Below are 57,211 nucleotides of genomic sequence, written 5' to 3' on the forward strand. Positions count from 1 at the left end.
CATCGATAGATTACAGTAGCGCAGCAGACGTCACAAAACGACTTGAAGAGCGACTGGTGGAATCACTCACTGGTGAAACGAGTGTCAGTCGCCGCACGGTCCTCGGCGGGCTCGGTGTTGCCGGGAGTGCAGCAGTCGGACTCGGGAGCTCCCGAGCAGCTGCCTCGTCCGATCACGACGATGAGGGTGAACACGGTAACTTCGGTGCAGTGGGCGAATACCGGGATTTGGATTTCGACCCCCACGAATTCCTCACTGCGTTCAATACCGGAGAGAGCGGACAGGATAACGTTCCCCAACAGGTCTACGAAGAGGACGGCCAAACCGTACGGGAATTCGAGTTCACTGCCGTCGACACGACGATCACGATTGCGCCGGGCATCGAGTTCTCGGCGTGGGCGTACAACGGCCAGGTGCCGGGCCCGACGATCCGTGCCGTCGAGGGCGACCTCATCCGCGTGAAGTTCACGAACCTGGGACGACACGCGCACACGATCCATCCACACCTGAAGAACCTCAACCCGCGAATGGATGGGATTCCACAAAACGGGCCTGGCGTTCTCGATACGGGTGAGTCATTCACGTACGAATGGCTCGCCCAACCCGCCGGCACGCACTTCTATCACTGCCACTCACTCCCGCTGAAAGAGCACATCCACCGCGGACTCTACGGCACGATCATCGTCGATCCGGACCCCGAACGCGTTAGGGAGAATCCACGCGAGTACGTCAACTACCCGGGCCCGATTACCGACGACTTCCGAGAGCAGCTCGTCGAAGAGGCGAAGAGCCGGAATCACGAGTACGCCGAAAACGACGCCGTCAACGAGATGGTGATGGTGATGAACTCGTTCGACACCAACTTCGACGGCGGTAACGAGGTCTACGCGGCGAATACACGGGCATTCGGATACGGAGTCGGTGACACCGACGGTAACGGCAACTGGACGGCGGGTGAGACGAAACGCCCCATCCAGATCGACAAGAACGAACGCCAGCGCGTGTACCTCTCCAATGCAACGGAGTTCGACCTCATTAACTCGTTCCACACGCATTCGCAGTTCTTCGACTACTACGACCACGGAACGACGCTGACGCCGACGAATAAGACCGTGGACACGATCATGCAATGCCAGGCGCAGCGTGGTATCATCGAGATCGACTACTCTGACCACGAGCCCGGGCTGTACATGTTCCACGCCCATCAGTCGGAGTTCGCCGAACTGGGCTGGATGAGCTTCTTCGAGGTGGTATAATATGGCGGATAAGACAGAAGATTCGACGACGGACGGTGGTGTATCAGCCGAAACCGAGACCACACAGCCGCTCGGCCTTCCGAAATGGGTCAGTGCGGTCCTCCCGATCGTGTTGCTCGTACTCGTCCTGGGTGTGTTCGCATTCACGTCACCGCTCGCCGGAGTTCAGAGCGGCACACCGCTTCCCGACGTGACGATCACACATACGACCCTTCCGAGCGACGAAACGGTCGTCTTGCACGTGACGAACAACGGGCCCGAATCTGTGACGATATCACAGGTCCTCGTCGATGAGGCCTACTGGAATTTTCAGGTCGAAGGAGCTGGTGGCGACCAAACACTCGCCCCGATGGAAAGCGCACAGATCGTGATTCCGTATCACTGGAATCCGGGGTGGGACCTCGGAGTCACCCTCGTCCTCTCTGACGGAGCCACGTTCCACAACACGATCGTCGCGCCGAGTCAATCACCCGGGTTTAGCCTCGGGCTGCTCGGGACGCTTGCAGTCATCGGGCTGTTCGTGGGCGTGATCCCAGTCGCATTAGGGATGCTGTGGTTCCCCTACATCAAGACGATGAGCGATCGGTGGCTGCACGCCGTGCTCCTGTTTGCGGCCGGCGTACTGGGCTTCTTGGCGTTCGACGCCGGGTTCGAAGCGTTCGAGCTCGCCGAGAGGATTCCAGGCGCATACGAGGGCAACCTCTTGGTCGTCTTCGGGATATTCGGCGCACTATTACTCGTACAGGCGATCAGTGCGTGGCGTGAGGGCCGTGTCGCCGCTGGTGATAGTCGGGCGAGTAGCGGTCTCTGGATCGCCTATCTGGTCGCGATAGGAATCGGCCTGCACAACCTTGCGGAAGGACTTGCTATCGGGAGTTCGTTCGCACTCGGGCGCGTCTCGCTCGGTGCGTTCCTCGTGATCGGGTTCATGCTCCACAACGTGACGGAAGGTCCGGCTGTCGTCGCGCCGGTCGCCCGCGGAGAACGCCCGTCGCTCAAGCACTTCGCCGCACTCGGGGTGATCGCCGGCGCACCCGTCATCCTCGGTGGCTGGATCGGTAGTCTTGCATACTCGCCGACGATCGGTGCCTTCTTCCTCGCAATCGGGGTTGGTGCAATCCTACAGGTTGACTGGGAGATCGCGCGAATGGTTCGCGATGCCGGCGGTCGCGTAGCCAGCGCCACGAACCTGCTCGCGTTCCTGTTCGGCCTCGCCATCATGTACGTGACCGATCTCTTCGTTGTCCTCTAATAGGATAACACTCGTTTTCGTTACAATGGTCTCGAAGTTCTACAATCGACGATCGATATTGCGACTCAGCACCGCGACCCTAGCGACTCTAACCACCGCCGGGTGTCTAGGTGGACAGTCATCGTCGGCCCAGACCGTCACGATGCCCGGCGACCTCACGTTCGAGCCGAAGACTGCAACGGTAGAAACAGGAGAGACGGTAACGTGAACGAACGAGAGTGACATCGATCACACGGTCACAGCGTATGAAGAGGAGGTTCCAGACGAGGCCGCGTACTTCGCAAGTGGTGGCTTCGAATCAGAGCGTGCTGCGAGGAATCGGGTCACCGAGGGGCTCATCGCTCCGGGCGAGAACTACGAGCACACGTTCGAGGAACCTGGAACGTACGGGTACTTTTGTATCCCACACGAGAGTTCGGGGATGGTCGGGACAGTTCGAGTAAGATAACGAAGTTACTGTAGACAGATCTCCAAGATTGAGCGTGTCATATCGCCAGCTGTTCGACGCTAATCTGTTCATTGATCGATTGACTGACGCTGGATATTCGGTCGGATGAGATAAATTTTCTTCTTCGAAGACAAGTTGGTTTAATCAAAATATCTTTACATCAAAGTGGTCACACGACTGTGAGGAGCGCATCCGAAGCGGCGCTGACGATTGCCTCCCAGAGGCTGTTGTGACCGAACACCGCTTCCGGGCCGGTTGCTATCCCTAAAACCGTGTCCACCCCGAAGAACGCAAACAGTGCCGCCCCGGCGTAGTGGGCCTTCCGGACGTCGAAGCGGTGTGAGAACGTGTGGAAGAAGTACGCATTCGCAAGGCTTACCGGTATAATGACCAACATTTCGCCTGCCCAGATGGCAGCACTAGCCCCGTACTGTGCCGCCAGCCCGATGGTGACGAGTTGTGTCTTGTCGCCGAACTCCCCGGCTGCCATAATCGCGAAGATGGTGAGGAACTCGCCCAGCTGCCCGCCGATCGTGTAGCCGAACGCTTCGAACTCCGGGTTGATGTCCGTGATCCGTGTCCCGACGACGCCACCGTCCGTCTGTGTGCCGCTCTCGACTGGGACGTTGTGCCCACCAGGGGCTGACCGGACGAGTAACACCGCGAACAGCAGGAAGAGCGCCGCCGTAATCCCGTCGAGGACGACGCCCGGGAGCGCCTGCTGGAGCGCCTGACCGAACAGGATCTCGAGGACGGTCCAGCCCGCGAACGCCGTCCCGGCCGCCGCGACGACCAGCAGTGGCTTGAACCGGGTCGAGAGCCCGGCGATGATGAACTGGACCTTCTCGCCCGGCAGGACGGTGAGCTGCGCGATGGCCGCGATTACGACGATCTCCAGAAACGGCGTCATGCGTCACCCCGGTGCTCGACGCCCGCCGGGTCGTCGGCGTCGTTCAGATGGGTCACGCGGATTGACGTCGCAACCCCTTCGGGAATGGCTTGCTCAGTGTCGTCGACATCCAGAGTAATCATGCCGAACGGGGCGACATCGACAATACGGACCGCCGTTCCTGGCGTGATCCCGACGTCGGCCAAGTACGCAAGATCATCCTCGTCGCGATCACTGACGCGAGTGATGGTCACTCGATCGCCGACCTCACAGGCTGACAGGGGTGTCATCGGGTCCTGATTCGGTGGCTCTAGATCTTCACCTGGAATTGGATCGCCGTGGGGGTCTCGCCGAGGATTCTCAAGCGTCTCGGCGAGCCGGCGTTCGAATTCCTCGCTGATGTGGTGTTCGAGTCTGTCGGCTTCTTCGTGGACCTGCTCCCAAGGGTAATCGAGGTGGTCGGCCAGATAGGTTTCGAGGAGCCGGTGATGCCGGAGTACTTCGACTGCAACGGTTTCGCCGTCGTCAGTGAGTTCGCTTCCTTGGTACGGTTCGCGTGCGATCAGTCCCTGCGCTTCAAGTCGGTCGAGCGTACTCGTGACCGTCGCCTGTGCCTTGTCGAGACGGTCGGCGATAGCGGATGTCGCAACCGGTGGATCCTCCTCCTGCTGGAGATGGTAGATCGTTTTGAGGGTATCCTCGACAACTGGACTCGGAGACATATAACTACCATTTAGATTCGTCTAATTTAATATTTGGGAACCATCGTGAAGGATCCCGATTCAGTCGAGTTTCACGAAAAGCCATCGGGAGAATTCATTCCATTAGCAGCAGGTGAAGTGCGTACACTGAGGGAAAGTTGATGAAAAGATGTTGACCGTCTTTTGAGACATTAATTAGGAAGCCTACGAACACAGTTGGGATAGAAATTTGGTCAAGAGCAGTATCGATCGCTGTTGTAAGTTCGTTGAGTGAGTCGAAGAACCGGTTGCTGAGAGCTGCTTGGGGCTGTCTCCAACATTCCTCGACAGGGTTCAACTCCGGCGAATATGACGGGAGCGTCACAAAGGCGAGGTCGTCACGGGCCGCGAGGTCCGTGACAGCCGATGTCTGAAAATACGGTGCGCTATCGAGCACGACGATCAGATCCTCTTCAAATTCGTCACATAGTGCTAAAATGAAATGTTTTGCGTGATCAGCGGTGACGTACTCGGGAAGCCGTGAGAAAAAGCGATCGCCGTCCTCGGTGATCGCGCCGAGCAAGCACGTCCACTTCCGTTGACCGGATAATTCGACAGAAGGCCGCGTGCCGCGCGGAAACCACGCGGCTCGACTTGGACGGATTTCTTGGTTTGATCGATACAGACTACTGTGGCGTCTATCTCTCGCCGCTTTTTTTGATCTCGTCGTGAAACGCTTCTTGATCGTCTTCGTCGGATTCAGTGGCTGAACGGCGTGGCTTTTGATAGCTCAATCCTGCCTCTTTCAACAACCGCCGACAACTCGGAAGTGAATACTCGACGCCGTACGTTTCTTCGAGAAATTCTTTGACAAGCACCGGCGTCCACGCCGGCGCGTCAAAACCGATCTCTTTGGGTGATGCGTGGACAGTGTGTCCAAATTCTTGCTTCTGTTTTTCTGATAATTTTCGCTTTCGACCAGATCGATGAGCATCAGTTACAGCCTGTTCAAGTGGCTCGTCAGTATCGAGTCGGTTGAGCCAGCTGTAGATCGTTCGTCGGCCGGTGTCGTGCCACTCGGCAAGTTCAGTCTGTGTGACGCCGTTTTTGTACGCGATCGCAGCTAACAACGTTGCGTCGGCTTGTTTCCGTCGACGTTGTCAAGCGCGTCTTAGAGTTCTTCGACGGAGATCTCGTCGAGATGATCCATTAGATACTGTACAGCACTCCGTGCGGATAGTTCTAATTTCTACTATAATTAAGCCATGGTCACCCCAGCGGTTGATATCGTGGAAGCATCGGCGTTGGAACAGTGATGCCGATTGCCATCAATCCATGTCCCAACAAAACGTATCCCAGCAGAATGAAGGCGATACCGAGGAGACGATGGAGTCGTCGGCGATGAATGGCATCGACGGACTCAATAAGCGTTCCATAAGCGAAAACGGCTGGTATCGTCCCAATACCAAGCGTCGCTAACGCGAGAAAACCGGATACAGCAGATCCCGTCGCGAATGCGAACAGGTACGCGGGATACAGTATCGGACAGGGGAGCAACCCATGAAGCGCACCGAGGCCAACGATTCCAGGAGTATTTACGTATCGGTCAACGCGAACAGCGATCCAATTGGTTACTCTCTGTACTCCAGGAATTCCGAGACCAGCAGCACCTCCGAGAAGATATTTCACACCGGATACGATGATGAATATCCCGATCAAAATACCGACGCCGCCCCGGACGGAATCGGCGATTGCGGTTATTTGGTCCGCTGAAATAAACACGAAACCACCAAGCGCGCCGAACACCCCACCGATGAGCGCGTAGCTGACCGTCCGCCCCAAATTAAATAGAGCGTGTTGACGAACCTCATATGTGGTAAGATGTCCACGTTGACCCGGGGTACCTGACCTCACCGTCCCGGCGTCTCCACGGGGAGCCATCCGCTCGGCATACATGGTCACCAGCGGCCCACACATACCGATACAGTGTGCCCCACCAAGCACACCAATAGTCAAAAAGAGAAGAAGATCAACACGGAGGACTGCGTCAAACATCGTAGGTCGATCAACCCTTTACTACGCTCTCTATTACTAATTCTGGTTCAATTGCCGAACATAGATTCCGTTGTAAAACCGTTGAAGACGGGTTCGAGAATCATACCAGAACGGGCTTGAGCGTGACTTCCCAACTGTCGAGTGATGACTGACGAGAGGGGAATCCCCCGAAGAGAATTTCTCAAGTCGGCCGTCGCTATCGGCGGAGTAGCAGGATTTAGTGCCTGTTTAGGCCGTGAAGAAGTCGATATCCCGACGGCCCCGGATGATCTCTCATCGTATCCACAGCATCAACACGCTTGGAATGAGGTCCTCTCACGAGACGACCACGGAAACGTCATCGCCCCGAGCCATCGGGTGCTTCTCTATCTGAATTACCGACGAGACGGACAACCGAACGAAGACCACCGCGATCGGGTTGAAACAGCTCTCCGTGGCATCGAACACGCCTACGAGCGAAGCGGAGACGGATTATTGTTCACGGTGAGTTATTCTCCGGCATACTTCGACCGGTTCGACGAATCACTTCCTGATGGCGTTGACCTCCCCGATCCGGAAGCACTTGCTCCGTTCGAGGAGCCCGAATTAGATACACCGGATGCGGTCGTCCATCTCGCGAGTAACACGGCGCAGGCGGTGATCGGTGCCGAAGAAGCTCTCAAAGGGAACAAACCGACCCTCAACGATGTCGATCAGCCTAAGGCTACATTGACCGATGTCTTCTCACTCGCCGACCGGCGGACGGGCTTTATCGGGAACGGGTTACCGGCGGAGAATGTAGGTGACGCTGAGGGTGTTCCAGCCGACAAAGTTCCGGAGGACGCACCTCTGTTTATGGGGTTCAAATCAGGGTTCACAAAGAACCAGGCCAGTGAAGATCGTGTGACGATCCAGTCGGGGCCGTTCGCCGGTGGCACGACTCAGCATATCTCCAAGCTCCGGCTCAACCTCAACCAGTGGTACAATCAGGACGACCGCTGGCAGCGCGAGGCGAAGATGTTCTGCCCATATCACGCCGAGAACGATGTCGTCAAGGGTGCCGGAGACAACCTCGGCGACAGCAACGGAGTCGGTGAGTGTGAGCCGACCGATAAAACCGCCCGCGAGATGGGTGTCGTCGGTCACGCGCAGAAGAACGCCCGTGTTCGCGACGATGACGGCTCGCCGCTGCTGCTTCGTCGTGACTTTGATTCGACTGACGGAGGACGAGCGGGCGTACATTTCCTCTCGCTCCAACGGCGGATCAGCGACTTCGTCGACACGAAAGAGGCGATGAACGGAACCGATATTTCCGAGAAGTCGGCCGTCGGGCAGCGAAACAACAACGGTATCCTCCAGTATATCCGGACGGAGCGTCGCGGCAATTACCTCGTGCCCCCGCGGGGTTTGCGCGCGCTTCCGCCTGTATACCCAACCGGCAGCAACGGGGAGGAGGTGACGTATGCGTCGTCGTGATGTGCTCCGGGTCGCCGGGAGCACTTCGATCGTCGGCCTCGCTGGGTGTGCCAGCGTGTTCGAGACACCTTCTGCTTCTGCCCCACCAATGGCCGGGAATCGGCCGGATACAGTCTACCATCCCACCCACTACGAGGGAATGAAAATGGCTGGAATGAAACAGCAGGATGGGTACAAGTGTGCGCTCACGTACTCGTATCCGCATCGCTTCTGGCTGATGAAGCCAAACGGGACCACGAAGGTTGACATCCAGTCGGCGGATTCCGTTCATATAATGCCGGTCGTCTGGGACGCACAGACAGGGATCATTCCGCCCGATATCAATCCGCAGCTCACGATCACACAGAATGGGGAATCGATTGATCAATTCGCGCCGTGGCCGATGCTCTCTCAGCCGATGGGCTTTCACTTCGGCGATAACGCCCAACTTCAGGGCGACGGCACACACACTGTCGAGGTCAGTATCGGCGGGCCGTCGACGCGGCGGACCGGATCGCTGGCCGAGAACCAGGGGAACGCCTCGTTCGAGTTCGAATTCGAGTTCAGCGAATCGACGCTCGATGAGATCTCGTACACAGACATCTCCGACGACAAGGAAGGCACGAGGGGTGCTGTCGACCTAATGGACATGGTGATGATACCAGACTCGCAGGTGCCGACGCCGGACGCGCTCCCTGGTGACGTGCGTGGCTCGGAGATGACCGGAGACGCGAGGTTCGTGGTTACGGTCCTCGAAGACGCGTCGCGTTTCGGTGGTGACGGGGAACAGAAGTACCTCGCTGTGTCTCCGCGCACGCCGTACAATCGGACGATGCTGCCGATGATGTCATTATCTGTAACATTACGGCGCGATGGTGCGTCAGTATTCGACGGAATTCTACAGTCAACCATCAATCCAGAGCTCCGCTATCACTACGGGACAACAGTTTCGGACGTACAGACGGGAGATGAGCTGACGATCACAGTCGATTCGCCCCCACAAACGGCTCGCCATGAGGGATACGAGACAGCCTTCGTTGATATGCCGGAGATACAGATGACATTGTGACTTTTTTGCTCTGTTGAATCCACAGAAGGCGTCGTTGTCGGTTCACGCTGTACTCGACTCAGGAGCGCTGTCGAGAGATCGGATTCCCGTATCGTCATCGGATTCGACCGAGCAGACCGAACTAAAACCCGAAAAGGAACGGATTAACGGATGAATTAATAATTCAATTTTATTTTTTGTTAGAGATTATTATATTAGGGGGGCTGAATGGCAGCTAATTTAATAAGTTTGTAGTCGTTAGCGGCGTGTAATGACCCAACCTGACGAAAGATCCCACGACGAAACTGGTGAACCACGGGGTCAGACCCACGAGGATGGTCATACGCACGACCACGATTATGGAGATCACGAACACGGTCATCACACCGGACAAGATGACGAAGATGTTGTTTCATCGGTAGATAGTGAGGACGTTGCGCAGTTATCGGTCCCGGAGATGGACTGTCCATCCTGTGCCGGAAAGGTCGAAAGCAGCGTCGGAAAGCTGGACGGCATCGACAGCGTCGATCCGCAGGTGACGACGGGGACGCTGACAGTCTCCTACGATCGCGAGCAAACGAGCGCCACCGCGATAACTGAACGCGTTGAGAAAGCGGGATACGCGGTGGAGAACGCTGGCGAACTGACCTCGAAATTCACCGTCCCGGAGATGGATTGCGCATCGTGCGCGGGCAAGATCGAAAACGCCCTCGACAGGGTCGACGGAGTGACAACGTACGAGACACAGCCGACGACCGGAACCGTCGTTGTCACGTACGATTCGTCGAGGGGCGGGGAAGCGGATGTCATCGACGCGATCGAAAGCGCTGGGTATAAGATCACAGACACAGCAGGCGACGGATCGGAACGTCAAAACGCGGCCGGAGATCGTGAGAGCATTTGGACAAGCTCTCGCGCGCTCAAAACGTGGGTCAGCGGTGGGTTCGTCGCGCTTGGACTCTTCTTCGAGTTCTTCCTCACCGGCCAGAACGCTCTCGTAGCCGAGGTCGTCGGTCGCGAGCTGCTCATCGCGGATCTCTTCTTCCTCGTGGCCGTCGGAACCGCCGGGCAGGTCATCTTCCGTAACGGCTACTACTCCGCGCTCAATCGGAACCTCGACATCGACCTGCTGATGAGCATTGCCATCAGCGGTGCCATCGTCGCGAGCCTCGTCTTCGGCGAATCGCTCTACTTCGAGGCCGCCACGCTCGCGTTCCTGTTCAGTATCGCCGAACTCCTCGAACAGTATTCGATGGATCGCGCGCGCAACTCCCTCAGAGAATTAATGGATCTGTCTCCGGACGAAGCGACGGTGAAACGGGACGGCGAGGAGGTGACGCTTCCCGTTGATGACGTGGCGGTCGGCGACACCGTCGTCGTGCGTCCGGGAGAAAAAATTCCGATGGATGGGAACGTGATCGACGGAGAGAGTGCCGTCAATCAGGCCCCCATTACCGGCGAGAGCGTGCCCGTCGACAAGACGCCGGGGGACGAGGTGTACGCGGGGACGATCAACGAGCAGGGGTATCTCGAGGTCGAGGTCACCTCCGAAGCGGGCGATAACACGCTCTCCCGCATCGTCCAGATGGTCGAGGACGCGCAATCGAACAAGACGGAACGCGAGCAGTTCGTCGAGCGGTTCTCCTCGTACTACACGCCGGTCGTCGTCGGCTTCGCGATCGTGGTAGCGGTTATTCCGCCGCTCCTGTTCAGCGCGTCGTGGCCGACGTTCATCGTCTACGGACTCACGCTGCTCGTGCTGGCGTGTCCGTGCGCGTTCGTCATTTCGACGCCCGTCTCGGTCGTCTCGGGGATCACGAGCGCCGCGAAGAACGGCGTTCTCATCAAGGGCGGCAACCACCTCGAAGCGATGGGCGCGGTCGAAGCGATCGCGATGGACAAGACAGGGACGATCACGAAGGGCGAACTCACGGTCACGGACATCGTCCCGCTCAACGGCAACAGCGAGGGAGACGTCCTCCGGTGTGCCAGCGGGCTGGAGTCGCGGTCGGAACATCCTATCGGCGACGCAATCGTCGAATTTGCCGAGGAGAGCGACGTCGATGCCCCTTCGGTCGACGATTTCGAGAGTATCACCGGCAAGGGGGTCGAGGCTGATCTCGACGGCGAGAAACATTACGCAGGCAAGCCTGGTCTCTTCGAGGAACTCGGATTCGACCTCGAGCACGTCCATGCGACGACCGACGGCGGTGTCGTGACAACGAGGAGCCGTCGGATATGCGAGCGCAACGACTGTCTCGACCTGCTTGAGGAGACGGTTCCCGAGCTACAGTCACAGGGAAAGACCGTCGTGCTCGTTGGTACCGAAGACGAACTCGAGGGCGTCATCGCCGTGGCTGACGAGATCCGGCCCGGAGCGAAGCAGGCGATCCAGCGACTCAACGACCTCGGTGTCGAACACATCGTCATGCTCACGGGGGACAACGAACGGACCGCCCGTGCGATTGCGACCGAGGTCGGCGTCGACGAGTTCCGGGCGGAACTCCTGCCTGATGAGAAGGTCGAGGCGATCACGGAACTCGACGAGAAGTACGACGGAGTCGCGATGATCGGCGACGGCGTCAACGACGCGCCGGCACTCGCAACGGCGACTGTGGGCGTCGCGATGGGCGCGGCCGGAACGGATACCGCGCTCGAAACAGCGGATATCGCGCTCATGAGCGACGACCTATCGAAGCTGCCGTACCTCTACGACCTCTCTCACGACGCGAACAGCGTGATTCGGCAGAACATCTGGACGAGTCTCGGTGCCAAGGGCCTGCTCGCACTGGGCGTCCCGTTCGGCTTGGTTCCGATTTGGGCGGCCGTCCTCATCGGTGACGCCGGGATGACGCTCGGGGTCACTGGCAATGCGATGCGTCTCTCTCGAATCACGCCGACAGCAGACGACGAAACCACCGCTTCGGATGGGTAGTTTGAAACCCCAGATCCTTCGCGTGTCCGGCACAGGGCTCGGTGTCGACAGGTGGAGATCGGTCGAGGAGATCCGTCCGCGAAAGTACAGTGGCTTCCGAGTCGAAACAGCAGCGCAAACGTAGAGTGATGACCGTACACGAGCATACACACGGAGAGTCGTCAGAGCGCGACCCTCCGTCTGACACGAGTAATAGTACCCGCCGACTGGCACTCGTCGCCGTCGTCAACTTTGTGGGGTTTGTCGTAGAGCTTGCTGGCGGACTGTTGTTCGGTTCGGTGGCGCTCATCAGCGACGCGATTCACATGTTGTTCGATATGCTCGCGTACGCGGTGGCGTACGGCGCAAGCTACACCGCCGAGCGGTTCGAGGGCGGCGAGGCGTGGTCGTACGGTCTCCACCGACTGGAGCCGGTTGCGGCCTTCCTGAACGGCGTCTTGCTCCTTCCGATGGTCGGATACATCGTCTGGGAGTCCTACCAGCGGTTCCTCGAGCCGGTGGCGATCGACCCGGAGTTAACGCTGATCATCGCCACAGGCGGCTTGCTGGTGAACATCGGCTCGGTGTACGTGTTACAGGGCGGAGAGATGAGCCTCAACGAGCGCGGGGCGTTCTATCACCTGCTCGGTGACGCCGGTGGTTCCATCGCTGTGATCGTGTCCACGGTCGCTGTCGCCGTCTTCGATCTCCCTATCGCGGATCCTGTGGCTGCCGTACTCATCGGACTGCTAGTGCTCGCGTCGGCCGAGAACGTCCTTCGAGAAAGCACAGCCATCCTGCTGGAGCGGAGCCCCGTGTCGCCAGCGGACCTCCGAGATGAATTGACGACACTCGACGGCGTCGACGGGGTCGAGGACCTCCACGTCTGGCAGGTCTGTAGTCAACTCACCGTCGCGACCGTCCGCCTCACCGATACGGCGACCACGATCGAGGAGCAACAGACGGTCCGGTCGCGGGTCCACGACCATCTCACGGACCAGGGCATCGACCACGCAACCGTCGAGTTCGGCGAGCGGAACGACCAGATCGATACCACGAATCACACCCACTAATGATGGCTACGACCGCATTCAGTCGAATGTTCGAGATACCAGACGAAACTGGCGAGAACCATGTAGTGATTCGCGTCGGTCGAGAGACGCGAAAGAAGACCGGGAGCTATACTCGTTCCTCGTTGAGAGGACCGACCAGCACGGGCGTACCCACCAGGTCAGTCGTAACAAATCACAACTATGAGACGTATGGGGACGGACCGCATCGAAATCGACCAACCAAAGCCGACTTGTGGGATAGAACCCTACGATAACATCTGAATAATGTCATCGATATCTCGTTTCCGATCCGTCGCCTCGGCGATCAGTCTCACGTATGGATCGTACGTCGCGGGGACAGTCATAGTTCTGGCCGTCGTGACAGTCGTCAGGCTGTTCGGAGTCGACCTCGCGTCACGTCCAGCACTCAGGCTGGTTGTGAGTACACTCTTCCTTCAAGGGGTGACGTTCGGGGGCATCACCGTCCTCTATCTCAAAGGCCGTGACCTCGGGTTCGGATTCGTGCCAGTCCGTCTGCCTGACAAACGTGACGGGGCGGTTATCGTCGGGGGGAGTATCGTAATCCTGGGGTTGCTCTTTGCTGCGTCCTCCGTGATCGCGGCCCTCGGTCTGAGCACAGCCCAAAACCAAATCGTCGAGGTCGGGCAACAGAACCCCAGCGTATTCCTCCTACTTATTCCGCTCCAATTCCTGTTGGTCGGCCCAGGGGAAGAACTACTCTTCCGAGGACTCGTACAAGGGACTCTCCGTGAAACTCTCCATCCGGCCCGTGCAATCGTCCTCGCAAGCGCCCTCTTCGCGTCGATCCATCTCTTTTCGTTGTCAGGAGAAGGCAAACTGGTGTACATCGGTATCGCGTTCCTTCTGGCCCTCGTACTCGGAGCAGCGTACGAGTACACGGACAACCTCGCGGTTCCAGCCGTGATACACGGTGCGTACAATGCGATACAGTTCGCAAGCGCATATCTGACCGCCACGGGCGGAATGTAACTGTTCCCCAGACCGTTTACTCCGAATGCCGATTTTCGTGGCGGAAAATACCGGTCTGCTTGTAAGACCTGTTCGGCTAATACCGAACATGTTTGCTCGCTTTTTCAGGTACAGGGATTTCGCGGTCCTCTTTTAGCCGTACAACAGAGTGTTCCAACTGTACTATGACTCGATCCTTCGGTGCTCCTGGAACCGGACTGTCTCGACGAGAATTCCTCACCGCGACCGGCGCGACAGGCCTTTCGGCGTTGGCAGGTTGTTCATCGAAAACGATTAACGCGCCGACGGCGGCCACGAACTCCCCGAACGAGGCACAGACATCGTCGTCAGATCTCCCCTACACCAGCCCTCCGACAGTCGTCAACGTCGACGAGCAGGGCGGGTCGGTGACGATGGGGACGCAGCCGGCGCGACACGCCGTTCACCCGCTCGATTCGATGGGCGGCCCGGTCGAGTTCCCGCGCGTCTGGGCCTGGCAGGCCGACGACCACGACCCGAGCGTCCCGGGTCCGATCCTCCGGACGACCGAGGGGAACGACATGGAAGTGACGCTCGACAACACGAACGGACGCCGGCCGCACACGATCCACTTCCACGGCGTCACCAAGACGTGGAAGAACGACGGCGTCCCGACATCGACCGGAGTACAGGTCCCGGCGGGCGAGAAGCACACCTACGAGATTCCGGCGAACGTTCCGGGGACGCACCTGTACCACTGTCACTTCCAGACACACCGGCATATCGACATGGGGATGTACGGAATCTTCCGAGTCGATCCCGAGGGCTACGAGCCGGCGGACCGGGAGTACTTCATGACGATCAAAGACTGGGACTCGCGGATCCCGAAGACATGGGCCGGCGAGGGGAACTTCACGTACGATACGACCTCGCGGACGCCGGACGTCTTCACCGTCAACGGGAAGAGCGCGCCCCGGACGCTCCATCCCGAACAGGGGTCGCCGATCATCGTCGATCAGGGCGACCAGGTGCGCATTCACCTCGTCAACGGCGGATACATGTCCCACCCGATGCACATCCACAACCACCGATTCCAGCGCGTCGAAAAGGACGGTGGAGTCGTCCCGGAGGCGGCCCGACACGACATGGACGTCACGAACATCGCCCCCGCGGAACGGCACACGATCGAGTTCACGGCCGACGCGGACCCCGGGATCTACCTCATGCACTGCCACAAGGTCAACCACGTGATGAACGGGTCGTTCTACCCCGGCGGCATGCTTACGGGGGTAGTGTACCGCTCCGTCATGGACTCGGACATCTTCAGTCAGCTCATGGAGTACGCCGGCTACGAACCGAACTGACGTGATCTGATACGCATTTTTGAACCGTCCCGAAGGACTCTACAGGACGGTTCCACGCGTATGTAGACCCTCGGGCCGGTCACGAGGTGCATCTCGAGGGGAAACGAGAGAGACAGATAATTGTGTGTGAGTCACTAACCCCTCGCAATGACTCAGAAAGGCCGAAGCGAGAACGCTGATGCCGACAGACCGAAACCTCAACAGAGGTCGATCCGCCTACTCGTCTTGGTTGCTGTCGGGATCAGTCTCCTTTCTCTGGTCCCGACAGTTTCGGCCCACGGTAGTGCTGAGTCGTCGGGACTCTCACAGTCGCACGGGTTGGCGATCGCTGGTATCGGTGCCCTCGTAGTCAGTGCGCTCGTCCTCCTCAAGCGAAGGGAGCGGATCTCGCCGAGAACCGCTCTGTACGGGATTGCGGTCGGTATCGGTATTGCTATCACCGGCGCGATCCTCTTCGAGGGTCTGGCTCCGGATCCGACGTATCAGGCGGGCTCGATGCCGTTCCCGCGGTCGTGGTATCAGCCGCTCGCGATCGGAACCGGCCTGTTGGTCGTGGTCGCGAGTTTCATTACCGGACTCGTTCGATGGACGACACGTCCCCGGTACATGGCTCTCGGCATGCTGCTTGGTGGCTGGATACTGTACCCGTATCTGCTGCCCGGATTCAGCGGCTACACCAACCCGATCGGGTACGGAATTGTCCTCGCGACACCGCTGCTCGTCGGCTACATCCTCTGGAAAGACGTTGGCACGGCACTGTCGACGATCCTTCGGGATCCGGTGGCGCGTCGGTTCGGATTCAGCGTCGGAGCTATGGTAAGCCTCTTTTTTATGGCGACATCGGGATACCTATCTTTCTTTAGTGAGGAGGGCGCTCCGCAAGAGACGACCGTGGCGGTCCTGAACGTACTGTATCAGATCGTGCGGTGGCCCACCCTCGAGGTCCTGCTCCCCGACGTTCCGTTTTTCATCGCGATCTCTCCCGGTGTGGTAATCGTGCTCGGACTCCTCGGCGCCCTCGTGGGGTTGAACGCGGCCGCCGTCGCTCACTCGTGGCGTCTCGATCAGCAGGCGGGAGCGACACAGAGTACGGCCGGGACGGCGACGGTCGTCGGTGCGTGTACGTGCGGGTGTTGTGGCCCCCTCGTCTCCCAAGTCGCTGTCATCGCGGCCGGCCCGACGATCGCGGCGCCGATATACTGGATCTTCGTCGATTCGGCGTCGCCACTCAGTTCGATATTCCTGTTAGGGAGCATCGCACTGTTCACCGGCACGCTCGTGTATTCGATCGACTCCCCGACACCCGTCCGGCAAGATGCGTCTGAGATCAGTGCGGGGGTCACAGAATAGAGGTACCGGCCATGTCGATTCTCGGTTGCTGATCGCTCATGGAGCCTTATTGAACACGAAATACGGACCACTGGACGTAGTAACCCGAATGAGGACGCTTCAGACGGAGTGACACTGTGATTTTGGGGGCGGTGCCGGACAGGGGCGCTACGGACTAGCGCGGAATTCGCCGTGTTTCATCCCGAGGAAGTACGCGACCACCGAGAACGCGATCATCGAGGGGAGAACCATCATGAAGACGGTCGAAGGTGCCATCACGGCGGTTAGCCCGACCGTTGCGACGGCGACGATCACGGCGAGCGGAACCACCGAGCGCACGAAGTCGAACTCCATGGTTGTAGTAGTGTCTAGACAAGGATAGTCCTTTAGAAACAGAAGCGATTCGGATCTTTGGTGACGGCCGTACCGATCGGATCAACGATGCTCGAATGATAGATAGCCACTCTTCTATGTCAGTAGTACAACTCGGCTCCGAGTTCTGTCGGCGGCCGAGCCTCGCTACCCGAGGAGTTTTCGTCGAGTGTTTACCGCGATCAACCCACCGCCAGCGATGACCGCGGCCGCTGCCGTCAGCGGATTGAAGAACCCGACGGCCAACGCCGCGAGGGCGATACCGTTGTAGGAGAACGCGAGGAGGTTGTTCTGTTTCACACGACGGCGAGCCGCTCCCGCGAGGTCGAACGCGGTTTCGACGGAGCGGATGTCGTTATCGACAATCGCAATGTCGGCGGCGTCGGCGGCCAACGCCGTCCCCCCGCCCAGCGAGATGCCAAGATCGGCGGCGGCGAGCGCCGGGGCGTCGTTCGTGCCGTCACCGACCATCGCGACCTGCCCGTCGGATTTGAGTCGCCGGATCGTCGCCGTCTTCCCCTCCGGCGGAACCGTCGCAAAGACGTGCGTCACGGCGTCGTGTCGCTTGAAGAAGTCCGTCGCTTCCTCGTCGTCGCCGGTCAGGACGACGACCTCCGTGCCTCGTTCTCCGAGCCGAGAGACGGTGTCATCCCAGCCGTCCCGCGGCTCGTCGCCGACAACTATCAGCCCCTCTGCTGCCCCGTCACGACCGATCACGACCGGCAGCTGACCGAATCCCTGAGCGTCGGTGACCCGCGACCGGATATCGTCGTCGACGGTCCACCCCTGTTCCGCGAACAGCTCAAGGTTCCCGACGAGATACGACGTGTCGCCGATCACGCCTTCGATACCGGACCGGTGGTTCGTGAACTCCCGTATCCGATTGTCGCCTTCCGTTCCGACCGCATCGTCTGCCGAGTCCGACTGATCCTCCGTGTCGTCGCCTCCATCTCTGCCGGCGAACGCCGTCACAATCGCGTTCGCGGCGGGGTGTGACGCTCGTTGTTCGAGCGCGGCAACAGCGTCGAGCAACTCGGGGGGCGCGTCCGCTTCGATCACCTCCATCTCTCCGGTCGTGAGCGTCCCCGTCTTATCGAAAACGACGATGTCGACGTCGCGGAGCCGTTCGAAGACCGTTTCGTCGAAGATGATGATCCCGCGGCGGAGCGCACTGGAGAGGCTCTTCGCGACCGACAACGGCGTCGCGAGTCCGAGCGCCCACGGCGAGCCGGCGAGGAGGACCAACAGCGCGAGGAGGGCAGCGTCCGGTGGGGCCATCCCGAATGCGAGCGCCCCGACGCTGCCGACCGTGACGGCGGCTCCGACGACGAGGAACACGGCGTACGACGCGAGTTGATCGGCGTGCCGCTGGACCCCGTGCGTCGCGCTCTGTAAGTCCCAGACGGCGGTCGTTATCCGGTCGATGCTACTCGTCACGTCCGGGCCGACACGGACCAACGCGGCGCCGTCCGTGACGATCGACCCCCCGATCACGTCGTCGCCGGCGCGTTTCACCACCGGAAGCGACTCACCGGTCACGATCGCTTCGTCGACGGTACAGCTGTCTTCAACGAGTTCGCCGTCGACCGGCACACGTTCCCCCTGTCGAACAAGGACGACATCACCCGCCTCGAGGTCCTCGACGCGAACGTCCTGAGTGGTTCCGTCTGCGTCGTACGTCCGCGCCTGCTCGACCTGCGATATCGTGAGCTCGGTGAGCCGGTTGAGTGCGCGCTGTTTGATCGACGACTCGTAGAACACCATCGCGGTGACCGCAGCCGTCACGACGATCGCGAGGTCGTAGAAGATATCGTTCTGCCCGAGGATGACGGCGGCCGTACTGTACAGATACGCGCTTACCGCGGTGATCGCGACCAATAGGTCGGTGTTCGGCCGACGCATTTTCAGACTGATGTACGCACCCCGCAACACCGGAAGCCCGGTGAAGACGAGGATGATCCCGGTCATCACGAAGTAGAGTCGGAGGAACACGAACGCGCCCTGACTGTCCAGCCGGAACGCGCCCTCGAATATCGCGAGCGCTTGCCAGTCGAATATTGACGCGAGCTGCGCGGGATACAGAATCGCGACGTACGGGACCAACAGAAACGCACCAAAGAGGAAGCCAACGGAGTACCGCATCCCCAAGAGTTGGTCGTCTCGCCGCTTTCGAATGCCACCCATCTCCCGCGACCGGCGCGTCGTTCCGCCGGCTGTATCCGCCTCTGTCGAGGCGTCGTCACGGAGGTATGCTGTGTACCCGAGCGTACTCAACGCGTCACGCAGTGTATCCTTCGATACGGTTTCTAGGTCGTGGTCGATGCGGATCGTCTCTGTAACGTAGCTCGCTTCAGCGGCGGTCACTCCCGCCTGGCTCTCAGCGACCGATTCGAGATATGCCTCACATGTCGCAGAGTACATCCCATCGATCCGTAGAAACGTCCGAGAACCGTCTCGTTCGGGCGGATCTGCGTCTCCTGTCTGTGTACTTTCGCCCCCAGGTGGGGATTGGGTGTCGTCGAGGGAACCGACAGCTCCGAGTGTCGTGTACACATCGTAGCAGCCACTCGAACAGAACCCGCGGTCACCGGGAGCCTCGAATGTGGAAGGTTGAATCGGTCGGCCGCACAGGGAACACTTTTCAGTCATACTGTGATGGGAATGATACGTTCTATTATTTTGACAGCACTCCATCTCAATTGGGTATTACTATACATATTTCTATGAAACGAGTATCATAATAAGGAGCCAATCAATTGTGTAGCATTACGAAGGTTATGTTTATGTGGCTGTCGCTATCTATTGTATAGAATTTCTCTTTGAGATCAATGTAGAGTCAATCAGGTTCTCAGTACAGTCGCAGTTAAAAATGAAGGCCCAACGCAACATCGTTTCAATTAGACAGGCCAGCATCTCTTCGAGGAAAAACGAGCCGCTGAATAGCTCCTTAGCGGTCATTGAGAACGCAGCGAAGTGTGTTCCGAATTCGAACTCAAAGACTAATTTGGTCGCTGTTCCAACGCCAAAGCTGACCGCAAAGATGTGGGTCCAGAATTAACGTAACTGTTCGTTCACTGGCTGTTCAATACGAATGTCTTTCCACGTGAAACAAATGAGAAACGGTAGGTATCATACTTATCCTGAGAAATAATTTTATGACTTCGACAGGTCAAACGAGGGCGGCGTCCTATGTATTGGGAATCCACCTTTGCCACTTATATTGGGGTGTTTAATCGCTAAGTATGGAGCGGAGACAGATTCTCAAGACCGCTGGGATTCTCGCTACAGGTAGTGTAACTAGTCTTGCCGGATGCAGTGGTTCAGGGAACGGAAACGGTGAGAGTGAGGCGACGACGACAGAGGATACAAATGGAGATTCAGGAGGAGAAACGAATGCTGGATCGGGTGGCTCAAACACGGTAATGATGGTCACCGAAGGGAGCGAGTATTATTTCGATCCCATCGGGTTGTTCATCGAACCCGGGGAAACCGTGACATTCAAAAACCAGAGTGGGAGTCACTCGGCAACTGTCTACAAACAAGGAACGAGTTCAGCAGAGGTGACACGGATTCCCGAGGGAGCAGAAGCGTTCAATAGCGAAATCCTGAGTGAACAGGGGGCAACGTTTGAGCATACGTTCGAGACCACGGGCACGTACGATTATTTTTGTATCCCGCACAAATCCTTGGGAATGGTTGGGCGGATTGTCGTTGGCGAACCCGGCGGTCCCGCGGAGGGGGGTATGCCGCCGGACGGAAATGTTCCCGAAAGCCAGACCATCGTCGATCAAGACAGCGTTTCGTACAATTCATTTCTGAGTAAATAATTGGTCTTAAGTATAGTTGGTGTATTTATACGAGCCGTCACACCAGACAACGAACCATCTTCAAACGACTTTCCAGAGTTCCCACGGTGAGGGTTAATTAACGGGCAACTGTACCGAAGAGTAGGACTCGGTCAGAACATAGCGAATTCCCAGCCAGTTTTCAGAGGAGGTCTGTCCGCCCACAAAACAAAGCAATATCCGAAAACGAAATCGGTGAGCGCAACATCTTCGAAGAGTATGCCCGAATACCGACTACTCAAAGCATACAATAAAATACTTCCGATTCTGCTGGCGCCTGCCGTACACCGCCGTGACAAAAGCAACGCAGGGATACTGTACACAGTCCAGAATAGGGACGGCGGCTTGGCACCACCAGCAATCCACTAGTCCGATGCTGTGGGACTACCTATGGCTGGACTACAAACTTGGGACTCTCACCACTCGGGATTTCTTCGCGTTTACGCGGAAGAGGAGATCAATAATTACGCACAGGTTCGGCGAGATTCGATCCGGCGAAGACTGTAATCGTCACGAGCACGAACGCGATCAGTGAGAGATTCGGAATCGTGAGTCCGAGCATCGGAGCCTGCCACTGGACGACTGCACAGGGGCCAGCAAGGGTACATGAAGCCGTCGTTGCTTGGAGCACGGAGTGATATCCCGCGATTAAAGCACCCACCAAGGATAGTGGCACAACTGTTCGCCAGACCGTGTTGTGACTCTCGAGGGCGGCAACACCGAGAACGACGACGAGCGGATACATGAGGATACGTTGGTACCAGCAGAGGGTACACGGAATGAGATCGAGGCCGAGACTGAACCAGAGGCTTCCCAAGGTCGCAACCGCCGCGACGACTGTCCCACCTGCAAGCCAGAATCGTCCCTCGGACATCCATGATTCAGTTTGATTCAGTTGCATCTTCGATCAACTGTCTTGTTCGCTCTTCGTTCCCGAGTGGATTGACCGTCGTGCCATCGATGAGGAGCGTGGGTGTGGCGTCGACACCGGCATCGCTTGCAGCACTGTCAGTCGCCCGAAGCGCGTCGTCGTACTGATTTTCTTGGATCGCCGTGCGGATCGACGCTGTCTCGGAGACGCCTGCGGCCTGAGCAAACTCGACCAATCTCTCGGTGGTCGCCCACTGGTCGCTCTCGGGTGGCTGATTCCGGAACACGTATTCGTGAAACGCCCAGTACGAAGCTGGGTCGGTGTTCCAGACGGCTAATCCGGCCTGCCCGGCTGCCGGTGCATCGGGGCCCAAAAATGGGTCGCCACCGAAATATGCGAGATTGCGGAACTCGAGCGCGATCGTTCCTGGTTCCACGTAGTCCGTCACGAGTTGTGAGAGCATCCCCGTACTGAACTGGGCGCAGTACGGACACTTCCAGCTCCCGAAGTATGTCACCGTGACATCGGCATCAGCGGATCCCATCGTCGCATACCGGAATTCGCTAGGCGAGTCAGGAATTGGGGCAGTGGCGACGGCACCCGCATCACCTCCAGCATTCGCGCCGCTATTTGGTTCAGTACTCGTATTGTTAGAGAGAGCGGTGGCGCCGATCACGACACCGGCAGTGGCGGCACCACCACCGGCGAGGAGAAGTTGTCGGCGGGTCAATCCTCCGACAGCAGCTCCGACACCTCCCTCGGAGAGCCGCTCTGAGAACGTGAGTGAATCAACGGCTGTATCCGCCCGTTTGTAGTCCACACGTGAGAGGTCATCGGGATGCGCGGCGAGCCAGTGTCTGTAGAGCTGCTCGTCAGTTTCGTCACCGAGTTGTTCACCACAATAATGGCAGGCGCTGTGAGCGTTCCATGTGTGGTCACGCGCTGCTCCAGCTGTTTCGAATTGATCAGTACAGATCGGGCAGGTATGAGCAGTCATTCGTGATCACAGCTCCAGGTGGCAGATTTCATAGGCACCGTGCTGTTCTCTCATAGTGAGCTGAACCGTCGGTATCTGTGGCATTTTTATACGCAAGGTGTCATTAGTGGCGGAGATATGCGACGAGGCAGGTCGTCAGGAGACAGAGGAGAATGAGGATTGCCACGCCCAGGTGGGTCGTCACAATAATCGGTTGGAGATTTTCCGTGACAGTCAATCCTCCGAGGATAACCTGTAACGGAAGGAGGGCGAGAGCGGCCGTGGCCGACCATTTGATAGTCGGGGTATTCCGGTGTTTCACCCACGCTCCAAGGGTCGTGCCGACGATCAGAACTCCGGCCGTCATCGCCAGTCCACGGTGAGCCCACTCTGCGAAGATTTGTAGTGCAGAGTATGGCGAGTTAGCAATGATCTCGGGTTGAAGGAAGGGAACCCACGTCCCGTAGCAGGTTGGCCAATCGGGACAGGAAAGTCCAGCACCGATTGCACTAGTGTAGGCTCCGAGAAGCATCACGATATACGTCACTAGTAGCGTGAAACCGGCGACATGCCTGTACTCGACCGGAATCCTTGAAATCGTGGTTCGGACGTCGTGCCAGCGGAGTCGGACTTGAGACATAATAGTGGGTGGATAGTCTAAATGGCGATATCCCAAGTTGATATCTTGGAAACAAAGTGGTAGGCCGAATTCCTACTGAATGGGACACCGCCCGATGTTCATCCCTGAGTATGTCCATGGAATTATCAAGGAAACTCGCCGTTGTGGGGAAACCCAAATGCGTCAACATTATCATGTCCAAAGAACACACTCGAGAACAGCCGGCAGAAGAAAGTGCCTGTGACGAGACGTCTGTCAACGACAATATCTGTCCCGAATGTCAGGGTCAGATTACCCGGAACGCCGATAGTAGTGAAGCGGCCTGCGAAAGCTGTGGCCTGGTTTTTCAAAGCGATCCAATCGATCACGGCCCAGAATGGCGCACATTCATGTCAGACGATCGGGATGAAAAGGGTCGAGTCGGTGCCCCAATGACGCAACTAATACATGACAAAGGATTAAGTACAAAGATTGGCTGGCAGGATCAAGATTCGTACGGACACGCAGTTCCCGAGCGCAACCGGTTTCAACTACACCGCCTTCGGATGTGGGATGAGCGGTTTCGAGCAAAAAATGCGGATGAGCGGAATCTTAAGCAAGCACTCGGTGAAATTAGCCGAATGGCATCTGCTCTGGGAATTTCAAAACCGATACAGGAAACTGCCAGTATGCTCTATAGGCGTGCTGTAGAAGAGGATCTGCTACCTGGCCGATCAATTGAGGGGATGTCAACTGCATCATTATATGCAGCTACTCGGAAGCATGGAACTCCACGACCACTTGATGAATTTGCTGTGGTGAGCCGTGTTGAAAAGATTCGGATACAGCGAGCGTATCGATACCTGTCACGTGAACTCAATTTGGAGATTGAGCCCGAAAATCCGGCCCAATATATACCTCAATTTGCGTCAGCACTTGACATAAGCGACGAGGCAGAACGCCGCTCTCGTGAACTCCTTGAAGTGGCAACAGAGAAGGGAATTCATAGTGGAAAGAATCCGGCAGGAATGGCTGCTGCTGCTCTGTATGCAGCAACCCACCTAACCAACGAGAAACAGACTCAGGAAACCGTGAGTGAGATCGCCCATGTTAGTCAAGTAACTATTCAAAATCGGTATAAGGAACTTCTAGAGGTGTACTCGGAGCATGACTAATTTGAAGCCTGTAAGAACAACGTGCTCCTACAAGTAGAATTAAAATGGATAGAGTATTAGCTTTAGTAATAAACGATTCTGTACACAAATCAATAACTAGTTCCAAGAGTTCCACGGAATTGCTGGAGAATGACCAATTCTACGAAAGATAAGATTTTTCAGGAGACGGTAATCGAACAATGGAAGACAACTCAGTACCGGCCGAAGATAAGCCGGCACTACAGGATGTGCTCGATGCACTTGATGATCCTGATTGTCGATCCATCCTTCGAGAAATTCATGAACCCATGACAGCAAAAGAATTGAGCGAAATTTGTGACATCCCGAAATCAACGCTGTATCGTAAGTTAGATCTTCTCAGTTCTGCTTGTCTTGTCAAAGAACAAGATACGATCGGAACCGAGGGAGGACGAGTAACCTACTATGAGCGATCATTTAATGATGTGATGATTTCTATTGATGATATGGGTGATTTTTCAGTGAATATCCAACACAGATCACGATCTACCGATAAACATCTTGTAGACATCTGGTCGATGATGGGAGATGAAATATGACTGCCATTGTAACGGCGATCGCAGTCGTCAAGTTCGTCATCCTGATTCTTGGTGGTAGTATTACGTATATTGCATTTAAAGCGTATCGACACACAGGTGAGGAGTCACTACAGATGATGGGCGTTGGTTTCGGGATTCTTACACTAGGAGCCGCTCTGACCGGTATAGCAAATCAGTTATTTTCTGTTGGGTTGGCGCACGTTGTACTCATTAATAGCTTGTTTGTCGCTTCAGGCCTCGCAGTGATCGTATACTCTCTGTATATCCAGAAATAATCGCGATAGCAAACGATTGACCCAGATTAGTCGTTATACTCTGTACTGGCGGTTGAGATAGAACTGCTCAGTGGAATCCGCAGAAGACGTCGAAATTGGGCTACTCTGTGCTCGGCTCAAGAACACTGCGGAGAGAATTCAGAGTTAGTACTTAGCAGAGAGGGAATAGATCGAGACCACTGAGAGGATCTATCCAACTCCTCGACGTCGAATCGCGAAGTAATCGTCTTTTTAGAGATCGTGATCCTTGTGCCGTCATCGGATTCAACAGAGCAGAACAAAGCCGAAAAACAGTGAGTGCGTTTATGACTCTCAGAAGAGGTAGAACAGCGGAAAAATGAACACCCAGACGATGTCCACGAAGTGCCAGTAGAGGCCGAAGTATTCGATCGGCCGCTCGTCGTCGAGGTAGTGACCCTGATACGCCCTGACGAACAGGAAGATAGCGATCAGGAGGCCAATGACGACGTGGACTCCATGGAGCCCCGTTGTGACGTAGTAGATCGACGCCTGAATCGGGTCACCGTGGGCGTTGGCCGAAATCGTCACACCACGTTCAAAGATCTCTTTGTTCCACTCCCATAGTTTGATGCCCAAAAACGCAAATCCAAGTACAATGGTTGTACCGAGGGATGCGAGCAATCCTTTCCGGCTTTCCCGGCGAGCGGCCACCAGCGCCAAAATCACGGTGAACGATGAGGTGAGCAGGACGAACGTGTTGATCAGTCCTGGAAGTGCATCCGTCAGCGGCTCCCAAGTCATCCATCCAGCGTTGTACCGGACGAAGATAGCTGCTGAGAGGAACGCGCCAAAGACGATCACGTCCGACGCGATGAAAAACCACACTCCCAGTTTTACTTTTTCAACGCTTTCAAACGGCCATCGCTCTGCAAACTCGGTCGGTGGAGCGTAAAAGTCTTCGAGCCCCCACTTCACGCCGGTCCATATAACTCCGACTAATCCGATAACTATGAGTATCGGGTATATCGGGTTTGAGATTGTTACGCCCGTCGATGCGAGCGATTCACCCAGCTCGAAGACAACATTATCGCGGAACCCGGTGAGGCCTAGGAATAACACACCAACAGCTAGCGAAAGAGCAAGCGGCCAGATACTTGCGTGGCTCGGATGCTTATCCCAGTATGGGTACTTTTTGATATGCTTTGGATGTGTGTCACCACCGTCAGTAGCCCTGTTCCCATCCGTGTCGGTCTTTACCGCAGGACCACCGTCCGGAACATAGTCTTTTACGAACTCCAGCTTTCCAGAAGCATACGACGGCCGGTTCGGCCAATTCTCTAGCGGCGGCGGCGAGGAGACCGCCCACTCTGCCGTCCGTGAGTAATCCCATGGGTTCGCCCCAGCATCAGGACCGGAAACGTACGACTTCGCAAAATTATAAAACATGATGAAAAAGGAGAACCCGAGGACGAATGCACCGATTGTGCCGAACTGATGGTAAATCTGGAGCTCAGGGTTGTACTCGAAGACGCGGCGAGGGGTTTCCCATCCGAGGAACATTGAGAAGTAGACGGCATTAAATCCGATGAAAAACAACACGAAATGGATCTTCCCAAGAAGTTCATTATACATCTTCCCAGTTATTTTTGGGAACCAGTAGTACGCGGCACCAATTAGTGCCGTGGCACCGCCAAACATAACGTAGTGGAAGTGTGCGACCACCCAGTAGGTGCCACGGAACTCGTAGTCGAGGACGATAGCACCGAGGAACACCCCGGTAATGCCACCGAGAATGAACAACAGTAGCGCCCCGAACGCAAAGAGGAACGGCGTCGTAACCTGAATACGCCCCTTAATCAGTGTATAGATCAGCGAGAACACGATCAGGTCAAAGGGTAACGAGATTCCGATCGTTGTTGCCATCATCAGGGTCTTGATTTCCAAATTGATCGTGGTGAGGAACATGTGGTGCATCCACACGAGGAACGACTGGACCGAAACAAGACAGATAGCAATGATAACCCATTTTCGGCCGACAAGCCGGCGTCCGGAAAACGTCTGGAACAACTCCAACATCGCACCAAGTGCAGGGAAAAAGACGATGTACACTTCTGGATGTCCGAAGAACCAGAACAGATGCCCCCACAAGAGGGACCCACCCTCAGTGGCCGAGAAGTAGACGCTCCCTAGTACACGGTCGGACGCCAAAATAAGTCCCGCGGCAAGCAGCGCAGCGAACGCGAACAGCATCATCCACACCGTCGCAAGGATGGTCCAAGTGAACATCGGCATATCCATGATACCCATCCCTTCGGCTCTGGAGTGATGAATTGACACAAGGAAATTCACTGAAGAGGCGGTGACCCCAATAGTGAACATTGCAAGCGCGAGTATCGCTCCCGTCGAACCGATGCTCGGCGTGTACGCGGGTATGTTGAGCGGTGCGTATATAGTCCATCCAGCGCTCAGTGTGCCGCCCTGAAAGAAGCTGATTGATAACAGCACGCCAGAGAACAGATACATCCAATACGAGAGTGCGTTCAGTCGCGGGAACGCAAGGTCATCGGCGCCTATCTGGAGCGGGACGAAGTAGTTCGCGAACCCGAAGGCAAACGGGGAAAGGAACCAGAACACCATTATCAGCCCGTGGGCTGTGACCGCTTCGTTATACGCGAGCCCAGACAAGATTTGACTCGTCGGCTCCCACAGCTGGATGCGGATCAACAGCGCGAGCACGCCGCCGAACAGCAGGAAGAACAGCGCGGTGATCGTGTATAAGATTCCGATATCCTTGTGATTCGTCGTGATGAGCCAGCGTTTCACCGAGCTCGTGGGTGGAAGATCACTCATACAGGGACACCTCCGGTGGGCGCGGCGTCGATGCTGGATGCGTTCGTGCCGCTAGATGCGTTTTTACTTTGAGTTCCAGCGTACCACTCTTCCCACTCCTCTTGCGGGAGCACCGTGATTTGACCAGTCATCGCGGAGTGACCGGCACCACATAGCTCAAAGCACTCAACCCTGTACGTTGCTTCGCCTCCCTGTTTTTCCACTTGTTCAGAACTTACAGAAAACCAGACATTGCTGTACTCTCCGGGGATGGCATCAGATTTTATCCGCAACTCCGACGATCCGAAGTTGTGCCACACATCGCGTGAGGTCACATTGAGATCAACACGCTGATCGGCCGGCACGATCATCTCGCCGGTCGTGGTGTGACCATTCGGGTACTCGTACTCCCAGCCGAACTGGTACCCCTCAACGAGAATCTCAATGTCACCCTCGTCGCTCGTGTCGGGCCCCTCTTCGACGTAGAGGAGAAGCCCATACGCGTACACCACGAGGCTGATGACGACGATCGCGCTCAACCCGAACGACAGGAAGAGCTTCTTGGCTTTGGGACCGCCCTGTCCTGTCGGAAGCTCTCCGACTGTGGGCGCGTCGAAGTCCGCTTTTGGTTCACTCCCATCGTCACGGTACTTATACACATTCCACAGTGTGTACGTGACGACAATCGTACCGACGAGCGTCCCGAGTGTGAGGAAGACGAGAAAGATCTCGTCAAAGACCTCAGCCTGTGCCCGCCAGTCACTTCCCTGTTGTAGGACGGTTGGGTTTATCATACGTGTCTCACGACTCTTGCGGGGCGCTTCACGAGGATTCACTTATTACTTTGTTTCGAATGCGTTATTCAATCCGATCACGGCGCCAAGACACTGTTGCCGTCTATCACGAATAGGATATCAAGTACGTCGACGACGAAAAATCCTCGCGGGACCGCATCGTCCTCGGTCACGAAAAACACCTCAACGCATCTACCTACGATACGCAGCTGGTCCGAGCTGTCGAGAGTATATTATTTCGCTTTGACTGGAACAGGAGCGACATCCGACACGAGCTCAGTGGAATACGTGTAGTTGATTTCACGGACTGGGTCTGACCTCCTCCCGATTTTGAGTTGTAAACTCGTGACGAGGGGAAGGAGTGAACAGGAAGAGGAACCACACGGGCTCGCAGTAAAGGCCGAACTCGACGACTACTACGAACAAGAGATCAACCACGGGCGGCTCTATCCAAACCTCGACGACCTCGTCAACAAAGGACTGCTCGAGAAAGGTGAACTCGACAAGCGGACGAACGTGTACACGGTCACGCAACGCGGATTGCGGGAGATCGAGGCGCGACGTGAGTGGGAAAGTCAGTATTTAGAAGACGTGAACGCACCCGCTACGTCGTAGAATCATTATAAAAGCGGGACTGCTTTACCCACTTCCCACGAATACACAGTAAGATGGCTCGGCTCGTCTTCTATCACCACCCACAGGCCGAGAATTTCTCACTCAAATATAGCTCGGCATCGGTAGCAGAAATCCTGTCTCAGCGAGAGCAATCCGACGAGTCGACAAAACTCATCGGGTACCCCTTCGAAACACCGGTCTATGTGCTCTACGAAGGCGATTCAGAGATCGAATCTGCCCAAGATATCGACTTCGATCAGGAATGGCTAAGCGACCGTATTCGTGACCTCCCCCGTCCTGGGCAAGTTGTCGCCTTCCGGTTAGTGGAGTTGCTCGAGGCAGCTGTCGATGTTCGAGATGAGGATGAGTTTCGGCTCTACAAGGAGTTCGAACCGCAAAAAATCCAACAGGCACTCGATCACGTGTCCTGGGGAGCCCCACTTCCGACCGTCGCTGGAGAGGTGATGTCAAATTTGATCCTCCGCCATTCCCTCCCGAATGCGAATCATCGAACTGGCATCGCGATGCTGCAGTTCTGTATTGAGAGTGTGGACCCGGATTTTGAGATGCCACGAACACACGTCGACGACGATACCTGGCGAGAGTGGGTCGATCCCTACATCGTTGATTCCAAGCGGCTCATCACGGTCCGCCGGAATAACCTCCGTTTCAAGCAACTCGAAGACTTGGACGTCGACGTCGTTGAACGGAAAGACGGGATCCAAATCCGATTAGCCGAGTTCGAGCTGGATATGCACTGGCGAGAAGCCCTCTCAGAATACGCTGAGCAGCACGAATCGCACTGTACGGACTTCGCTCAGGCGGTCCTCCAACGCGCAGAACGGGACGATCTGCTCGCTCGTCAGGGACCCACGAAACAAGAGTTCATCACGTATCTGGAGGACGGACTCGTCGAACGAGACTTCAGAGAAATGTTCTGATCAGTCGCGAAGCTCAGCGACCGACTGACCGACCTCACGGACGTGTTCACTTCGCTCGAGGTCAAGTTCCTCAGCGAGGTAGTCAACTGTCTCTTCCAGGCTCATATGCGAAGAAAGTCCGCGAAGAGGTATAAACCTAGTGCTGAACGCTTCAGCACAGGCTGGTTGTAATCAATCCATCATCTACCGAATACGAGAATATCGATAGCTGTCTTTGATTCGGCGATGGTGATACTTTCCGTGAGAGGATGCCGCCATCAGTCCTTGATAGATTCTCTTAGGGACGTTGTAGTATTGATAGACTCGGCCACTGTGGAATTCGATCTCGAGGGTGTTCGAACTCTGATCGTAGCCGACACTTTTCAGGTTACTCGACGAAACGGGTGTTCGGTTCATAGCTGTGGGATATAGCGGGCTACCGTACTCTTGATACGAGCGAGTAGGCTATCCTCTTTGGACGAGTCAGCACCTTCAGGTTCAGCCTTGTCCTCGGCTGGCTCTTTCTCGACGACAGCATCGAGACCCAGTTCTGCGACACTCCCCGTCTCGACAGTCGACGGCGTTGTCCGATAGAGTCCTGTCTTCGCTATTGGAACGCCACGATCGCCGGCAGCTGTGAACGCCCCATTACAGAACTGGCAGTCGGGAGCAGCCTCTGCGTCGCTCACAAGGCGGTCTGAAGTTGCGCTGTACGTGCCGGTTCGGAATCCGTGCCGGTCGGCGAGGAGTCCCGTGAGGAACCGGTGCAGCGCGAACGTCAACCGTTGTACTGGTTCCTGATTGATCGTGATGACCGACGGTTGCTCTCCGGCAACGAGTTCAAGCCCGTACTCGAGATTGTCTTCGTCTTCGCCTTCGGCATCAATTCGATCTTCGTTAATCGCATCCAAGCAGTCCAGACACGCCCGGTTCGCGCCGGACACCTGAAAGCTGGTCGCGATGCTTCGGAGTCCAGCGTCGTCGTCAACATCGATATCCGTGCCTGCGTTGAACAGTGGCCGAAGGTACTGCTGGGCGGCCTCCGACACGAATCGACGTGACGTGGCGGTATCGGTGCCAGTGACAATCACGTCTGCAGCGACGACCTGTTCCAGAGCTCTCGGAGCCTGTACTTCCTCGTGGATGCCGTGATAGTAGATCGACGGATCAATATCGGAGACAACGCGGCCCAAGACCTCCGCCTTGGGCGTCCCACATCCGTCGATGGCCTCGGCCCACGCAGCTGGGACGACACCATCCTCGTCGGGCGTCCGCTTGGGATCACCAGCATCAGCCGGGCGTGCGCCGACGATTCGCGAGCGGTTGGATTCTTCCACGACGTCGGGATCAACGACCGTGATTGCGCCAACGCCGAGGTGAGCGAGCGTCTGGACTATTGGTGCACCAAGTCCACCAGCACCGACTACGGCGACGTGAGCGTCCCGTAGCCGATTGTTACCGCCGTCTCCGTGGAGCAACGCCTGCCGGTCGCGCATCTCGTCGTCACGGTTTGAAACCGGAGAGAGTCGTGAATCCGTCGTCCGAATCCGCTCTAGTTCACGGTCGTGAATAACAACGAGTTCATCAATCGGCGACGCGGCGGCCGTAATTGGCTCATGCCTGATCGTCGGGACGTCAGAGAGCCACGCCCGGCCGGTCAGACCTCCTTGGCCAAAGATGAGGCTTCCGTGCGGACCAGCAGTTCGACCGGTCAGTGATGCCATATGGGCCGGTTCGTTCTCGTCGTCGGTGCCGGAGTAGCACGGCTGGCTCGAGCGGGGATGGCTATGGCACATCAGGAGGGCCATATCGTCGAGATACCGGTGGTCAGTCTCGCTCCCCCGCATCATCGACCGTATCGTTGTGTGATCGAATCGGACGATTCCGGTCGACTGGTCGAGATATTCATCCCGATCCAGCAGGTGAACCTCTCGAATGAGATACTCGAAGACCCGCTGCCCACGATGAGTGTACTCCTGTGTACCGGCAACGAGATAGGCGGCATGTTCTTTCGGACAGTTCTGCTCTGGACGTACGAGGTGCTCGCGTAGCCGCTGGTAGTCGGAGCCTCGGATCCGAACCCGTATCCGGTCAGCGACCGGCCACTCGTGATCAGGGTCTTCTAGCACAGAGCGAAGCCAGTGAGATACTCGTGACCTGCTCCCCGTCGCCCGCTCTCGGCTGCCGTCAGTCTCATGTCCCTGCATAGATGTATTATCGGAGGGGTGATCGCCAGCGGGAGGGGTCGCGTCAGTCACCCTGTCGGAGTCGTCCGTTCGCGACGGTCTCCAGATACCACTCGAGATCGGTCTCGTAGGGTTCCCACTCGATACCGTCCAGTTTGTTGATGTGCCAGGAAAGAGCCAACCAGCCCCGGACTTGGTCGTCGCGAGATTTCCGAAGCTCGCCGCCTCCTTCAAGCCGGAGATCCTCGTCGACGTAGACCCAGTCCGGAGCCTTCTGGGGGTAGTTCTCGTGGACGCGGATCATCACGTCTGTCGTGTCCGCACTGTAGGCATCCGACGGGATCTGGTAGTCCCGAACGGTGACGTGGACGAACTGCGCCTCGGCCTCGGTATCGACATCGACCTCGTGGTTTTCTCGAAGGGCTTCGATGTCCGCTGCGAGCACGTCGTCGAGCTGGGTGCTCCCGTAGGCAGTATCAACGGGGATCGCGTCGAAGACGTTCTCTTCGGCGAGGTTGATGTCGCTGTCTTTGGGGACTCGATCGTCCTCGTCTGGAGGGTAGAGGACGTATTGGTTGGGATCGTACTCGAACGTGCGCAGCAGTTCGATCGGCTCGATGTACTGCTGATCGAGTACTTTCGTTTCCCCACTGACGGTCACCTCGTAGCCGTCAGTCTCCTCGTCATCCTCATCATCATCACCTTCATCAACATCTTCGAGCGCCTCGTCAAGACCGTCCTCGACTTCTTCAATGGCCTCTTCGAGTGCTTCGAGTTCCTCGGCGTAGCTAACATCGAACCCAGCCGCGTCCTGGAGGGTGTCGATGTCGTCTTGTGCTGACTGAATGTAGTCGGCTGCCCGATGGAGCGCGTCGTAGCGGGATTGATCCTCGTCGGTATCTTGAGCCTCGTCGATAGCGTCCTCTGCGGCTTCGAGTGCGGCACGGAGGTCGTCGGCCGTCCCTTCGTCGAGAGACTCGAGCTGATCGTTCAGTCCTCGGTAGCGGTCTTGGGCATGCTGAGTTGCTTCCTCGAGATCAGTTGGTTGCATGCACTTTCGCCTAACAGCGTCATCCCCTTAAGCACCACGCGGACTCTACCATCAGTAGCAGCATTGAGCGCACAATCCGCACCAAACGCATAAATCACAGAATCCCCAACAGCGAGACATGCGCCCCAGTGAACGAGTCCATATCGCGCCACTCGGGTTCGAGCGCGATCGTGTTGTCGAGGCTGCGAAACAATTGAAAGCTGATCGATTAATCCTACTCGAATGGGGTGAAGGGGAACGACCGCCATTTGTCGAGGAGCTGTATGAGGATATCGAGGCGGCTGGGATTGACCGAGAGATCCGATCCTGCAACATTTTCGATCTGTATGAGGTTGTCCGGGTAACGGCACGAGAGATCCAACAGCACGCAGATGATGACGTGTTCGTGAACATTGCAACCGGGAGTAAAATATCCGCAATCGGCGGGATGATCGCGTGTATGGTAACCGACGCTGTGCCGTACTACGTCGAGCCAGAACGATATGGTGAAAAAGACGCTCAACGGGTCAAACCGGTTTCCCACGGGGTGAAGAACATCAAGGAACTGCCGGCGTACCCAATAGATGCCCCCGAGACACAGCTCATCTACGTGATGGAGTACATTTACCGAAATGGCCCGGTCACGAAGAAGGAACTAATCGACTTCGGCCAGGGGAACGGTAAATCAATCCCAGCAGGAACGCCCGCGGAAGGGCTGCCATTCATAACGGACCACGAGGCAGACTCAGACCGAGCTCGCTACCGATTACTCGAAACGCACGTACTAGAACCACTGGCCGAGAAAGGGTTCATTCAAACCAAAGAAGTGGGTCGAAGGACCGACGTAGATCTTACCGAGGAAGGAGAAAATACACTTTCCGCGTTTAGACACCTCATCGAAACGTGACCAATTCGCTCAGCCGTCTACCGAATCGACATCTTCGAGAGCTTCTGTAGCGACATCACCTAACTCGCCAGCTTCGATATGCGAATACCGTTCACGGACCATTTCCTCGGAGTTGTCGAGATATCGAGCCGCGACGGTATACCCGAACGCGCGGACTAGCACCTCGCCCATCCCACGACGGCCACCGTGTGGAGCAAGGTAATCGTGTTTCGGATGTTCGATGTCGATCTCTGCAGCCTCCGAAAGCCGTTGGAGAATCGACCGTGCACCGTCCGTCGTGATTGACGGCGGCCGGATATCCTCATCGAGCGCCAGCAGGAGGTCGCGAGCGTACTCATCACGCCGCTCAGCAATTGCCTCTGGGGGTTCCCCTCGGTCGGCGAGCTCTTCCCGGACGAGCTCCGCGAGCGTCCGTTGGTCGAACGTCGGAAACACCGGCCACCGCTCCGTCGCTGGGTCCATCAGCTGACGATAGCTCCGCAGCGGCGAGATCACCGGGTCGGGGAGGCTGGCGGCGTCCCACTGCTGTTTCTTGCGGTAGACGTCCATACTCCCGTCGTCGAGGGAAAGGTCCTCCCAGCGAACGCCGCGCCGTCGCGGATCGTTCGGATCCCGGAGTAGCTCCCCGACGCGGACGGCGGTGTACGCGAGGACGAACACCAGCGCTCGGTCACGAGCGGCTTTCAGCGCCGCGTAGCGCGCTCGCTGCTTGTCGAGGGGGTCAGTATCCTCTGGAAGGGTCGTGTACGCCTCGACGGCGTCGCGGGCCTGTTCGTCGACGTGGCGGGTGAGGGCGTGGCGCTGTTCGGACGTCCAGGCCTGCTGGTCACCGGGCTTGCGGCCGTCGTCCTCGGGCAGCGGCGCCATCGCACTGGCCCGCTGCGCGTAGTGGGCCTCTAGATAGCCCTCGTTGACGCACCAGCCACACCATGCAGAGATATAGCGGTAATAGGTTTGTACCGTGTTCTGCTTGAGTCCCCGATCTCCACTGAGATGCCGGGCGTACTCCCGGAACACGCGGTCGTCGAGATCGTCGAAGGTTGGCTCACGGTCGACGTCGTCGGGGACGATCCCGGTCCAGTCGTCGTCGCCGCGGTCGCCGGCGACCCACTCGGCGAACCGCTCGAGCTCGCGGGCTGCGTTACGTCGATAGTTCCCACCGTCCCCACCGCGGCCTTTCCCCTTGTCCTGGAGGTAGCGCTCGAAGGAACTCGCGAGTGACTGATTAGTGCGTTCTCGAGGTGTCATCGTTCCTCGTTCGCGTACTGGTAAGTCGGACGGACGTCCTCGAAGAGCGTTTCGACGATTTCCCAGAGGATCAGGGAAGGAGTCTCGTATTCAAATGTGATCCCCCAGCGGTCCTCCGTATTGGCGGCAGAGTACTGGAAATGCGCCCGTCCGAGATTGGGATGGTCCTCGTCCTGGTGCCAGCCGGCGTGAAAGCCCGTGTTCGGATCGGTGTAGTTGATACGGAACCAATCGTGTGGGTCCTGTCGATACCACTTGACGGTCAGTTCCGGCGAATCAGGGCCCGTTGGGGGATTAAGGCGGGCTGGATCAAAAACCGCCCGCAGCTGCTTGGCCTCGATATCATCAGGAACGTACTCGACGGCCGTGATCTGGGGGACACGGTCGAGGACGTCCCGCTTCAATTGGGCGTAGAGGTTCGCGTTCGAATCACCACCTGGATGCGGGACCGACATCCGTTAGCTGCTGGCCTCAGCGGGCTCTGTCGTCGGAGCGAGGAAGTCCCATTCGCGGATGGCGAAGCCAACGATCTGGATACGCCGTTGAAGGTGCTCCCACTCGCGGGCGATTTCACGGCGCCGATCTTCCTCGTCACTGTCAAGAGACTCGTCAGCGAGCGTTCCGCGAAGCTGGTTCGGTGACTCGACGCCGAATTCGTCCTCCCAGTCGCGGATCTGGGTCTTCATATCCGCGAGCCGGTCCGTAAGCTCCTCGACAGTGTGTCCGCTGTCTCGAAGACGCATCGCTTCCTGCATCGCTTGGCGGCGATAATCAGGGTAATACGTCGTGTGAGTACCGCTCTCGTCACGGTGGAGGATGCCGTCGTCGACGAGTCGCTCGAGGACGCGCTTAGTTGGTTCGTGTGACCAGCCCGCTTCGGAGGCGATCCAGTTGGCCGTCTGTGGCTCCGACAGCTGCCGAGCAACCATCCGCACGCGGTCTTCACCCGTGGTCTGGCGTTCCATCAGGCCCTCGGAGTTCGATTCATTTTCGGTCATACAACATCGTTCGGGCTTTGTCTTAATATAGGTTGAGGTAATTAGTCCTATATCGAATTAACTTCTTCGCCATCGCCCTGATCTCAGCTGAGGGTAGCCAGAGCAAACTCGGATCCCGGTCTTGGCGGCTCTACCCCGGGGAAAGCGCCGTCGTGAGGTGGTTGAAGCATTCGTGCTTCACCGACGGCAGCGGGGTACTTCAAAGTGGTCGTGATTATTGGAGTAATCAGGACCACCAGTGACAGAAGTCTCATCTCCTATATTCCTGCGATAGAGGGGTTCTACTCACTAATAACCGAATATGAGTCAATGATAAATCGTATGCCGCTATACCAAAATCGCAACCGGCGGTTGCCCACAGTTTCGGAGGATAGGCTAGTTTTGGATCGAATCGCCATCAAGTCGTGGTGATTCTCAGCAGTCGGGGATCGATTTTGAATCCTTACTCTCGAACTACCGGACGAGCGTACGAAATTGCGTGGATTTTGGCGCTGCTGAATACGGTTGTCACTCTTGAGCGGCGGACCCAGCGAGAGCTCAGCCGATTAGTCGTGCGGGATCAACGCCGAGGCAACGAGCTCAACACACTCACCCGCAGTAATCACAGGCGCGTAGTCCATTTCCCCGTCGACACCTGCTTTCAGCAGGAAGTCGGTCAGCCGCCAGATATTGTACAAGAGGACCGCGAACACGAAGTAGAATAGGCGAACACGGTAATCTTTCGAGGAGGTCTTCGCGAGAAAATCACCTTTGATCGATTTGTACTCACTCTCGATCTGCCACCGGCGGCTGTAGCGCTGACAGAACGTCTCGGCTTCCTCGGGACCGACTCGGAGATTTGTCGCGAAGACGGCCGTTCCCTCCCCACTCGTCGACGGCACGTACAGGAGTCGCATTGGATGCGATCCAGATTCCACATGGATAGAAGCCGACTCAACAGCCACCTCTTGGTCGTCTTCCTCCATTTGTTCAAGTACATCCCGTTCGGAGCTGGAGACCCGCTTCGGAATGAGGTAGTTCACATCGAGATTTGAGAGCGTCTGGAACACTTGTATCGAGTCAAACTCTCGGTCACAGAGTACTGTCTCGATTGGAACGTGTTCTTTCGCTCGTCGAACGAGCCGTCGCACAGTACGATGGATCTGATTCGACGGGTTCTCATCCCACTCAGAACTCTCTCGCACTGGTTCGACCGCGAGAACGAGCGGAATGTTCTGCCCGATGATCGAGAGCGTCGCAAATTTGAACGCTCGACCGTCTCTATCCTTCGTCCCGCTGACCATCGGCATGTCCTCAACGTCCCCATAATAGGGGATAGTCGTGATATCGATCGCAGCGGTAACCGGCCGACGGAACGATGTTTCAGAGGCGATCACGGAGAGTAAGCGATCCATCGTCTCATTGTACCCGTTCATAAGCCCTTCAGGATTGAACTGTTTGACAGCGCGGAGATGGGTGTCGCCGTGGGGTCCATACTCTTCACCACGACGGTACTGGAAGCGAGTCGCTCCCTGTGCGGTGCCACAGTGAACCATCCCCATGAACGTCTGTAGCTCAAAAAATTGTGTGTCCTCGTACGAGGCGTTCGACGCCCGACCAGAGTCGAAGTGTCCAAATGCGTGATCACGCGCGAGGCGCGTTGTCTGAACAATCTCTTCCTGTGAGAAGGATTCGTCTTCTACTGAGTCTGCGGCTTCCTCAGTATCGTTGAGGATCTCTGCCTTTGGCCGAACCTCGGGCGCTGAAATGTCGCGATCGTGGACTTCCTTGATGACGAAGTGGGCGGCAGCGTGGATGTATTCGTGAACGGCGTTGTCGAATCGATTCCGCCACGCCCGCGAGAATGCTGATTCGTCAGGAACACGGCCGAATCCGAAGATTGTGGTGGCTTCGGGTTGTCGCGTCAATCGACGTGTGAAGGCTGCGTAGGAGTCGCCTGTGATCTCCATGAAAATGAACGAGAGCACCATCGCGCGAAAGGAAAGCGGGGCAGGATGCCACGCTGGATACTCGTCTTCGATGGCATCGATTGATTGATCGAGACGCTCGAACGCGGTGACGAGGTCAGTTTCAGGGAGATTATTTCGGATAGCTATCCCAATCTGATACGCTTCGCACAGATAGCGCACTCGTGGACTCTCACGAGGATGCGAACCGCCAGAACCACTCATGCGAGGTATTGGGAAAGATTACAAAATCAACGCTTCGGAGCTTGGTAAGGGTTTGTGGATAGTCTATAATTCAGCTGCTGAGGTCTATAACTAAACCTTCGTGTCCGTGTTCGTGCTGTACAACGTTTGGCGGCTCGTGGACTTGTTGGTCAAACTCGTCATTAATGGCGAGAACTCGACATAGGCACCGCGTGTGGACGCGAACCAAGTCTTGACAGTGGCAAAAAGTACTACAGTCTCGACTCGCCGGACTAACGACAGATGTCGTTGCGTGTCTACTGCCTGCTGAGCGGCGGCACTGTTTGTTGACCGCTTCTGAATCAGAGTTATCACACCCTCGTTCTCGACGAGTACGTCGTCGAAGGACACGTCCCTGACGAGGTCATCGCGGCAATGCTCAACGAAAACCCGGCGATCGACGGCATCTCGTTGCCCGGGATGTCGGCCGGGTCGCCGGGGATGGGCGGGACGAAGTCCGGCTCGTTCACCGCCTACGCACTCGGTGGCGGGAAGACAGGTGAGGTGTACGCCGAAATATAGGTGCCTGATCGAGTGAGCACCTGGTCAAGATACTTTGGGACGGCGGACGACGGTCTGAACGATGATTAGACGACTCCTCCACGACATCGGATATGTGATCGCATATGTTCTCTTTGTCGGCGCGAATACACAGGAATCGGTCGTCAAGCGTCTCCGCGTGGCGTACCGAATCGTCGGCGTCCGGATCGTCGAGACGCCGCAAGTCGATTCAGTTGAGCGGACGATCTTCCTGTGTCCATACCGGAATTTGGCTGCCAACTGGTTTGGTGAGAAGTGGATTTGTCACGACATTCTCGACCGCGTTGACGACGGATACGTGACGTATCTCCGCCGGCACAAAGGAATCGACTACCAGCGCCCCCGCGGGTGTACCGACCTCGCATACTGCGACGAATCCGAGTACTGTTACTCGGAGGTTTCCGAACTCGAGTAGGTTACCGATGGACCAGTCCCCTCTCCGCGAGCGAATCACCGACCAGTTCTCGTATCCAGGCGAGCGAGCCGACATCTGGCGAGCGTTCGACCTGCTGCTCGAGACTGACGCGTTCCTCAACCTCGGCTACTCCGAGTGGTACCAGCCGCACGTCGTCGGATCGAGTCAGCGCCGCCTCGTCACGGAAGTCGGAGCGAGGCTCGCGTCGTACCTACCCGCCACGGATGGCGTTCGCCTCCTCGATGTTGGCTGTGGCCGGGGCGGTCCGGCGATCCATCTTGCCGATCAGTTCGGTTTCCGCGTTACCGGACTGGACCTCGTTCCGTACAACATCACGCGAGCAACCGAGAACGCACGCAGGAAGCACGTCAAGCCCGAGTTCGTCGTCGGCGATTCGACACAGCTCCCGTTCACGACAGATTCGTTCACCGCGTGTACAGCCATCGACGCGCTCGTCTATCTCCCCGACCGGAACAGTGTCTTCGCCGCGGTCGCGGATGTTCTCGAACTAGCAGGGGTTTTCGTCCTCTCTGACCTCATGATGCAGTCCGACATGAGCGAGACGGAACGAGCGTTCGTTGATTCGTTTGCAGCGACGTGGGATATGCCGTCAGTCGGCACTGTCGAGCAATACAACGCCGCGCTCGACGATGCGGGATTCGAACTCGAAGCGGTCGAAGACATCACGCGACACAGTGTCGGGCAGTTCCGGAAGTGGACGACGCTGTACCTCCAACTCCTCAGGACTCCGGTTCGCTCGCTTCTCGTACGACTGTTGCGAGCGTACGACCTCGATCCATCGGCCATCACCGAGCAGGTACGGGCTGCCCATCACGCGCTGCCGTTCCTCCAGCACGTCATCATCGTTGCAAAGACGCGATTTCGTCGCCACTTACACAAGCTGAGAGAGTATCGAGGCCTCGCGTCGGCGTTTGAGCGTTCCACGGACGATTGGAACGACCTGCGGGATGGTCTCCAGTCGCGTGTAATCGACGAGTTCGAATCGCTCGTCGTCCCGGAATATCTCGTGGGTGTTGCGATTCAGGTGACAACCGCCAGCGACAGTGTGCCATGCAGGCGCGAGTACGTCGTGGGCGATACCCACGGGGCCCTCCCCGCGGACGTGCTCGAGGAACCGGAACTCGCCACCTGGCTTCAGTACCCGTGCAACCTCGGAGAGCGCAGTATCGAAACCGGGGATGGTGCAGAACACGAGTGATGCGATGACGACATCGAACGAGTCGTCCGCGAACGGGAGTGTTTCCGCCCCGGCACTCTCTATCTCGATATCGAGTCCCAGTTCGCGAGCTCGTTCGACTGCTTGCCGGCGCATGTGGGGGTCTGGCTCAATCGCGAACAGCGTGAGATCGTCACCACCAGTAGCGGCTTCTGCGAAGTACGGAAACATCGCGCCCGTCCCCGTCCCGAGATCCAGAACATGCCCGGACAAGTCGTCCACGAGGTAGCGTCGATGGTCGGCAAGTACGATTCGCTCCGCTGGTTTCATCACCGGATCGTACAGTCGTGCGAACATCGGATGAGACGGGTCAGTCATCTGTTTTCCTCCCGTTCAGTTTCTGAGATATTTCTTGCATGTTTTGACTTAGTGCCATGTCCATGTGTTGCGTACCACTGCGACTCGGGCCACTGGAAACCGCCTTCACGGTAGACATCGAAAACGCCCCGCTCGATGTCGTCTCGTATGATGTCAGCGGTCGTCTCGTCGACGCTCACGAAGTGACACAGCGGGTGGCCCGGATATGCGACTGCATTTTCAAGGATCCCCACGACGAGGCCAGTCGACGGCGCACGAACGACTTCGACTTCGTCTTTGAAGTGATCAGAAATCGTGAACAGCGGTTCGCCATCTTCAACGAGGGGGTGTGGGCCCCACTTCATCTCGACGAGCCCACCAGTGTCGGCGCGGAGCCACGTCTTCTCACCATCACGGGCGATGACGCGTGTCCAGCCGGGCCAGGAAACCGGTTGGTTGGGAAGCACCTCGTGTTCGGCGAGGACGCTCGCGACGCAGTGGAGCGCTCGGTCGAGGTGCGCGGTCTGGAATCGATGGGCGCGCCCCATCTCGACCGTGACCGTGGGGATACCGTCCTGACAGGCCACGCGTCGGAGTGTCCCTCCTGAACCCTCGCCGTCGAGGATGACGCTCGTGCCGAACGCGCGGGCGAGTCGTTCGACAGCGGGGTCGTTCATGTCGGCGCGGACGTGATACATTGTCGTTCGGTTGCGCGTCGACGTGTGGAAGTCGAGACCGAAGTCACACTTCGAAACGAATTCCTCGTAGATGGCGTTGGCGAGTCGTTTTGCGGTCGTACTCCGTGAGTTGCCGGGGAACGAGCGATTGAGATCTTCGTCGTAGATGGGGATATAGCGCTGTTGGGCGAGAAAGCCTGGTACGTTCAACACGTGCAGGCAGACGAGCGCTCCGTGAATGTCCTCGGGAGCGTAGTGGCCCGCGACCTCCTGGATTATTTTGATGCCGTTGAGTTCGTCGCCGTGAACTGCTGCAGTCAGAAAGCCTGTGGGTCCAGATCGTGTGCCGTTGATGACCGTGACCGGAATCTCAATCGGATCGTCGTTAAATGTCGTTCCGACGGCGTACCGGAACTGAACCTTCCTGCCTGAAGGGACCACGCGGTCCCCCACTTCGAGCGACTGGTGGCTGTCGACAGTCATGGATCATCTCTCCGTGAGGTGTTGGTGCGTTCCTGTGGTTTTTGTTGCTGGTTCGGACGACCGATGAATCTGGGAACTGACTCACGGTACGTTTCGTACGCTTCTCCGTACTGTTCGCTGAGCCACGGTTCCTCTGCGAGCGGTGCAAGCAGGAACCAAGCGATACCGATTAGGGCGAGTACCGCCGTCATCCAGGACCCAGCGAGAATCGCCCCGCCGACGAGCATCGCGATGTAGCTGACGTACTGTGGATTCCGAGAATACTGATATGGTCCAGCGGTGTTCAACTGCCCTTCGAGACCGGCACTCTCGTGGAATCCGAGCCGCCACACAGCCCAGAGCGAGACGGTGGCACCGACCAAGAGCAACAGGAGACTGGCCATCTGAATCAGTATCGATGGCCGGTACCAACTCCACAAGTCGAGATACGCAACACCGAACAGACTGCCGCCGTAGACGACCCAGGCAGTCCAGCTGAGCCAGAACGTCCAGTTGCGTGTGCCATGGGGCCAGAACCGGTGAGACTGGCTCTGGATACTCACGAGAAGCCCACAGAGAAGTATTCCTCCGGACAGGAGGCCCAGACCGAACAGCGATGTCGTGATGACGGGCATGGTTGTAATAGTAGGCTACGCAGCCACCGAGAGATCGACGTTCCGCAGTCTGCGCGCATTAATCGCGACGATGATCGTCGACAGCGACATGAACACGGCACCGATCGCCGGTGAGAGGAGGATGCCGATGGGCGCAAGTATCCCCGCTGCCAGGGGAAGCGCGAATACGTTGTACCCGGTCGCCCAGACGAGGTTCTCCTGCATCTTCCGGTAGCTCGCCTTCGACAGCCGGATGAGGCGGACGACATCCAGGGGGTTGTTGTCGACGAGGATGATGTCGCCTGACTCGATGGCCACGTCCGTCCCCGAGCCGATGGCGATGCCGACGTCGGCGCGGGTGAGCGCGGGGGCGTCGTTGACTCCGTCACCGACCATCGCGACCAGCTTCCCCTCTGATTGGAGTTGTTCGACCTTCGTGTCCTTCTCCTCGGGGAGGACCTCCGCGAAGTACTGGTCGATGCCGAGTTCCTCCGAGACAGCCCGTGCGACGTCCTCGGAGTCACCAGTCAACATCGCCACCTCGATGTCCATCGCGTGTAGCGCCTCGATAGCCTGCCGGCTCTCTTCGCGGATGACGTCCGCGAGGGCGAATGCTGCGACAACTTCGGATTCGTCGTGAACCAGGTAGATAACCGTCTCTGCGTTCGAGCCAGCTTCCTCCGCGAAGGCAGCGATGCTGTCGGACCGTTCGATACCGAATTTCTCAATCAGGTTCGGTCCACCGATATGAACCGTCTCTCCGTCCACGGTGGCTCTGACGCCGAGACCGCGGAAATTCTCGAAGTTCGAAACGCTCGCTCGCTGGATGTCCCGTTCCTGGGCGGCGTCCCGGATGGCGCGAGCGATCATGTGCTCGGAGTCACCCTCGACACCAGCGGCGACTTCGAACGCTCTCTCTTCACTCCAGTCACTTGCCGTCTCGACACCGACGACGCCCTGTTCGCCCTTCGTGAGTGTCCCGGTCTTGTCGAACATCACCGTGTCCAGATTACGGGATTCCTCCATGGCAATGCGGTCGCGGATGAGCATCCCGTTCTGCGCAGCTGTGGAGGTGTTGATCGCGACGACGAGGGGAACAGCGAGCCCGAGCGCATGGGGGCATGCGATGACGAGGACCGTCACGACGCGTTCGAGGACTGCAATGTTGAATCCGACCGCGACGACCCACGCGACGGCCGTGATAGCAGCGACAGCGAGTGCAACGTAGAACAGCCAGCCTGCGGCCCGGTCGGCCAAGAGTTGCGTCCGTGATTTCGACTGTTGGGCTTCCTCGACCAACCGCATGATACCCGCTAGCGCTGTTTCGTCGCCGGTCTTCGTGATGCGGACCCGGAGGCTCCCGTCCTGATTGACCGTGCCAGCGACGACTTCAGATTCGGGTTCCTTGCCCACAGGGCGGGACTCGCCAGTGATCATCGACTCGTCGACCGAGGACTCGCCCTCGACGACCTCACCGTCTGCAGGAACTGACGCACCCGGCCGAACGAGAACAACGTCGCCTTCGCCAAGTGTGGAGACGGGGACCTCTTCCGTATCCCCGCTTTCAGTGACGAGTTCTGCAGTATCGGGCATAAGCCTCGCGAGCTCGTCGAGCGCGCCGGAGGCTGCCCGGACCGACCGCATCTCCACCCAGTGGCCCAACAGCATGATGTCAATCAGCGTCACGAGTTCCCAGAAGAACGGCGTCGTCCCCTCGAGGAACAGACTCGCAACCGAATAGACGAACGCGACGGTAATCGCCAGCGAGATGAGCATCATCATCCCTGGCTCGCGAGTCTTCAGTTCGGTACGTGCCATCGAGAGGAACGGCACGCCACCGTACGCGAAGACGATCACCGCGAGAACCGGCGTGATCCAGACGCTGCCGGGGAACGACGGCGCAGTGTACCCGAAGACATCCTGGATGAACTCGCTGAAGAAGATGACTGGTAGTGAGAGTACGAGCGACACCCAGAACCGCCGGCGAAACATCTGCTCGTGACCAGTGTGATCCGTGTGTCCGCTATGATCGTCGTGTCCGTCCTCGTCGACGTCTGCACCGTGATCGTGCCCGTCGTGAATAGGCTCTGTCTCTGCAGAAGGTGGCGATTCAGTGTCGGCGTGATGGTGACCGTGTTCGGTGTCGTGATCGTGCTGTGCGTGTTCCTCCGTGGAGTCGGATTCAGTACGAGCCTCGTCCCCTGTCGCGTGAGCATCGTGTTCTGGGGAATGTGAGTGCTGCTCGGATGTCGCACGAGCCGTTGGACGCGCTTCTTCGTCTGCGTGTAACTGGCAGACTCGGCAGCAGTAGACGGGGCCGTCGGTCTGGGGAGATGTCTGAGAATCCGATACATCCGCATCGGATTTCTCGTGATTTGGATTGTTGCTCATTTATTGTGTATTGGTGCCGTCCCCCATGATTTAGTCCTGCCCCCGACATCGCGAAGGAGGTCAAGAAGATCCGGAGTCGAAGGAACGGCTGGGCCTCCGGTGACGACGGTTCGGTGGTTCTCAGACGTCTGCCGTATATCCAGCGTCTTCGATGGCCTGGACGAGTGCCGTGACGTCAGCGTCGCCGTCAACGTCCGCCTGCCCGGACTCGTGATCGGCGCTCGCATCAGTTACGCCGCTAACCTCCCGAAGCGCATCTTCGACAGTCTGTTCACAGTGCCCACAACTCATCCCTTCGACGGTGATGGTCTGACTCATATCCAATAATGAATAGGGGCTGTTGTTCTATGTGGTTTTCTGCTTAGAATCCAAAGTTTGTTAGGCCGTAGATCGGTGGTGTCGAAGGCATTTCGTGAGCAACAATAATGTATTCTGCGAGCCGAGGCATCGGTATGCGCAACTTGGATGAAACCGACCTGGAAATTCTCTCGTTACTGGCTGACAATGCTCGCCGCCCATTCAGCGATATTGGTGAGAAGGTCGGTCTTTCGGGGCCTGCCGTTTCCGATCGAGTCAAACGATTACAGGAGGCGGATGTCATCAACAACTTCACGATCGATGTCAATCGAGCCCATCTCCGGGCCGGTGTTCCAGTGTTTATCCAAGCCGAGATCGGCCCGGGAGTACTGGAGGCAGCCCGTACCCGGGTTCGCGAGTCAGACGGCGTCGAACACGTCTTTACGACATCCGAGGGAGACCTTTGGTTCTACGCTCGCGTCGAAGCACAGAACATTCGTCGGTGGGTGAATGGACTCTTCGACGAGATCGAGATGACGGAGTATACAGTCACACTCGTCGACGACATCGAATGGACACCATCTGTCGATGGCGTCGAATTCGCGCTCACGTGTGCTGAGTGTGACAATACCGTCGATAATGAGGGGGAGACGACGCGAATCGACGGCGAGATCTACCACTTCTGCTGTCCATCCTGTCTTGCACGGTTCGAGGACCGATACCAGCGATTAGAAGAAGGCGCATAACGGGCCTTTGGAATCCTAATTTTGTTGGGGCTCATACCCGGGCTCTCGTAACAACAAATCGTCTAAACATGGACCCCGTATAGTAAAACCAGCATGACAAGCCGAACAACCCATCTCGATATCACAGGGATGACCTGTGCCAACTGCTCGGCGACAGTTGGCGACGCGCTAGAGTCCCTCGACGGCGTCGTCGAGGCGAACGCGAACTTCGCCACCGACGAGGGCTCCGTCGAGTACGATCCTGACGAGGTAACGCTCGAAGAGATATACGAGGCGATCGAAGATGCCGGGTACGGGGCGGTGTCTGACACGGTGACTATCGGCATCTCCGATATGACCTGTGCCAACTGTGTACAGACCAATGAGACTGCCCTTGAGAACACGCCAGGTGTCATCGCAGCCGAGGCGAATTTCGCCACCGACGAAGCCCAAGTCCGGTACAATCCCGCGGACACGTCGCTGGATGCGCTCTACGATGCCATCGAGAGCGCGGGTTACTCGCCCGTCCGAGAGGACGGCGACTCCGGTGAGGACGCGCGCGACGCCGCACGACAGGCCGAGATTCGAAAACAGCTCCGACTGACGCTGTTCGGGGCAGTCCTCTCTGCACCGTTGCTGTTCTTCCTCATCGACAGCTATCTTCTCGGCGGCGCCTTCGTCCCCGAGACCGTCTTTGGCGTGGAACTCGGATGGGTCGAGTTCCTGCTCGCGACACCGGTGCAGGCGCTTCTCGGCTGGCCGTTCTACAAGAACTCGTACAATGCGTTGGTGAACAACAAGCGTGCCAACATGGACGTGCTGATCGCGCTAGGATCGACCACTGCCTACCTCTACTCCGTAGCAGTGCTACTCGAGGTGATCGCCGGCGGCCTGTACTTCGACACGGCGGCGCTCATCCTCGTGTTCATTACGTTGGGCAACTACCTGGAAGCCCGTTCGAAGGGCAGGCCGGTGAAGCACTTCGCAAGCTGCTGGAAATGGAGGCGGAGACGGCTACCGTCGTCGACGAGAACGGCAACGAAGAAGAGATTCCGCTCGAAGACGTCAAGGTCGGCGACCGGATGAAAGTCCGGCCCGGCGAACAGATTCCGACCGACGGTGTCGTCGTCGACGGGCAGTCTGCCGTCGACGAATCGATGGTGACGGGCGAGTCCGTCCCCGTCGAGAAGGGCGAGGGCGACGAGGTCGTCGGGTCGACGATCAACGAGAACGGCGTGCTCGTCGTCGAGGCCACGAAGGTCGGTGAAGACACCGCCCTTCAGCAGATCGTCCAAACGGTCAAAGAGGCCCAGTCCCGCCAGCCTGACATCCAGAACCTCGCCGACCGCATCAGCGCGTACTTCGTGCCGGCAGTCATTGTGAACGCCGTGCTGTGGAGCGTGGTCTGGTTCCTGTTCCCGGAGGCACTGGCAGGCTTCGTCGACTGGCTCCCGCTGTGGGGGCAAGTCGCCGGGGGGCCGGCTGTTGCGGGCGGAACCGTCACGGTGTTCGAGTTCGCTATAATCGTGTTCGCCTCGGCAGTACTCATCGCGTGTCCCTGCGCGCTGGGGCTGGCGACGCCCGCCGCGACGATGGTCGGGACCACCATCGGTGCCCAGAACGGCGTCCTGTTCAAGGGTGGCGACATTCTCGAGCGCGCCAAGGACGTCGACACCGTCGTCTTCGACAAGACCGGCACGCTCACCGAGGGTGAGATGGAGCTGACTGATGTCGTCGTCTTCGACGGAGATGGCCAGCCTGTCACCGACGGTGGAGACCCTGCTACCGATGGCGATCCCGCGAGCGGTGCGAGCGGGACCTCGTCGGATCGGCGATCCGACGGCGGCCAACTGACAGCTCGTGACCGACTCAGTAAGGACGACGTGTTGCGGCTCGCGGCCAGCGCCGAAAGCGGCAGCGAACACCCGCTCGCCCGAGCCATCGTCGAGGGAGCCGAAGAGCGCGGGTTAGACGTCACCGGCCCGGAGGATTTCGAAAACGTCCCCGGTCACGGGATCCGTGCGACGGTCGGCGGGAGCGAGGTGTTGGTCGGCAACCGCAAACTCCTCCGCGACAATGATATCGACCCCGCGCCCGCGGAGGAGACCATGGAGCGCCTCGAGAACGAGGGCAAGACCGCGATGCTGGTCGCGGTCGATGGTGAGCTGGTGGGCGTCGTCGCAGACGCCGACACGGTCAAAGAAACCGCGAAGGACGCGGTTAGCGCGCTCCAGGAGCGCAATGTCGACGTGATGATGATCACGGGCGACAACGAACGGACCGCTCGTGCGGTCGCGAAGCAGGTCGGTATCGACCCGACCAACGTGCGTGCGGAGGTGCTCCCAGAGGACAAATCCGATGCCGTCGAGTCCATTCAGGCCGAGGGGCGGCAGGCGATGATGGTCGGTGACGGCGTCAACGACGCCCCCGCACTCGCCGTCGCACACGTGGGTACGGCGATCGGGAGCGGGACGGACGTCGCCATCGAGGCGGCTGACGTGACGCTGATGCGGGACGATCCGCTGGACGTGGTGAAGGCGATCCGCATCTCCGACGCGACGCTGCAGAAGATCAAGCAGAACCTCGTCTGGGCACTGGGCTACAACACCTCCGATGATCCCGCTGGCATCCCTCGGATGCTCCAACCAGTTCTGGCTGCGGCGGCGATGGCGTTTCTCCAGCATCTCGGTGCTGTCGAACAGCCTGCTGTTCCGTCGGTACACGCCCGACCACGATTACGAACTGTTGGGGAAGCTCCGGTAATCACGCGTCGTTCCAGTCCATCATGTCCAATATTTCCCGTCGTGCGGTGTACGCGTACCTCGTCGAAACGGCCGATACTGAGCCCACCTACCTCCGAGCGCGTGACATCGCCAGCGACCTCGACGGGTCGCCGAAAGCCGTCGCACAGTATCTGAGCCAGCTTCAGGACGACCTCGCCGACGTCTCGCTCGAACAGTGGGGTCGGTCGAAGAGCACAACGTGGCGAGTCGAGGTGGACGAGTCGTGAGCACTGTCACACAGCGCGTCGAAACCGTCCTCCCCGACACGGGGACTCGCGAGTGGTGGGCGCTGTATCTGCTTGCCCCGGTCGTCCTCATCGGCGCAGCCCTCCTCGCATTTCCAACGCTCGTCTACGATCGGTTCGTCTGGCAGTATCTCTGGGGGCCGGTCGTCGCCGACGCCGCCAGCCAGCCGGTCACGCACGAGGGGATACGGGCCGTCCGGGGGTATAATGCCGTGAACACGGTGACCTATCTCGGTGCAGTCGTGTACAGTCTTCCCGGCCTCCGAGCGTATCTCAACCACCTCGGTGTCACGCTCGACGCGCGACTCGCATACGGGTTCGCGCCGATAATCGTCGCCGGCGGGGCGATGCGTGCACTCGAGGACATCGGACTGCTCGGTGACTACGCGGTGTGGTTCATCACCCCGTCGATCTATTTCGTCGTCACAGGCGTCACAGTCTTCGCGCTCGGCCTTGGCACACTCGTGCGCGACAGAGGCATCGGATCCATCCCGGCGACGGTCGGCGTCGTAGGGACAGTCTGGGGCGTCAGCGCCGTCGGATTGGCACTCTGGTACGGACTCTCGACGGCGACCCCGCTTCGCCTGTGGGTCCCCGTCGCGACGACGGGAATCGCCCTCACCGTGACTGCTCTCTACTACTGGGGGACGAGCTTCGTCGACGTCGTACACCTCCGGCATCCACTCTTCCTGCTGGCCGTCTTCGGACAGACGTGGGACGCCGCACAGAACCTCATCGGCGTCACGTTCCTCGGCTACTCGCCGAAGCTGGTCATCACGAACTTCGTGTATCAAGCGACTGGCTTCTCCGGATCGACGTTCGTCCTCAAACTCCTCGTGACCGGCGGAATCGTCTGGTACCTTGCGGACGCGAAAGACGAGATGAACCACACCTGGTGGTGGCTCATGACGTTCTTCATCGGGGCGATCGGGATCCCGATGGGCGTCCGTGGGTCGCTCCGGATGATGCTCGGAGTCTAATACCTGAACGATAGGGAAACGGATGATTCCAAACCAATACACCACGGTAGTCGCCTCCGTCACAGAGCAGTGCCCAGCCGTCGCTAAGATCGCTGATAGTGCACCTCTGGGACAATGCAATAGCTGGTCCCTCGATCACCGGACGTTCCTACCATTACCGATACGATGAATCAGACACCGACAGTTGCGATACTGGGTGGGGCAATGGCTGGGTTAGCGGCTGCAGAAGGATTTCAGAGGGCTGGCTGTGACGTCGAGCTCTACGAACGCCAGACGTACAACGAGAAACGCGTCAACTGTGGCGAAGCGATGACCGCCGCCTCTGCAATCCCCCTCGAGAAGACCGCAGAAAACGGGTTCATTAATCCGCTCCCAGAGATGGAAGTCGAGGTGTACGATGGCGTCCAGCCGGGTCGTCAGTGTACTGGACGCGGGAAGTTCACTGCACCGGACGCCTACATCACCGATCGTAACGTCGTCGAACAATCGTGGGCAGACCGCCTGACACAGAGAGGGGTAGACGTCAACGAGAATCAGTCGATCACACCGGCTGAGTTATTCGAGTTCGCAGACGGATACAATGTCATCGTCGACGCCACTGGCCAGCCCTCGCTCACCAGCAAGGCACTACAATCGACCGGCGAATACTCCGGATACCTCGTCGCACTCAACGCCGATGTCGTGGGGGACTTCAGCGACGTATACCCCAACAGCCAGATTATACTCGAAAATTACACTGGATACACGTGGGCGTTCACGAAAACACCGAATCGCGCCAACGTTGGAATCGGATGGGCTGTCAGTGACCGCCCGGACGACTACATGGCAGCGTTCAAACGTGCCTGTGAGCGCAATGGATGGCCCACGCCGACACAGGAACGGACAAACGTCGCGATTATCCCGGAAGGCCCAAGCCTCGATCCCCAGCGAACCTATCACCCCGACCACTCTATCGTGCGTGTAGGTGATGCTGCCGGGATTGCAAACCGGCTTACGGGAAAAGGAATCTCACAGGCCATTCAATCGTCGTATCTCGCAGCGGAACTGGCGGCTGAGGATCGATTGGAAGCATATCCGGAACAGCTGTATCGGGAAATGAAACCTGAATACCTGCTGGCAACGGTTATTCGATACTTCACCGAGACACGGCAGCCACAGATCCTCGGTAAAGCAATTCAAGCCGGCTCTGGAATGGACATCGAAGCTGTCGATCGCTCGCCGCGGGACGTATTGATACAGCTCGCACGACACCCACGGTTATTTGTTCAAATCTTCGGGAAACGGAAGGTACTCCAGCGGGTCTATCAAGCAGCGACCGATCAGTGGGAGTACACTTCGATACCGAACGGTGAGAGTCCGATCTCCGATTCCTCTTTCTAGTATGATGAGAGTTGTATCGGTGATGCAGCTTCTCACTCATCGTCTTCTGCATCGACAGAGTACGACAGTGGGAGTTACGTGAATCAACGGTCAGGGGCGGAAGAGCGAGTAAAACCACGCTTCGGTCTCTGGATGGAGGCCATCGCATACTGCATGAACCGCCATAGCTACTGATACTGCAAAGACGGCGTGGAATAGATGCGCCGGGACTGACTCGGTTAACAATGCACTCACACCAATTACCGCAGAGATAGAGGCGCCGACGCCGACTCTGAAAAAGAAGGCACGCTGAATTACTAGAACTGTGTCCTGATAGAGAAGCACGTAACAAAGAACTGTGAGACCACTAGTGATGAGTGTCGGGATCAGCAGGAGCAGCATCGAACTCATTGCAAGTCACTTCCCGAATATCCCAGCCGAGGGTGGATGTACCCTAACCCAGCAATCAGAGCCGTTACACCGAGTATAGCACCTGTTTCGACAGTTACGAGAAGATCGTGTGGAAGCGGTGTAAGTGTTCCAAGATGGGCGAGCCCGAACAGTAAACTTACGAGCGGGACTCCAACAAGTAATCGACCGTACGTTCCCTCATACTGGTGCCAGATTCCGAGCGTTTTCGCGGCTGTGTATCCGGTACTCACGAGGATGATACCGGTCAGAAGGACGTTTGGAACAATTGGAACCATGGGGAGTCTACGTCACCCAACAAGAAGTCCGTTATCCACGTGCAGAGACGCACCCATCAGTCCGAGCTTGTTTGAGCAACTCTCATTACGGACTGTCAGAGTCATCGTGGTTACGGGACTCGGCCACAACTTCTCGCCATTTACCCCGATCCGGAAGGAACATCGGGACATTCTGCTGATACAGTTGGTAGTCCTCGCCGAACTTGTCGACCATGTCGCGTTCTTCCTTCCGAGCAAGCCACGCGAAGACCACGATGACAAACGGAAACAAACCGACAGAGAACACTGTTGGCCAGTGAATGATTCCTTCGCCGAACAAAGCGATGAACAAACCGGTGTACTGCGGATGACGTACGTAGCCGTATAGCCCGTCCGTGACAAGTCGATCATTCTGCCGAGCTCGATAGACCTGCCGCCATCCTTGAGCAAACAGTCCGATGCCGACGAGAGCCACGGCATAGCCGAGTAGCATCGAAACCAGCATTCCAGTCTCGCCGAAGCCGACGAGTGTCGACCAGAGATTCGTGCTGGCGGACTCGCGATCGAACCCGAAAAATCTGACTAGCAGATAGATCGTGAGCGGAAATCCGTACATCTCTGCATACAACGCGATGATAAACGCCTGCACCACACCTGCCCCGACCCACTCGCGCCAGCTATCTGGAGCAAAATACCGATAGAAGAACCAGGAAACCACGACGATAACGATTAGTGCGAGTCCCCAGGCTGCGGGGTTAGTAACGGAAAAATCGATTGCTGAAACCATCAAGACGTTCAGAGACATTCTATGGGTCGATTCTCTACCAGAGTAAATAACTCATCCTAGAATGTATCGGGCCCAGGGATACCGTTCCACGAGTGGTACACCATCAACCTTGTACTGTTCAATATACGCATCAAGACCGAGGATACGTCCTGCGCCGAAAGCGGCGACAGAGAGGAAAACGAGCATGTACGCGAAGTCCCCGTTGATGTAGCCGTGTGCGGTGTCCCAGTTCCCGAAGTAGAACAGTAGCATCAGGAACGCGCCCCAGAACGCGGCCAGTCGGGTGAGGAAACCCACGATCAGGCCGAGGCCGATGAGAACCTCGCCCCACGGGACGGCGATGTTGACGAAGTCGACGAACCACCCCGTCTGGCCCATCGAGACGAAGAGATCGGCGAGCGGACTGCCGTTCGCGGGCGGCGCATTCTGGAGGTAGCCGGCCGCGTTGAAACTGCCGGAAAGGACCTTATCTACACCGCTCTGGAAGAACGCGATCCCCATCATCAGTCGTAGTGCAAGGATGAACCAGACGCTCAGGGTGTGAAGCTTCCCGCTCGCCGTAAATCCGCCAATTGAGCTTTGTAGTTGGACTTCTTGTGATGACATACCGTAGACTGATTCGTGGGAATTATATAAAGATGCGTCTCCCCTCCGATTCACGTGAGGAGGTGCCACTGTTTTTCGAGAAGGAGCCGGCTCCGTAGTGTATCACATCCGGCAATCTTCAAGCTGTCTCGAGTTCGAGCGGAGAAACGGGGAAGTGTCCCTATTTTTGGGAGAGTAGCCGTCGGAGGACGAGATGAAGGATGCCTCCGTTTTCGACGTATCGAACGGCTGCAGGCGTACCGACCTGGGCAGTAACCGGGAATTCGACGGTCGATCCATCAGCCCGTTCTGCGAGGACGGTCAGCTCGTCGTTCACGTCTAACCCGTCATCAAGGCCACGGATCGCGACGATCTCCGAGCCGTCGAGGCCGAGCGACTCCCACGAGTCTCCCTCTTGGAACTGCAGCGGGAGGACACCCATACCGACGAGATTGTCACGGAAGATTCGTTCGTAGCTTTCGGCGATGGTAGCACGGACTCCCAACAGATCCGTCCCCTTCGCAGCCCAGTCACGACTCGATCCCGTTCCGAGTTCCTCGCCAGCGAACACGACAAGCGACGTGTCGTTCTCGCGGTAGCGACGACTGGCCTCGAAGACCGTCGTCTGTTCGTCCGTGGGGTTGTGAATCGTGTAGCCACCTTCGACGTCGTCGAGCATCTGATTCTCGATGCGGACGTTCGCAAACGTCCCGCGCATCATCACCTCGTGATTCCCTCGCCGAGCACCGTACGTGTTGAACTCGTGCGGTTCGACACCGCGCTCCACGAGCCATTCCCCAGCCGGTTGCTCGCGACTGAACGGTCCGGCGGGACTGATGTGGTCCGTGGTGACCGTGTCCCCGAGCAACAGGAGTGTGCGGGCGTCTTCAACGTCCGCCACGCCGGGTTTCTCCAGCGGGAAGTCCTTGAAAAACGGCGGCTCTCGGATATACGTCGAAGACTCGTCCCACTCGTAGACGTCACCGCTCGGCGCATCGAGCGCATCCCAGTGTTCGTCCCCCTCGAACACCTCGGCGTACTTCTCCTCGAACATCGCCGAGTCGACGCTATCGTGAACCGCCGTATGAATCTCGTCGGGGTCGGGCCAGATGTCTGCGAGGTAGACTGGGTCGCCCTCAGCGTCCGTTCCGAGCGAGTCGTGTTCGAGGTCGATGTCCATGCGGCCGGCGAGGCCGTAGGCGACCACGAGTGGCGGACTGGCGAGGTAGTTCGCCCGGATCTTCGGATGGATGCGTGCCTCGAAGTTGCGATTGCCCGAGAGGACACTCGTCGTCCAGAGGTCTTCGGCGTCGATCGCGCGTTCGATCGGCTCGGGCAGTGGTCCGGCATTCCCGATACAGGTCGTACAGCCGTAGCCGACCACGTTGTAGCCGAGGTCTTCGAGATACGGAAGGAGGCCCGATTCCTCGAGATATTGGGTGACAACACGACTTCCCGGAGCGAGACTCGTCTTGACGTACGCGGGGACGTCAAGCCCACGCTCGACAGCGTTGCGAGCGAGGAGTCCTGCCGCGAGCATCACCGAAGGGTTCGACGTGTTCGTACAGCTGGTGATGGCGCTAACTACGACGCTCCCGTGGCCGATTTCAGTCGTTTCGCCGTGTACGTCGACTTCGACCCGTTTGTCGAGGTCGCCGACGTCCGGCTCCGGAAGATCGGGGTCCGGTCGGTCATCGGCAGCGCTGCTTTCGCCAAGCCATCGGGTGAGCGCGTCCTCGTCGATTTCGTCCACTTCGTCTTCGAATTCACCGTGGACCAATCCACGGAAGTGCGTCTTCATGTCGTCCATCGGGACGCGGTCCTGAGGCCGCTTCGGCCCGGCGAGACTGGGTGTTATCGTCGAGAGATCGAGCTCGACTGTTTCGGTGTACTCGGGGTTCTGCTCGCCGAACAGCCCCTGGGCGTCGAGATATTCACGGACCAGTTCGATGTGCTCCTCGTCGCGTCCCGTAAGCTCGAGATAATCGAGAGTCGCCTCGTCCACCCCGAACATCGAGATGGTCGAACCCTGTTCGGGTGCCATGTTCGCGATGGTCGCCCGGTCCGGAACAGTGAGGTTCGACACGCCCGGTCCGAAGAACTCGACGAAGCGGTCGACAACCCCGACCTCGCGGAGTTGCTCGGTGACGTGGAGGACGAGGTCGGTCGCTGTCGCACCTTCGGGTAGTTCGCCGGTGAGTCGGACGCCGACGACCTCGGGGAGCTTCATCGTGATGGGCTGGCCAAGCATCGCGGCTTCCGCCTCGATGCCGCCAACGCCCCACCCGACGACGCCGATACCACCGATCATCGGCGTGTGGCTATCAGTTCCGACGAGGGTGTCGGGGAGCAGCCACTGCTCGCCATCACGCTCTCGGGCGTGGACGACCTGGCCGAGGTATTCAAGGTTCACCTGGTGGACGATCCCGGTTCCCGGCGGTACGACGCGGAAGTCGTCGAAGGCCTGTTGGGCCCACTTGAGCGCTCGATAGCGTTCGCCGTTGCGCTCATACTCCAGTTCGACGTTCTTCTCGTATGCGTCCTCAGAGCCGAAGTAGTCGACCTGAACGCTGTGGTCGATGACGAGATCGCACGGGATCTCCGGTTCGACGAGGGTTGGATCCTCGCCCTTGCGCTCAACCGCCGAGCGGAGTGCCGCGAGGTCGACGACGGCGGGAACACCGGTGAGGTCCTGGAGGACGACCCGCGACGGCGTGAACGGAAGTTCGACATCCGGCACGTCAGGCTGCCACGAAGCGACGTTCCGAACGTCCTCAGCCGTAATGGTGTCGCCGTCGACGTTCCGAAGGACGGATTCGAGGAGGACACGAATGCTAACCGGAAGGCGGTCCAGTTCGCAGAGGCCGGCCTCTTCGAGAGCGGTGAGATCCGCCATTTGATAGGCGTCCCCATCGAACTCGAATTCACGTATCGCATCGAAAGGATCAGTTTCGACCATGGAGTGAGCTACGCTTACCCAGCCCTTGAATTGTTGGCTCCGAACAGTCGGAAGACCCAGTCACTGCAGCACTTCATACAGCTGTCGCGAAGGGCCTTCGTTCACAGAATCCGGCTAAGCGCCTCCGTTATCGAGC

General features: G+C 57.8%; 51 protein-coding genes and 4 pseudogenes (2 of these 55 only partly in view). 26 read left to right on the forward strand and 29 right to left on the reverse strand.

Annotation, left to right across the window (positions count from 1 at the left end; translation table 11 throughout):
- The 3 genes from Hrr1229_RS16480 to Hrr1229_RS18295 form a co-directional block, all read left to right on the forward strand.
- Window positions 1–1,256, forward strand: partial view of a multicopper oxidase domain-containing protein gene (locus Hrr1229_RS16480; protein ID WP_123115098.1) — the 3' portion only. 4 nt of this gene lie to the left of the window's left edge; only the last 1,256 of its 1,260 coding nucleotides appear in the window; its start codon lies off the left edge, out of view; its stop codon occupies window positions 1,254–1,256.
- Between the two features lies 1 nt (window position 1,257).
- Window positions 1,258–2,508, forward strand: coding sequence for a metal transporter (locus tag Hrr1229_RS16485; RefSeq protein ID WP_123115099.1), 1,251 nt, complete (start codon window positions 1,258–1,260; stop codon window positions 2,506–2,508).
- A gap of 223 nt (window positions 2,509–2,731) precedes the next feature.
- A complete protein-coding gene (locus tag Hrr1229_RS18295; protein WP_255212618.1) occupies window positions 2,732–2,956 on the forward strand; it encodes a plastocyanin/azurin family copper-binding protein in 225 nt (74 codons plus the stop codon).
- Between the two features lie 169 nt (window positions 2,957–3,125).
- Here Hrr1229_RS18295 and Hrr1229_RS16495 read toward each other — a convergent pair whose 3' ends face one another.
- The 4 genes and pseudogenes from Hrr1229_RS16495 to Hrr1229_RS16510 form a co-directional block, all read right to left on the reverse strand.
- A complete protein-coding gene (locus Hrr1229_RS16495) occupies window positions 3,126–3,866 on the reverse strand; it encodes a TMEM165/GDT1 family protein (protein ID WP_123115100.1) in 741 nt (246 codons plus the stop codon).
- On the reverse strand, window positions 3,863–4,567 hold the full coding sequence (locus tag Hrr1229_RS16500) for a metal-dependent transcriptional regulator (protein WP_123115101.1): 705 nt from the start codon (window positions 4,565–4,567) through the stop codon (window positions 3,863–3,865). Before Hrr1229_RS16500 ends, Hrr1229_RS16495 begins: the two co-directional genes overlap by 4 nt.
- Before the next feature lie 196 nt (window positions 4,568–4,763).
- Window positions 4,764–5,735 (reverse strand): annotated as a pseudogene (locus Hrr1229_RS16505) (IS630 family transposase); the annotation flags it as partial.
- A gap of 59 nt (window positions 5,736–5,794) precedes the next feature.
- On the reverse strand, window positions 5,795–6,580 hold the full coding sequence (locus Hrr1229_RS16510) for a sulfite exporter TauE/SafE family protein (RefSeq protein WP_123115102.1): 786 nt from the start codon (window positions 6,578–6,580) through the stop codon (window positions 5,795–5,797).
- A 144-nt stretch (window positions 6,581–6,724) separates the two neighbouring features.
- On the opposite strand from Hrr1229_RS16510, the gene Hrr1229_RS16515 reads away from it, so the two are divergent.
- The 7 genes from Hrr1229_RS16515 (at window position 6,725) to Hrr1229_RS16545 (ending at window position 16,711) form a co-directional block, all read left to right on the forward strand.
- Window positions 6,725–8,035, forward strand: coding sequence for a Tat pathway signal protein (locus Hrr1229_RS16515; protein WP_123115103.1), 1,311 nt, complete (start codon window positions 6,725–6,727; stop codon window positions 8,033–8,035).
- Window positions 8,022–9,083: a hypothetical protein gene (locus Hrr1229_RS16520; protein ID WP_123115104.1), complete on the forward strand. Its 1,062-nt coding sequence runs from the start codon at window positions 8,022–8,024 to the stop codon at window positions 9,081–9,083. Before Hrr1229_RS16515 ends, Hrr1229_RS16520 begins: the two co-directional genes overlap by 14 nt.
- Before the next feature lie 250 nt (window positions 9,084–9,333).
- Complete coding sequence (locus tag Hrr1229_RS16525) at window positions 9,334–11,997, forward strand: heavy metal translocating P-type ATPase (RefSeq protein ID WP_123115105.1); 2,664 nt, start codon at window positions 9,334–9,336, stop codon at window positions 11,995–11,997.
- Window positions 11,998–12,125: 128 nt separating this feature from the next.
- A complete protein-coding gene (locus Hrr1229_RS16530; protein WP_123115106.1) occupies window positions 12,126–13,049 on the forward strand; it encodes a cation diffusion facilitator family transporter in 924 nt (307 codons plus the stop codon).
- Window positions 13,050–13,313: 264 nt separating this feature from the next.
- Window positions 13,314–14,039, forward strand: coding sequence for a type II CAAX endopeptidase family protein (locus Hrr1229_RS16535; protein WP_080505347.1), 726 nt, complete (start codon window positions 13,314–13,316; stop codon window positions 14,037–14,039).
- A 164-nt stretch (window positions 14,040–14,203) separates the two neighbouring features.
- Window positions 14,204–15,361 carry a multicopper oxidase domain-containing protein gene (locus Hrr1229_RS16540; protein ID WP_123115107.1) on the forward strand — a complete coding sequence of 386 codons (1,158 nt, stop codon included), beginning with the start codon at window positions 14,204–14,206 and terminating at the stop codon, window positions 15,359–15,361.
- A gap of 147 nt (window positions 15,362–15,508) precedes the next feature.
- Entirely contained in the window at window positions 15,509–16,711 is a 1,203-nt protein-coding gene (locus tag Hrr1229_RS16545; RefSeq protein WP_123115108.1) for a hypothetical protein, read from the forward strand.
- A gap of 147 nt (window positions 16,712–16,858) precedes the next feature.
- On the opposite strand, the gene Hrr1229_RS16550 is transcribed toward Hrr1229_RS16545, so the two are convergent.
- The 3 genes and pseudogenes from Hrr1229_RS16550 to Hrr1229_RS16560 form a co-directional block, all read right to left on the reverse strand.
- A complete protein-coding gene (locus Hrr1229_RS16550; RefSeq protein WP_123115109.1) occupies window positions 16,859–17,044 on the reverse strand; it encodes a hypothetical protein in 186 nt (61 codons plus the stop codon).
- Between the two features lie 165 nt (window positions 17,045–17,209).
- The gene (locus Hrr1229_RS16555; RefSeq protein WP_176329437.1) at window positions 17,210–19,711 is read right to left on the reverse strand and encodes a cation-translocating P-type ATPase; all 2,502 of its coding nucleotides are present in this window, start codon (window positions 19,709–19,711) and stop codon (window positions 17,210–17,212) included.
- A gap of 243 nt (window positions 19,712–19,954) precedes the next feature.
- Window positions 19,955–20,185 (reverse strand): annotated as a pseudogene (locus tag Hrr1229_RS16560) (cytochrome ubiquinol oxidase subunit I); the annotation flags it as partial.
- A 119-nt stretch (window positions 20,186–20,304) separates the two neighbouring features.
- Between Hrr1229_RS16560 and Hrr1229_RS16565 the strand changes: the two are divergent.
- Complete coding sequence (locus Hrr1229_RS16565) at window positions 20,305–20,889, forward strand: plastocyanin/azurin family copper-binding protein (RefSeq protein ID WP_123115110.1); 585 nt, start codon at window positions 20,305–20,307, stop codon at window positions 20,887–20,889.
- Between the two features lie 475 nt (window positions 20,890–21,364).
- Here Hrr1229_RS16565 and Hrr1229_RS16570 read toward each other — a convergent pair whose 3' ends face one another.
- From Hrr1229_RS16570 to Hrr1229_RS16580, 3 genes are all read right to left on the reverse strand, one after another.
- The gene (locus Hrr1229_RS16570) at window positions 21,365–21,781 is read right to left on the reverse strand and encodes a disulfide bond formation protein B (protein ID WP_123115111.1); all 417 of its coding nucleotides are present in this window, start codon (window positions 21,779–21,781) and stop codon (window positions 21,365–21,367) included.
- 7 nt (window positions 21,782–21,788) lie between these two features.
- A complete protein-coding gene (locus Hrr1229_RS16575) occupies window positions 21,789–22,775 on the reverse strand; it encodes a thioredoxin domain-containing protein (RefSeq protein ID WP_123115112.1) in 987 nt (328 codons plus the stop codon).
- Between the two features lie 103 nt (window positions 22,776–22,878).
- The gene (locus tag Hrr1229_RS16580; protein WP_123115113.1) at window positions 22,879–23,394 is read right to left on the reverse strand and encodes a COX15/CtaA family protein; all 516 of its coding nucleotides are present in this window, start codon (window positions 23,392–23,394) and stop codon (window positions 22,879–22,881) included.
- Window positions 23,395–23,564: 170 nt separating this feature from the next.
- Here Hrr1229_RS16580 and Hrr1229_RS16585 point away from each other — a divergent pair, with 170 nt between their 5' ends.
- The 3 genes from Hrr1229_RS16585 (at window position 23,565) to Hrr1229_RS18300 (ending at window position 25,359) form a co-directional block, all read left to right on the forward strand.
- Window positions 23,565–24,527: a TFIIB-type zinc ribbon-containing protein gene (locus tag Hrr1229_RS16585; protein WP_255212620.1), complete on the forward strand. Its 963-nt coding sequence runs from the start codon at window positions 23,565–23,567 to the stop codon at window positions 24,525–24,527.
- A 179-nt stretch (window positions 24,528–24,706) separates the two neighbouring features.
- On the forward strand, window positions 24,707–25,084 hold the full coding sequence (locus Hrr1229_RS16590) for a helix-turn-helix domain-containing protein (protein WP_080505342.1): 378 nt from the start codon (window positions 24,707–24,709) through the stop codon (window positions 25,082–25,084).
- Window positions 25,081–25,359, forward strand: coding sequence for a hypothetical protein (locus Hrr1229_RS18300; RefSeq protein ID WP_080505341.1), 279 nt, complete (start codon window positions 25,081–25,083; stop codon window positions 25,357–25,359). Before Hrr1229_RS16590 ends, Hrr1229_RS18300 begins: the two co-directional genes overlap by 4 nt.
- 312 nt (window positions 25,360–25,671) lie before the next feature.
- Here Hrr1229_RS18300 and Hrr1229_RS16595 read toward each other — a convergent pair whose 3' ends face one another.
- Both Hrr1229_RS16595 and coxB read right to left on the reverse strand, forming a co-directional pair.
- Window positions 25,672–28,170, reverse strand: a complete 2,499-nt coding sequence (locus Hrr1229_RS16595) for a cbb3-type cytochrome c oxidase subunit I (RefSeq protein WP_066419144.1) — start codon at window positions 28,168–28,170, stop codon at window positions 25,672–25,674.
- Window positions 28,167–28,943, reverse strand: a complete 777-nt coding sequence (gene coxB, locus Hrr1229_RS16600) for a cytochrome c oxidase subunit II (RefSeq protein ID WP_123115115.1) — start codon at window positions 28,941–28,943, stop codon at window positions 28,167–28,169. Before coxB ends, Hrr1229_RS16595 begins: the two co-directional genes overlap by 4 nt.
- Before the next feature lie 345 nt (window positions 28,944–29,288).
- Here coxB and Hrr1229_RS16605 point away from each other — a divergent pair, with 345 nt between their 5' ends.
- Entirely contained in the window at window positions 29,289–29,558 is a 270-nt protein-coding gene (locus tag Hrr1229_RS16605) for a helix-turn-helix transcriptional regulator (protein WP_255212615.1), read from the forward strand.
- Window positions 29,559–29,611: 53 nt separating this feature from the next.
- Window positions 29,612–30,499: a hypothetical protein gene (locus Hrr1229_RS16610; RefSeq protein ID WP_123115116.1), complete on the forward strand. Its 888-nt coding sequence runs from the start codon at window positions 29,612–29,614 to the stop codon at window positions 30,497–30,499.
- Window positions 30,500–30,682: 183 nt separating this feature from the next.
- On the opposite strand, the gene Hrr1229_RS16615 is transcribed toward Hrr1229_RS16610, so the two are convergent.
- The 3 genes from Hrr1229_RS16615 to Hrr1229_RS16625 form a co-directional block, all read right to left on the reverse strand.
- Entirely contained in the window at window positions 30,683–30,895 is a 213-nt protein-coding gene (locus tag Hrr1229_RS16615; protein WP_123115117.1) for a KTSC domain-containing protein, read from the reverse strand.
- Complete coding sequence (locus tag Hrr1229_RS16620) at window positions 30,892–32,607, reverse strand: ThiF family adenylyltransferase (RefSeq protein WP_176329438.1); 1,716 nt, start codon at window positions 32,605–32,607, stop codon at window positions 30,892–30,894. Before Hrr1229_RS16620 ends, Hrr1229_RS16615 begins: the two co-directional genes overlap by 4 nt.
- A 121-nt stretch (window positions 32,608–32,728) precedes the next feature.
- Window positions 32,729–33,715 (reverse strand): E2/UBC family protein, encoded by a 987-nt coding sequence (locus tag Hrr1229_RS16625; protein WP_123115119.1) that lies wholly within the window; start codon window positions 33,713–33,715, stop codon window positions 32,729–32,731.
- Window positions 33,716–33,833: 118 nt separating this feature from the next.
- Between Hrr1229_RS16625 and Hrr1229_RS16630 the strand changes: the two genes are divergently transcribed.
- Window positions 33,834–34,601, forward strand: a complete 768-nt coding sequence (locus tag Hrr1229_RS16630) for a DUF6293 family protein (protein WP_123115120.1) — start codon at window positions 33,834–33,836, stop codon at window positions 34,599–34,601.
- Window positions 34,602–34,610: 9 nt separating this feature from the next.
- Here Hrr1229_RS16630 and Hrr1229_RS16635 read toward each other — a convergent pair whose 3' ends face one another.
- The 4 genes from Hrr1229_RS16635 to Hrr1229_RS16650 form a co-directional block, all read right to left on the reverse strand.
- Window positions 34,611–35,849, reverse strand: coding sequence for a phage integrase SAM-like domain-containing protein (locus Hrr1229_RS16635; protein ID WP_123115121.1), 1,239 nt, complete (start codon window positions 35,847–35,849; stop codon window positions 34,611–34,613).
- A complete protein-coding gene (locus tag Hrr1229_RS16640) occupies window positions 35,846–36,304 on the reverse strand; it encodes a hypothetical protein (RefSeq protein ID WP_123115122.1) in 459 nt (152 codons plus the stop codon). Before Hrr1229_RS16640 ends, Hrr1229_RS16635 begins: the two co-directional genes overlap by 4 nt.
- A gap of 3 nt (window positions 36,305–36,307) precedes the next feature.
- The gene (locus tag Hrr1229_RS16645; RefSeq protein WP_123115123.1) at window positions 36,308–36,847 is read right to left on the reverse strand and encodes a hypothetical protein; all 540 of its coding nucleotides are present in this window, start codon (window positions 36,845–36,847) and stop codon (window positions 36,308–36,310) included.
- Window positions 36,848–37,392: 545 nt separating this feature from the next.
- Window positions 37,393–39,018 (reverse strand): transposase, encoded by a 1,626-nt coding sequence (locus tag Hrr1229_RS16650; RefSeq protein WP_255212609.1) that lies wholly within the window; start codon window positions 39,016–39,018, stop codon window positions 37,393–37,395.
- 315 nt (window positions 39,019–39,333) lie between these two features.
- Between Hrr1229_RS16650 and Hrr1229_RS16655 the strand changes: the two genes are divergently transcribed.
- The 3 genes from Hrr1229_RS16655 (at window position 39,334) to Hrr1229_RS18390 (ending at window position 41,210) form a co-directional block, all read left to right on the forward strand.
- Window positions 39,334–39,558 (forward strand): DUF411 domain-containing protein, encoded by a 225-nt coding sequence (locus tag Hrr1229_RS16655; protein WP_123115027.1) that lies wholly within the window; start codon window positions 39,334–39,336, stop codon window positions 39,556–39,558.
- A gap of 61 nt (window positions 39,559–39,619) precedes the next feature.
- Window positions 39,620–39,991 (forward strand): hypothetical protein, encoded by a 372-nt coding sequence (locus tag Hrr1229_RS16660; RefSeq protein ID WP_123115028.1) that lies wholly within the window; start codon window positions 39,620–39,622, stop codon window positions 39,989–39,991.
- 7 nt (window positions 39,992–39,998) lie between these two features.
- Complete coding sequence (locus Hrr1229_RS18390; protein ID WP_321169507.1) at window positions 39,999–41,210, forward strand: methyltransferase domain-containing protein; 1,212 nt, start codon at window positions 39,999–40,001, stop codon at window positions 41,208–41,210.
- Here Hrr1229_RS18390 and Hrr1229_RS18395 read toward each other — a convergent pair.
- The 4 genes and pseudogenes from Hrr1229_RS18395 to Hrr1229_RS16685 form a co-directional block, all read right to left on the reverse strand.
- Window positions 41,169–41,546: pseudogene (locus tag Hrr1229_RS18395) on the reverse strand (class I SAM-dependent methyltransferase); the annotation flags it as partial. The gene Hrr1229_RS18390 and the pseudogene Hrr1229_RS18395 sit on opposite strands and share 42 nt — an antisense overlap.
- The gene (locus tag Hrr1229_RS16675; RefSeq protein ID WP_123115029.1) at window positions 41,543–42,685 is read right to left on the reverse strand and encodes a succinylglutamate desuccinylase/aspartoacylase family protein; all 1,143 of its coding nucleotides are present in this window, start codon (window positions 42,683–42,685) and stop codon (window positions 41,543–41,545) included. The gene Hrr1229_RS16675 and the pseudogene Hrr1229_RS18395, both read right to left, overlap by 4 nt.
- The gene (locus Hrr1229_RS16680) at window positions 42,682–43,299 is read right to left on the reverse strand and encodes an isoprenylcysteine carboxylmethyltransferase family protein (RefSeq protein WP_123115030.1); all 618 of its coding nucleotides are present in this window, start codon (window positions 43,297–43,299) and stop codon (window positions 42,682–42,684) included. Before Hrr1229_RS16680 ends, Hrr1229_RS16675 begins: the two co-directional genes overlap by 4 nt.
- Before the next feature lie 15 nt (window positions 43,300–43,314).
- The gene (locus Hrr1229_RS16685) at window positions 43,315–45,270 is read right to left on the reverse strand and encodes a copper-translocating P-type ATPase (RefSeq protein WP_176329440.1); all 1,956 of its coding nucleotides are present in this window, start codon (window positions 45,268–45,270) and stop codon (window positions 43,315–43,317) included.
- 33 nt (window positions 45,271–45,303) lie between these two features.
- Here Hrr1229_RS16685 and Hrr1229_RS16690 point away from each other — a divergent pair, with 33 nt between their 5' ends.
- Window positions 45,304–45,513, forward strand: coding sequence for a hypothetical protein (locus Hrr1229_RS16690; RefSeq protein ID WP_176329441.1), 210 nt, complete (start codon window positions 45,304–45,306; stop codon window positions 45,511–45,513).
- Window positions 45,514–45,789: 276 nt separating this feature from the next.
- Here Hrr1229_RS16690 and Hrr1229_RS16695 read toward each other — a convergent pair whose 3' ends face one another.
- Entirely contained in the window at window positions 45,790–45,987 is a 198-nt protein-coding gene (locus Hrr1229_RS16695; protein ID WP_123115032.1) for a cation transporter, read from the reverse strand.
- Between the two features lie 134 nt (window positions 45,988–46,121).
- Here Hrr1229_RS16695 and Hrr1229_RS16700 point away from each other — a divergent pair, with 134 nt between their 5' ends.
- The 5 genes and pseudogenes from Hrr1229_RS16700 to Hrr1229_RS16720 all read left to right on the forward strand — a co-directional run bounded on the left by Hrr1229_RS16700 (window position 46,122) and on the right by Hrr1229_RS16720 (window position 52,079).
- On the forward strand, window positions 46,122–46,712 hold the full coding sequence (locus tag Hrr1229_RS16700; protein WP_123115033.1) for an AsnC family transcriptional regulator: 591 nt from the start codon (window positions 46,122–46,124) through the stop codon (window positions 46,710–46,712).
- Between the two features lie 93 nt (window positions 46,713–46,805).
- Window positions 46,806–49,454: pseudogene (locus Hrr1229_RS16705) on the forward strand (copper-translocating P-type ATPase).
- Window positions 49,455–49,476: 22 nt separating this feature from the next.
- Entirely contained in the window at window positions 49,477–49,701 is a 225-nt protein-coding gene (locus Hrr1229_RS16710) for a hypothetical protein (RefSeq protein ID WP_123115035.1), read from the forward strand.
- Window positions 49,698–50,699 carry a DUF63 family protein gene (locus Hrr1229_RS16715; RefSeq protein ID WP_123115036.1) on the forward strand — a complete coding sequence of 334 codons (1,002 nt, stop codon included), beginning with the start codon at window positions 49,698–49,700 and terminating at the stop codon, window positions 50,697–50,699. The genes Hrr1229_RS16710 and Hrr1229_RS16715 overlap by 4 nt, the downstream gene beginning before the upstream one ends.
- Before the next feature lie 165 nt (window positions 50,700–50,864).
- Window positions 50,865–52,079 carry an NAD(P)/FAD-dependent oxidoreductase gene (locus Hrr1229_RS16720; RefSeq protein ID WP_176329442.1) on the forward strand — a complete coding sequence of 405 codons (1,215 nt, stop codon included), beginning with the start codon at window positions 50,865–50,867 and terminating at the stop codon, window positions 52,077–52,079.
- A 90-nt stretch (window positions 52,080–52,169) separates the two neighbouring features.
- Here Hrr1229_RS16720 and Hrr1229_RS16725 read toward each other — a convergent pair whose 3' ends face one another.
- The 5 genes from Hrr1229_RS16725 to Hrr1229_RS16745 all read right to left on the reverse strand — a co-directional run.
- Window positions 52,170–52,460 (reverse strand): hypothetical protein, encoded by a 291-nt coding sequence (locus Hrr1229_RS16725; protein WP_123115038.1) that lies wholly within the window; start codon window positions 52,458–52,460, stop codon window positions 52,170–52,172.
- 390 nt (window positions 52,461–52,850) lie between these two features.
- Entirely contained in the window at window positions 52,851–53,549 is a 699-nt protein-coding gene (locus Hrr1229_RS16730) for an isoprenylcysteine carboxylmethyltransferase family protein (RefSeq protein ID WP_255212610.1), read from the reverse strand.
- A gap of 33 nt (window positions 53,550–53,582) precedes the next feature.
- A complete protein-coding gene (locus tag Hrr1229_RS16735) occupies window positions 53,583–54,137 on the reverse strand; it encodes a DoxX family protein (RefSeq protein ID WP_123115039.1) in 555 nt (184 codons plus the stop codon).
- Between the two features lie 160 nt (window positions 54,138–54,297).
- A complete protein-coding gene (gene acnA, locus Hrr1229_RS16740; RefSeq protein ID WP_123115040.1) occupies window positions 54,298–57,075 on the reverse strand; it encodes an aconitate hydratase AcnA in 2,778 nt (925 codons plus the stop codon).
- Between the two features lie 101 nt (window positions 57,076–57,176).
- On the reverse strand, window positions 57,177–57,211 hold the 3' end of the coding sequence (locus Hrr1229_RS16745) for a hypothetical protein (RefSeq protein WP_123115041.1). It continues 700 nt past the right edge of the window; only the last 35 of its 735 coding nucleotides appear in the window; the start codon falls outside the window, past its right edge — the gene reads right to left on this strand; it ends in the stop codon at window positions 57,177–57,179.

This window comes from Halorubrum sp. CBA1229 (assembly GCF_003721435.2).
GTDB lineage: Archaea > Halobacteriota > Halobacteria > Halobacteriales > Haloferacaceae > Halorubrum.

Bases quoted from the DNA above. Each gene is read 5' to 3' on its own strand.
- Hrr1229_RS16485 (WP_123115099.1), top strand. From the start codon at position 1,258: ATGGCGGATAAGACAGAAGATTCGACGACGGACGGTGGTGTATCAGCC.
- Hrr1229_RS16495 (WP_123115100.1), bottom strand. From the start codon at position 3,866: ATGACGCCGTTTCTGGAGATCGTCGTAATCGCGGCCATCGCGCAGCTC.
- Hrr1229_RS16500 (WP_123115101.1), bottom strand. From the start codon at position 4,567: ATGTCTCCGAGTCCAGTTGTCGAGGATACCCTCAAAACGATCTACCAT.
- Hrr1229_RS16510 (WP_123115102.1), bottom strand. From the start codon at position 6,580: ATGTTTGACGCAGTCCTCCGTGTTGATCTTCTTCTCTTTTTGACTATT.
- Hrr1229_RS16515 (WP_123115103.1), top strand. From the start codon at position 6,725: ATGACTGACGAGAGGGGAATCCCCCGAAGAGAATTTCTCAAGTCGGCC.
- Hrr1229_RS16520 (WP_123115104.1), top strand. From the start codon at position 8,022: ATGCGTCGTCGTGATGTGCTCCGGGTCGCCGGGAGCACTTCGATCGTC.
- Hrr1229_RS16525 (WP_123115105.1), top strand. From the start codon at position 9,334: ATGACCCAACCTGACGAAAGATCCCACGACGAAACTGGTGAACCACGG.
- Hrr1229_RS16530 (WP_123115106.1), top strand. From the start codon at position 12,126: ATGACCGTACACGAGCATACACACGGAGAGTCGTCAGAGCGCGACCCT.
- Hrr1229_RS16535 (WP_080505347.1), top strand. From the start codon at position 13,314: ATGTCATCGATATCTCGTTTCCGATCCGTCGCCTCGGCGATCAGTCTC.
- Hrr1229_RS16540 (WP_123115107.1), top strand. From the start codon at position 14,204: ATGACTCGATCCTTCGGTGCTCCTGGAACCGGACTGTCTCGACGAGAA.
- Hrr1229_RS16545 (WP_123115108.1), top strand. From the start codon at position 15,509: ATGACTCAGAAAGGCCGAAGCGAGAACGCTGATGCCGACAGACCGAAA.
- Hrr1229_RS16550 (WP_123115109.1), bottom strand. From the start codon at position 17,044: ATGGAGTTCGACTTCGTGCGCTCGGTGGTTCCGCTCGCCGTGATCGTC.
- Hrr1229_RS16555 (WP_176329437.1), bottom strand. From the start codon at position 19,711: ATGACTGAAAAGTGTTCCCTGTGCGGCCGACCGATTCAACCTTCCACA.
- Hrr1229_RS16565 (WP_123115110.1), top strand. From the start codon at position 20,305: ATGGAGCGGAGACAGATTCTCAAGACCGCTGGGATTCTCGCTACAGGT.
- Hrr1229_RS16570 (WP_123115111.1), bottom strand. From the start codon at position 21,781: ATGTCCGAGGGACGATTCTGGCTTGCAGGTGGGACAGTCGTCGCGGCG.
- Hrr1229_RS16575 (WP_123115112.1), bottom strand. From the start codon at position 22,775: ATGACTGCTCATACCTGCCCGATCTGTACTGATCAATTCGAAACAGCT.
- Hrr1229_RS16580 (WP_123115113.1), bottom strand. From the start codon at position 23,394: ATGTCTCAAGTCCGACTCCGCTGGCACGACGTCCGAACCACGATTTCA.
- Hrr1229_RS16590 (WP_080505342.1), top strand. From the start codon at position 24,707: ATGGAAGACAACTCAGTACCGGCCGAAGATAAGCCGGCACTACAGGAT.
- Hrr1229_RS18300 (WP_080505341.1), top strand. From the start codon at position 25,081: ATGACTGCCATTGTAACGGCGATCGCAGTCGTCAAGTTCGTCATCCTG.
- Hrr1229_RS16595 (WP_066419144.1), bottom strand. From the start codon at position 28,170: ATGAGTGATCTTCCACCCACGAGCTCGGTGAAACGCTGGCTCATCACG.
- coxB (WP_123115115.1), bottom strand. From the start codon at position 28,943: ATGATAAACCCAACCGTCCTACAACAGGGAAGTGACTGGCGGGCACAG.
- Hrr1229_RS16610 (WP_123115116.1), top strand. From the start codon at position 29,612: ATGGCTCGGCTCGTCTTCTATCACCACCCACAGGCCGAGAATTTCTCA.
- Hrr1229_RS16615 (WP_123115117.1), bottom strand. From the start codon at position 30,895: ATGAACCGAACACCCGTTTCGTCGAGTAACCTGAAAAGTGTCGGCTAC.
- Hrr1229_RS16625 (WP_123115119.1), bottom strand. From the start codon at position 33,715: ATGCAACCAACTGATCTCGAGGAAGCAACTCAGCATGCCCAAGACCGC.
- Hrr1229_RS16630 (WP_123115120.1), top strand. From the start codon at position 33,834: ATGCGCCCCAGTGAACGAGTCCATATCGCGCCACTCGGGTTCGAGCGC.
- Hrr1229_RS16635 (WP_123115121.1), bottom strand. From the start codon at position 35,849: ATGACACCTCGAGAACGCACTAATCAGTCACTCGCGAGTTCCTTCGAG.
- Hrr1229_RS16640 (WP_123115122.1), bottom strand. From the start codon at position 36,304: ATGTCGGTCCCGCATCCAGGTGGTGATTCGAACGCGAACCTCTACGCC.
- Hrr1229_RS16645 (WP_123115123.1), bottom strand. From the start codon at position 36,847: ATGACCGAAAATGAATCGAACTCCGAGGGCCTGATGGAACGCCAGACC.
- Hrr1229_RS16650 (WP_255212609.1), bottom strand. From the start codon at position 39,018: ATGAGTGGTTCTGGCGGTTCGCATCCTCGTGAGAGTCCACGAGTGCGC.
- Hrr1229_RS16660 (WP_123115028.1), top strand. From the start codon at position 39,620: ATGATTAGACGACTCCTCCACGACATCGGATATGTGATCGCATATGTT.
- Hrr1229_RS18390 (WP_321169507.1), top strand. From the start codon at position 39,999: ATGGACCAGTCCCCTCTCCGCGAGCGAATCACCGACCAGTTCTCGTAT.
- Hrr1229_RS16675 (WP_123115029.1), bottom strand. From the start codon at position 42,685: ATGACTGTCGACAGCCACCAGTCGCTCGAAGTGGGGGACCGCGTGGTC.
- Hrr1229_RS16680 (WP_123115030.1), bottom strand. From the start codon at position 43,299: ATGCCCGTCATCACGACATCGCTGTTCGGTCTGGGCCTCCTGTCCGGA.
- Hrr1229_RS16685 (WP_176329440.1), bottom strand. From the start codon at position 45,270: ATGTTTCGCCGGCGGTTCTGGGTGTCGCTCGTACTCTCACTACCAGTC.
- Hrr1229_RS16690 (WP_176329441.1), top strand. From the start codon at position 45,304: ATGATCGTCGTGTCCGTCCTCGTCGACGTCTGCACCGTGATCGTGCCC.
- Hrr1229_RS16695 (WP_123115032.1), bottom strand. From the start codon at position 45,987: ATGAGTCAGACCATCACCGTCGAAGGGATGAGTTGTGGGCACTGTGAA.
- Hrr1229_RS16700 (WP_123115033.1), top strand. From the start codon at position 46,122: ATGCGCAACTTGGATGAAACCGACCTGGAAATTCTCTCGTTACTGGCT.
- Hrr1229_RS16710 (WP_123115035.1), top strand. From the start codon at position 49,477: ATGTCCAATATTTCCCGTCGTGCGGTGTACGCGTACCTCGTCGAAACG.
- Hrr1229_RS16720 (WP_176329442.1), top strand. From the start codon at position 50,865: ATGAATCAGACACCGACAGTTGCGATACTGGGTGGGGCAATGGCTGGG.
- Hrr1229_RS16725 (WP_123115038.1), bottom strand. From the start codon at position 52,460: ATGCTGCTCCTGCTGATCCCGACACTCATCACTAGTGGTCTCACAGTT.
- Hrr1229_RS16730 (WP_255212610.1), bottom strand. From the start codon at position 53,549: ATGTCTCTGAACGTCTTGATGGTTTCAGCAATCGATTTTTCCGTTACT.
- Hrr1229_RS16735 (WP_123115039.1), bottom strand. From the start codon at position 54,137: ATGTCATCACAAGAAGTCCAACTACAAAGCTCAATTGGCGGATTTACG.
- acnA (WP_123115040.1), bottom strand. From the start codon at position 57,075: ATGGTCGAAACTGATCCTTTCGATGCGATACGTGAATTCGAGTTCGAT.